This is a genomic window from Pseudomonas sp. MD195_PC81_125 (genome assembly GCF_014060985.1).
In the GTDB taxonomy this organism is placed as follows: domain Bacteria; phylum Pseudomonadota; class Gammaproteobacteria; order Pseudomonadales; family Pseudomonadaceae; genus Aquipseudomonas; species Aquipseudomonas parakoreensis.
In genome coordinates this window covers 1-46,040 of the sequence record NZ_JABULD010000473.1, presented here as the reverse complement: position 1 = coordinate 46,040, position 46,040 = coordinate 1, and the positions used below count along the sequence as shown (strand labels likewise).

Genomic DNA, 46,040 nt, shown 5'->3' with positions numbered 1-46,040 from the left:
CCTCGCGCAGTTTGCGCGCGAGGCCGGCGGTGTTGCGCGTCGGGTTGACCAGATTATCTTTGGTCGCAGCGATCAGCAGCGCCGGAGGCTCGCCTTGCCGGACATGGTTGATCGGCTGCGATTGCGGCGGTGAGTCAGGCCAGAAGAATACCGGGCGCACAGCGGCATTCTTGATCGGCAGAAAATCGTACGGCCCGGCCAGGCCGATCCAGCCGCTGAGGTCTTTCGACGACATGCCCACCGCACCGAGCAGCGCAGGGTCGAGCGCCAGCATCGCCGCATTGTAGGCCCCGGAACTGTGGCCCATCAGGAACAGGCGTTGCGGGTTGCCGGAGAACGCGCGGATATGCGCCCGGGTCCAGGCCACTGCCCGCGCCGAGTCTTCAAGAAACAGCGGATAGCGCACTTGCGGGTACAGCCGATAGTCCGCCAGCACCGCGACGATCCCCCGCGATGCCAGCGCCTCGCCGACAAAGGCGTAATCGCCACGATCACCGCTGTTCCAGCTGCCACCGTAGAAAAACACCACCACCGGTGCGCCCTCCAGTGGCTGGCGTGGCACGTAGACGTCGAGCTTCTGCCGTGGATCGTCGCCGTAGGCAATGCCCGCCGTTCGCTGGAACGTATCATCGGGTGTCAGCGCATTGAGCACCTTGACCGGCGAACACCCCGACAGCACCAGCAGCAGGCACCCGCCGAGGATTGAACCAAACCGTTGCCACAGCGGGTTTGTCATGGGTGCCACACCTCAAGATTGATCGTTCTGCCAGTGCCGCCGCACATGGTCGAGCCGTGCCTGCTGGCTCAGCCCGTCCGGCACGCCCGGCAGTTGCGCCCGGGGATGCTGCAAGCGTAGCCATAACCAGCCATCCAGCACCGCGCGGTCGCTGAAACCCAGGCTCAGGCCCTCCTGCACATGGGAGGCCATCCGCGCATAGTCGGTTCCCATGGATTGGCACCAGCGCCAGATGTGTTGTTCCAGCAGACAGTTTTGCAAGCGTTCGCGCTGGCGCCGGGTCAGGCTTTCGTCGACGCTCAGCGGCTCGACCGCCCATTGCGGATTGCGCAGTTGCTGCCAGCCTTCACTGCCAATGGCGAGGTCAGCCCAGGTACCACCGAACCAGCGCAGCAGTTGGATCGGCCCGAGCCAGCGGCTCAGGTCGGCGGCATCACAGGCATCGAAGAAGTAACTGGCTGTCTGCCGGTTGTAGTAACCGAGCAAGGCGCGATGATTGAGCCCGAACGAGACGGTCAGCATCCGTCGCAAATGACTCAGAAGAATCTGCCACGAGGCATCGCTCGCGATCAGCAGACCACGCCAGGTCTGCGGATCACGGGTGACACAGCGCCGCCAGTGCCGGGCACTCGTGCAGGTCGACCAGCAGCGGCCCGAGCTCGCTTACCGCCTGAAATTCGGTGCCCTCGAACAGCCGCGTGCAATGGACGGCGGCGAACCCCTGACGCAACGTCGTCAGCGCCTGCTGCGCATCGGCGCCATCGAGCAGCAGCCACTGTGTCTGCGGGGTGAATGGCGCGCCGCTCAAGTGGCGCCGCCCTGTCCCAGCGACGCGACCAGCCGGCAACTGCAGATTGTCGCCGTGCAGTGGTTATAACTGCCACCGCCGGGCACCAGACACAACAGCAACAGCGGTTCGGCGGACATCAACCACCGCGCCAGACCTGCACTCGGCAGAACGTCCGGCAGCACCGAAGGCTCCTGGGAGTCTTCGATCAGGGCCGGTTCCTGCAACACACCACTGATCACCGGTTGATCCGGATCGCCCTCAAGAAAACTCACCACCACCTCGACGCCCTCGTCCAACGCTGCCGGCGCCGTCTCGCTCAACGCCGCAGAAAGGGGCAGCCAGCAGTGGCTGGCAGCAGCGCCTTCCCCCTGATAGAGCCAGTCAAACTGCACCGCTACCGACCGCCATTCGTCAGGTTGGGGCTCAGCGACGGTCACCACCCAGGCCCGTTGCAGACTGTGCATGCGCGGTGGTGTAGCAGGGCTCGTCGGCGGGGCAAGAGGCGCCTGGGCCGAGGCAAGAATCCGGTTGCTGTATGGCGGTTCGCTGGCCGGATCAGCACGATGCTCGATCCGGTTCAGCAGCCAGCGGCGGTTGCACTCGGCAAACGGATGTGCGCTCAGTGCCAGCCACCGCGCGCTGCGCAAGGTTGGCAGATCACTGTGGCCGTGGGCTTTGCCGGGGCGAGCCAAACGCTCCTGGATATCGCTGGCATCCACTTGCATCTGCCAGCGCCGGACACTCGGCGAGTTCGCGTCATTGTCCACAGATGCCCCGCCAGCCAGCGGAAACCTTGCGGGATCATCAACGAAGACCAGGCAGTGCCCGTCAGGCCGATGCTCGAAGTAGTAGTGAATTCGCGCCTGCGCACACAGCCGCTGCACGAACTGCAGGTCCGACTCGCGGTATTGGGTGCAAAACGTGCGTACCGGGTATTCGCCGTGCAAATCAAAACGCCGTTGCGCGCCAGCGATACCGTGCTCCTTGAGGACCTGTGCGAGGATCTGCGGCACACACTGGCTGCTGAAAATGCGCTGACTGAAACGCAGCGCCAGACAACTCAACTTCGGTCCCAGCGTCACTCGGCACAACCGCACCCCCGCCTCGTGCTCATGCTGCACGACGCTCTGCAATTGCCCGCTCAGGCCATTGTGCCTGGGGCCGAAATGCAGGAACGCCGAGCGGTACAGCAGACCGGCCAGGTCCAGTTGCGGGTCATCGATCAACAGGTCAATGTCAAACGCAAAAGGTTCGCTGATGCCCTCACTGCCGGTAAAGGCCAGCACCTCGAAGGGGTCGGGCAGCCCCGTTACATCGAGACGAAACGACGGCTCGTTGACTGATTCGAACATGGGCGGATCTCTACAGGAGGGGCGGCCGGGGATTCTCGCCGAGAGACATGGCCGAGTAGAGAGCTGAAGTACAACTTAGGAAATGACCTACGCGAAAAGCAGACGGGATCACTTCACCGGCTGTGGCAGGCAGTTATTTCGCGGGAAATTTGGGAGATGTCCCACCGGGTCATCTGAATTTTCCACCGCTTTCGCGGAAATTTCAGACAACCCGGTGCAACAGCATCTGTCTCAGGAAGACAGGTAGGAGGAGCGGGTCAGCCCCAGACGCAAGGCATCGAGGAACTGCGTGCGTTCGCTGGCACTGATGCGGGCACTGGCGCACTTGTCACGGTAGTGGGTCATCAGTTCTTCCGGCGACAAGTGCACGTAGCGCAGCATGTCTTCGATGGTGTCGTGGGTCTCGATACCGGCGTGGTACACGCTGCCATCGGCGTTCTGATAGATGTTCACCGAGTCGGTGTCACCGAACAGGTTGTGCATGTCGCCGAGAATTTCCTGATAGGCGCCGACCAGGAACACCCCCAGCAGATAGTCTTCACCTTCGTTCAGACCGTGCACGGGCAGGCTGGTCTCGATGCTCTGCTCGTCGACGTACTGGTTGATCTTGCCGTCGGAGTCGCACGTCAGGTCTTGCAGCACGGCACGACGCAGCGGCTCTTCGTCCAGACGATGCAGCGGGATGATCGGCAGCACCTGATCAATCGCCCAGGTGTCCGGCAGGCTCTGGAACACCGAGAAGTTGCAGATGTACTTGTCGGCCAGCTTGTCGTTGAGTTCGTCGAGCACCTGACGGTGCGAACGCTGACGGGCTTTCAACGAGTTATGCAGGCGACGGCACACCGCGAAGTAGCACTGCTCGGCCAGGGCTTTTTCAGCCAGGGTCAGTTTGCCGTCGGCGTACTGCGAAGCCACGTCGCTCATGTAGTGCGTCGCGCGCCAGTAGGTCTCGGTGACCATTTCGATATCGGTCGGGCCGAGCAGGTCAACCAGCCACTGCACGGTTTCCGGCAGTGCTTCCTTGTTTTCGATCTGTGGCACGTCGTCGTTGTGCTTCTCGACGTCAGTCACTTGCACCACCAGCATCGCGTGGTGTGCGGTCAGCGAACGGCCGCTTTCGGAGAAGATGTGCGGATGCGGCAGGCTCTGCGCGTCGCAGAACTCCTTGAGCATGCCGACCACGACACCGGCGTAATCGTCCATGTCGTAGTTGATCGAACTGGCATTGCGCGAGTGGGTACCGTCATAGTCGACACCCAGACCGCCGCCGACATCGATGTGATCGACCGGCAGGCCCAGGTTGCGCAGCTCGCCGTAGTAACGGATGGCTTCCTTGAAACCGTGCTGGTAGTCAGCCAGGTTGGCAATCTGCGAACCCATGTGGAAGTGCAGCAGGCGAATGCCTGATCCAGGCCCGCGGCGCGGAAACGCTCGACCACCGACAGCAGTTGCGCCGCCGACAGACCGAACTTGGATTTCTCGCCACCGGTGTCCGCCCACTTCGACGACGCCAGCGACGACAGGCGCACGCGCAGGCCGACCTGTGGCTTGACCTTGAGCGAGGCCGCTTCTTCGATCACCAGGCCGACTTCGGATTCTTTCTCGATGACGATGAACACGTTGTGGCCGAGCTTCTGGCCCATCAGCGCCAGACGGATGAACTCGCGGTCCTTGTAACCGTTGCAGACGATGGTGCCGCCCTTCGGCGCCAGCGCCAGCACCGCCAGCAGCTCAGGCTTGGAGCCGGCTTCCAGACCGATGGAAACGTTCTGGGTGGCGATGATGTTCTCGATCACCGCTTCCTGCTGGTTGACCTTGATCGGGTACAGCGCGGTGTACTTGCTCTGGTATTCCAGGCGCTCGATGTTCGAGTCGAAAGCACCGGTCAGCTGACGGACGCGGTCTTGCAGGATGTCGGGGAAACGTACCAGCAACGGCAGGGACAAGCCGCTCTTGCGCAGTTGGTCGACTTGTTCGAACAGGTCGATAGGCGAACTGCTCGGGCCGTTCGGACGAACTTCGACGCGACCGGCGTCATTGATCGCGAAATACCCGGCCCCCCAATGGCGAATCCCGTAAACACTGCGGCTGTCCGCAACTGTCCATTGGCTGCCATCGTCTTTGCGTGTGCGTCGTACGGACATCGAAGTCCCCTATAAAGAAGTCATAGTGCGTCGCCTGATCGCAGGCCGGCGCAGTCTAAAGAATGAAAATGACGGTTCGTCAGCGCGGCGGTAGACCGCGCTGACCGCGTGTAGTTTAGAAACCGGTCATGAACAGGCTCTGTGAAAACCATGGAGACGACGCCGGATCTGAACTGCTTCAGTGCCGGATCAAGCCGCAGATGGATTTCACAGAGGCTGCTAGCCGCCGGACTTCTTCGCTTTGAAACCGTGTTTGATCAGCTCTGCCAAGAGTAGCTCGACATGATCGCCCTGGATTTCGATGACCCCGTCCTTCAACGCCCCACCGGTGCCGCAACGTTTCTTCAACGTTGTCACCAGTTCCTTCAGGGCGTCTTCGGCCAGCGGCACGCCGGTGATGGTGGTCACCGTTTTGCCGCCACGGCCCTTGCTCTCGCGACGCACGCGGGCAATGCCGTCCCCGGCCGGGATCACGGTTTGTTTGCAGATACAGGCGTCCACCGGTTTGCTGCATTCCGGGCAATGACGACCTGCGTCGGTGGAAAATACCAGGCCGCCCAGGGCGGCGAAGGATGCGGCTTTTTTGGCCACCGGCAATCCTCTTGGGAGGACAAAGACTGATCGCGACCTTGGGCAAGGTCATCGACCGCGAAGCCCCACTCAGGCAGGGGCAGCGCTACTGCACCGAAACAATTGAACCGCTCGACTTCGACCTGCAGGAGCTGTCGAGTGCAACGAGGCTGCGATCTTTTGATCCTGGTCTTCAAAAATCAAACGATCGCAGCCTTCGGCAGCTCCGACAGGCCTGTCATCGTTCAGGCCCACATCAAACCATTCGGTGCAGCTTGAAAAGGTCGCGCAGTGTAACGGCAAAAAGCGCAATTGCTAAGAGCCAATCGGCGCCAATTTATGTGTTCTTTGCGACGTCGCTTTGCTGCGCGTTCAGATAGCGCCTCAACGCGGCCAGAGAGTCCGGGCAGTAAGGCTTTTGCTCGATTTCCAGCAGCACCTGTTCGACCGGAATGAAGCGTGCTTCCAGCACTTCTTCCGGCTGCAGTTTCAGCGGACCGTCCCACACCGCGGAAAACGCCGAGCACCACAGGCGATTGCCGGTGTCCTCGAAGAAGAAATGATCGTGGGCGGTCAGTTCCACCCCGCTCACCCCCAACTCCTCTTCCAGCTCGCGGGCCGCCGATTCGGCGTAGGTCTCATCGGCCTGGACCATGCCGCCGGCCGCCACGTCCCAATAACCGGGATAGATCGCCTTGCTCAAGGTGCGCCGATGCACGCAGAGCTCACCGGCACTGTTGAACAGCATGATGTAAGTGCCGCGACCGATCAGCCCACGCTCACGCAGATCGGCCCGCACCAGGGCGCCGAGCAGGTTGTCCTGCTCGTCGACCCAGGCGATCTGTTCAGCATCGGAGGCGGCGCGATGGGCCGCCTCTTTGGCGCTCTCGTCCATGACTCAGCCCTGATTGAGCAGTTGACGCAGATCGATCACGGCGGCGTTGGCCCGGGAGATGTAGTTGGCCATGACCAGCGAGTGGTTGGCCAACACGCCGAAGCCGCTGCCGTTAAGAATCATCGGACTCCAGACCGGCTCCTGCGAGGCTTCCAGCTCACGAATGATCTGGCGCACGCTGACCGTGGCGTTCTTCTTCGCCAGCACATCGGCGAAATCGACTTCGATGGCGCGCAGCAGGTGCGACAGCGCCCAGGCCTGACCGCGTGCTTCATAGAACACGTTGTCGATCTGCATCCACGGAGTCTCGACCACTTCTTCGTCAACCTGCGGCACTTCGCCCACCGCCGGCACTTCGGTTTTCAGTGCGGTGTTGAGCTTGACCCGGCCGACACTGGCCGACAGGCGTTGCGACAGCGAACCCAGGCGAGTGCCGACATCGCCCAGCCAGTTGTTCAGGTTGTCGGCGCGGGCGTAGAACAAGGCGTTTTTCTGCGTTGGATCAGACAGACGCGCCTGATAACGGCTCAGGGAGTTGATGCCTTCCTGATACTCCGATTCGCTCGACGGCAGGATCCAGCTCTTGTTGTCGAAGTTGAAACGCGGTTCGGCCTTGGCCAGATCGGCGTCTTCAGCCGACTGCGACTGCGAACGGGCGAAGTCTTTGCGCAGCGCCCGGGTCAGGTCACGCACTTGCACCAGCACGCCGTATTCCCAGCTCGGCGTGTTGTCCATCCACAGGCCTGGCGGGAAGCGGTCGTTGGAAATGTAGCCACCCGGCTTGTTCAGCAGCGTGCCGGCAACAGTCTTGAGGGTTTCGACCGTGGTGTAGCCGACCACCATTTGCTTGCCTTCTTTCTCGGCAGCCGCCTGGGCATTTTGTGCCACCGGGAACAGCGCGGGCTCCTGGCTCCAGTACCAGCCCAGGCCAATGGTCACCAGCAGATAAATGCCGATCATCGTGGCCAGCGCGCGGCTGAACAGCAGCCCGCCCACGTAGCTGCGGGTGGCCGACTTCGGTTCAGCGGCACGTTCAGGCGCGCTGCCCGCGCGGTTCTTCCAGTCCAGCATGGCGATATCCTTTCAATCACTTGGGTTCAACGGTTCGACCACAACCATACAACAACGTGCCAAGGCCGGGCACCCGCCATCGAAGAGAAGCAGAAAATCCACGGAGAGCGCGACCTCAAGCTGCGAACTTTCTAAGGGTTTCCCTGATGCATCATCCACGCTAAAAGTCGGCACGCCGTCGTCAAGGATCAATCCAAACCTGCACCATAGCGGTGTTGCCAAAGATTTTTTCGCTGACCAAGCCGCCCGACGCGCCCGGTTTCAGGGGACTTCATCGACGAACGGGTCGAATCCAGCACCAACTGGTCAGAAACTGAATTGTGCAGCACCGCAGATTATTGACGCACGACACTCATATAAGGGAAAAGAGGTGCTAGCATAGAGCCACCAGTCGATCTCAGCATGCGCCCTAACTAGTAGTCAGGATATGACCGAGCCAGAAGACCCCAGCCGTGAGCGCCTCAAGCACCACTTTGCCCAGCGGGTAATTCATCAGGCACGTCAGATTCTTGAGATATGGCAGCGCCTGCAACGCAGTGAGTGGTCCACTGCCGACCTCGCCGAACTGAGCGAAGCGAACTTGCGCCTGCTGCGTTTTGCCGAGCGCTTCGAGCAGCCCGAGCACACGCAACTGGCTCATCACATCAGCCAGTCGCTGGAAGCGGTGGACGCCAATCGCGGGCGTCTGAGCAGCGGCCTGATCACCGACCTCAATCGCTTGATGCAGCGCCTGTCGCGCACCGGTCTGCGCCATGGCGATCAACTCGACCAGACCTTCCTGCCGCCGCTACGCAAACCAATCTACGTGATGCTGCAGGATCACGACCGCGCCGAACGCCTGGCCAAGCAGCTGGAATTCTTCGGGCTGACCGCACAGGCGCTGGACAGCGTCGCCGCATTTCGCTCCTCGATGGTCGAGCGCTTGCCGGCCGCAATTGTCATGGACGTGGACTTCAGCGGCGCCGGCGTCGGCCTGCAACTGGCCGCCGAAGCGCAGGTCGGCCTGGAAGAACCGCTGCCGCTGCTGTTCTTCAGCCTGCACGAAACCGACACCCCGACCCGCCTCGCCGCCGTGCGCGCTGGCGGCCAGGAATTCCTCACCGGCACCCTTGAAGCGTCGAGCCTGCTGGAGAAGATCGAAGTCCTGACCTGCGTCGCCCAGTACGAACCTTATAAAGTGCTGATCATCGACGACTCCCGCGCCCAGGCCCTGCACACCGAACGCCTGCTCAACAGCGCCGGAATCGTCACGCGTACCCTGATCGAACCGATCCAGGCGATGGCCGAACTGGCGGACTTCCAGCCGGACCTGATCATCCTCGACATGTACATGCCGGCCTGCACCGGCACCGAACTGGCCAAGGTCATTCGCCATAACGACCGTTACGTCAGCGTGCCGATCATCTACTTGTCCGCCGAGGACGATCTGGACAAGCAGCTCGACGCGATGAGCGAGGGTGGCGACGACTTCCTGACCAAGCCGATCAAGCCGCGACATCTGATCACCACCGTGCGCAACCGCGCCGCCCGTGCGCGCAACCTCAAGGCGCGGATGGTCCGCGACAGCCTCACCGGCCTGTACAACCACACGCACATCCTGCAATTGCTCGAAGACTGCTCGTTCCGCGCCCGGCGCGAGAACAAGCCGCTGAGCTTTGCCATGCTCGACATCGACCACTTCAAACGGGTCAACGACAGCCACGGCCACCCGATGGGCGACCGAGTGATCAAGAGCCTGGCGCTGTTCCTCAAGCAACGCTTGCGCAAGACCGACTTCATCGGTCGTTACGGCGGCGAAGAGTTCGCCATTGTCATGCCCGACACTGATATAGAAGCCGCGCACAAAGTGCTCGACGAGATCCGCCAGCGCTTTGCCGAAATCCACTATCCGGCGCAGCCGCAGGATTTGTGGTGCACCTTCAGCGCCGGCGTGGTGGAAATGCACGAAGACTCCGACAGCCTGATGATGGCCAGCCAGGCCGACGAAGCGCTGTACCGCGCCAAGGGTGCCGGACGCAATCGGGTGCAGACCGCGCGCGACTCAAAGCAAAGTGCCACCTTTTCATCGGAATCCACCGATTCGGTCATAACCCTGTAACAGAACCGCAATAAATTCAGGCGCTTACCATTTCTGCCGTTGGTAGCCGTCATGCGCCTGAAGTTGCTCACCAATCTCAACACCCTGCTGCTGGTCGCCGTCTGCGTGGCCCTCGGCGCGACGCTGTGGTGGTCGCAAAAAGCCCTGGAGCGTCCGTATCTGTTGATGGAGCGCTACCTGGGCCTGTCGCAGCAATTTCAGAATGACGTGGCGCGCAATGTCGAGGACTACCTCGCCAGCGGCGATGCCCTGCGCCTGAGCAGTGCCAGCCAGGCCATCGACGGCTTGCAGAGGGAACTCGGTGAACTGCCACCGCCGCTGGCCGAGACCCTGCGCCCGAGCCTGTCGAGCCTGGAAGCATTCAGCAAAACCGACCTGCTCGCCGCCGGCAAACTGGCCGGTGATCCGCAGGCACTGCTGCTGCAAGCCGAACGCGAACTGAGCGCCAGCCTCGATCAACTCAGTACCTACGCCAATGGCAACGCGACGTACCTGACGCCGCTGCTCGTCGCTTCGCAGCACTTGGGCAAATTGTCGCTGGCCCGCGACAAACTGGTCAGCAGCGGCCGCAGTGAACTGGCGGCCGATGTCGAGCGTGAAGTCGACAATATCCGCACCCAGGCTCAGGCCATCGATGCCCTGCCCCTGCTCGGCGTGGTCGCCAAGAATGAATCCGGCAGCGATGATTTCGCCGCGATGATGGGCATCGAAAGCACCGAAAAAGCCGCTGCCGAAGACGCCGGCATCGGCCTCAAGCGTGAACTTAACAGCCTGCTCGGCCGCTACCCGGCGGAGCTGGCACGCACCCGCGAGCAGATCCAGAAACGCACCGAACTGAGCACCGCGACCCACCTGAAAATCGCCGCCGTGCAACAGGCGATCGCGGGACTCGAACCGGTGGTGCGCGCCCAGCACGGACAGATCCAGGGCGAAGTACGCCTGATGCAGGGCGTGATGATCGGCCTGATTCTGCTGATCGCGCTGCTGATCGACACCTTGCAGCGGCGCCTGGCGCGCACCCTGACCAACCTTGCTCCGGCGCTGTCGACCTGGGCCGAAGGCGATTTCAGTCGCGACATTCATTTGGGCAAAACCAACCGCGAACTGCATGACATTGAGGCTTCGCTCAACCGCTTGCGCGCGTATCTGGTAGATCTGGTCGGGACGATTCGCGGTAACGCCGAACAGGTCGCCGACAGCAGCCGCACCCTGGCCGAACTGAGCAACAACCTGCACTCCGGTGCCGAGCATCAGGCCGGCGACACCGCGCTGATCCGCGATTCACTGGGTGAGCTGGAAGCGACGATTCAGCAGGTCGCCGGCGATGCACGGCAGGCTGCCGATGCCAGCCGCCATGCCGGGCTGGCCGTGGAGCACGGGCAAACCGTGATCGGCCAAAGCCTCACAGGCCTGCACGCGCTGGTCGGCGAGGTGCAGGGCAATGCACAGATGATCGAGCACCTGGCTGAAGAGTCGGCGACCATTGGTGGCGTGCTGACGGTGATCCGTTCGATCGCCGACCAGACCAACCTGCTGGCCCTGAACGCGGCAATCGAAGCGGCGCGGGCCGGGGAAATGGGCCGTGGCTTTGCAGTGGTGGCCGAGGAAGTGCGCTCACTGGCACAACGCACGGCCGGCGCGACGGCGGAAATCCAGACGCTGATCGCCGGCCTGCAAGCCGCCGCCCGACAATCGGTCGAAGGCATGCGCGCGCAGGTCGGACACGCCGAAGCCACAGCCAATCAGGCACAAGCGGCGGACGGCGCGCTGGATAAAATCGTCGGCGCGATCCAGACCATTTCCGACACAGCGATCCGCATCGCCGAGATCACCGCGCAGCAGAGCGGCGCGGTCAGCGAAATCCGTGATCACAGCGAGCGGATCCATCAATTGGGCGGCGATAACCTGCTGCGCATCGGCGAGGGTCGCGAACAGGGGGAGAACTTGCTGGTACTGGGTGGGCAACTGCATACCGCCGTGCAGGCCTTCCGCGTCTGACACCAACCTCTGTAGGAGCTGCCGAAGGCTGCGATCCTTTGATCTTGTTTCTAAAAAATAAAAAGATCGCAGCCTTCGGCAGCTCCTACAGGACGAGATGAATGACCAGATCAAATCACTCAGTCACAAATTTCGCGCAAACATCGGTCATCGTGCTGGCTATTGCAGAGAACTGGACAGTCACAAAGCCTTTGCGGCATAGTCGCCGGGTTCTGACGACTGCTCATTCATAACAAGGAACATGCAGATGGCAACGCTACTGGTGCTGCACGGCCCCAACCTGAACCTGCTCGGCACCCGCGAACCCGGCACTTACGGTTCAACGACCCTGGCGCAGATCAATCAGGATCTGGAGCGCCGCGCCCGTGAAGCCGGCCATCATCTGCTGTATCTGCAAAGCAACGCCGAGTACGAATTGATCGATCGCATCCACGCCGCTCGCGGTGAAGGTGTGGATTTCATTCTGATCAATCCAGCAGCTTTTACGCACACAAGTGTCGCATTACGTGACGCGCTGCTGGGAGTGAGCATCCCATTCATCGAAGTGCATTTGTCCAACGTGCACAAGCGCGAACCTTTCCGCCATCACTCTTACTTCTCCGATGTAGCGGTGGGAGTGATCTGCGGCCTTGGCGCCAGCGGTTACCGACTGGCCCTGGAGGCCGCACTAGAGCAGCTTGAAACACAGGCAACGACTTGAACCACAAGCGTTAAACGCCCCTGACCGACCCTTGGGAGTTGATGATTCATGGATATCCGTAAAGTTAAGAAACTGATCGAATTGCTGGAAGAGTCCGGCATCGACGAGCTCGAGATCAAGGAAGGCGAAGAGTCCGTACGCATCAGCCGTCACAGCAAGACCCCGGCTCAGCAGTACTACGCTCCGGCGCCGATGCAGGCTCCGGCCGCTGCACCTGCCGCCGCTGCTGCTCCAGTGGCTGCTGCCGCTCCGGCTGCCGCTGCTGCTCCGGCACTGAACGGCACCGTGGCCCGCTCGCCAATGGTAGGCACCTTCTACCGCAAATCTTCGCCAACCTCGCCAGCCTTCGTTGAAGTCGGCCAGACCGTGAAGAAAGGCGACACCCTGTGCATCGTCGAAGCCATGAAGATGATGAACCACATCGAAGCTGAAACCAGCGGTGTGATCGAATCCATCCTCGTCGAAGACGGCCAGCCGGTTGAGTACGACCAACCGCTGTTCACCATCGTTTGAACTGCGGAGAGCCTTTGATGACTGCGAAGTTGGAAAAAGTTCTGATCGCTAACCGCGGTGAGATCGCCCTGCGGATTCTGCGTGCCTGCAAAGAGATGGGCATCAAGACCGTCGCCGTTTACTCCAAGGCCGACAAAGAGCTGATGCACCTGGGTCTGGCAGACGAATCCGTCTGCATCGGCCCGGCTTCTGCCGCTCAGTCCTACCTGCACATCCCGGCCATCATCGCTGCCGCTGAAGTGACTGGCGCCACCGCCATTCACCCAGGCTACGGTTTCCTCGCGGAAAACGCCGATTTCGCCGAACAGGTCGAGAACTCCGGCTTCGCCTTCATCGGCCCGAAAGCCGAAACCATTCGTCTGATGGGCGACAAGGTGTCGGCCAAGCACGCGATGATCGAAGCTGGCGTGCCGACCGTTCCAGGCTCCGACGGCCCGCTGCCGGAAGACGAAGAAACGGCGCTGCGCATCGGTCGTGAAGTCGGCTACCCGGTGATCATCAAGGCCGCTGGCGGTGGTGGTGGTCGCGGCATGCGTGTGGTGCACAAGGAAGAAGACCTGATCGCCTCGGCCAAGCTGACCCGCTCCGAAGCTGGCGCGGCGTTCGGCAACCCGATGGTCTATCTGGAAAAATTCCTGACCAACCCGCGTCACGTCGAAGTTCAGGTGCTGTCCGACGGCCAGGGTCACGCCATCCATCTGGGCGACCGCGACTGCTCGCTGCAACGTCGTCACCAGAAAGTTCTCGAAGAAGCGCCGGCACCGGGCATCGACGAGCAGGCGCGTCAGGAAGTGCTGGCACGCTGCGTCAAGGCGTGCATCGACATCGGCTACCGTGGCGCCGGCACGTTCGAGTTCCTGTACGAGAACGGTCGTTTCTACTTCATCGAAATGAACACCCGTGTTCAGGTGGAGCACCCGGTTTCGGAAATGGTCACCGGTATCGACATCGTCAAGGAGATGCTCAGCATCGCCGCTGGCAACAAGCTGTCGTTCACCCAGGATGACGTGGTGATCCGCGGTCACTCGCTGGAGTGTCGGATCAACGCTGAAGACCCGAAAACCTTCATGCCGAGCCCGGGCACGGTCAAGCATTTCCACGCTCCAGGCGGCAACGGCGTGCGCGTCGATTCGCACCTGTACAGCGGTTATGCGGTTCCACCGAACTACGACTCGCTGATCGGCAAGCTGATCACTTACGGCGCGACCCGCGACGAAGCCATGGCGCGCATGCGCAATGCCCTGGACGAAATCGTGGTGGACGGGATCAAGACCAACATCCCGCTGCACCGTGATCTGACCCGCGACGAAGGCTTCTGCAAAGGGGGCGTGAACATTCACTACCTCGAGCACAAGCTGGCTGGCGACAAGCACTAAGCTTCAGCCCGCACCAGACAAGGCCGCCTTCGGGCGGCTTTGTTGTTTCTGAGATTGCAAAAAACCTGTGGGAGCGAGCTTGCTCGCGAAGGCGGCACATCAGTCAGCATCAAAGTGACTGGCAATCCGCTTTCGCGAGCAAGCTCGCTCCCACAAAAGCTTTGCGCTCGCGTAAACTTGCGCGCTTCTCGCTGGCCGCTAGGCTGCAATCATATTTTTTCAAAGGTGCCCGCCATGCCTTGGCTGCAAGTACGTCTCGCCATCAGCCCGGAACAAGCCGAAACCTACGAAGACGCTTTCCTTGAAGTCGGCGCCGTTTCGGTGACCTTCATGGACGCCGAAGATCAGCCGATCTTCGAGCCGGAACTCAACACCACCCCGCTGTGGGCGCACACGCACCTGCTGGCCCTGTTCGAGGGCGGCACCGAGCCTGCGCCGGTGCTGGCGCATCTGGAACTGCTGACCGGCAGCCCGCTGCCCGAGCATCACAGCGAAGTCATCGAAGACCAGGATTGGGAACGCAGCTGGATGGACGGTTTCCAGCCAATGCGTTTCGGTCAGCGCCTGTGGATCGTGCCGAGCTGGCATGCCGCGCCCGAGCCTGATGCGGTCAACCTGCTGCTGGACCCGGGCCTGGCATTCGGCACCGGCACTCACCCGACTACCGCGCTGTGCCTGGAATGGCTCGACGGCCAGGATCTGAAGGACTGCAACGTACTGGACTTCGGCTGCGGCTCGGGGATTCTGGCGATCGCCGCCCTGCTGCTCGGCGCCAAAGAAGCGGTCGGCACCGACATCGACGTGCAGGCGCTGGAAGCCTCGCGCGACAACGCCGGACGCAACAATATTGCCGACGAGCTGTTCCCGCTGTACCTGCCGGAAGATCTGCCGCAGGTCAAAGCCGACGTGCTGGTGGCCAACATTCTGGCCGGCCCGCTGGTTTCCCTGGCGCCGCAGCTGTCCGGCCTGGTCAAGTCCGGCGGGCGTCTGGCGTTGTCCGGGATCCTCGCCGAACAAGGCGAAGAAGTCGCCGCAGCTTATGCTCAAGACTTCGATCTCGACCCGATCGCCAATCGTGATGGCTGGGTGCGCATCACCGGCCGTCGGCGCTAGAATGGCCGCCTGCATAAACCGGATCGCCGCATGACCGACAGCTTCGTCACCCAGTGCCCGCATTGCCAAACCAGCTTCCGCGTCAGCCATGCTCAGTTGAGCGTGGCCCGCGGGGTGGTTCGCTGTGGCTCCTGCCTGCAAGTGTTCAATGCCGCCAAACAGCTGCTGGAACAACACGCCGGCAAGGAAGCGGTTACGCCGGTGGCGCCGGCCATTGTCCAGCCAGCACCGTCTCAGCCCGTGGTCAGCGAACCGCCGCCAGTGGTCGAAGCGCCCGTCAACGACGAACCGCCCGCGCCGCGCGCCATCAGCCAAAAGCAATGGAGCGCCAGCGAGCTGGACCTGGACAGCCTCGATCTGGACGAAGAACTGGCCCGCCTCGAACAACGGGAAATCCAGCCGACCACCGAATTCGGTCGCCAGCGCGAAGAGTCCCTGAGCGCCCGCCGCGACAGCCCTGAAGCCGATGAAACGGTGTGGCGCGACAGCCTGTTCAGCGCACGCGACGATGAACGCCTGCCCGAGCCCGAAGATGAAATCGAGCCCGAGATCGTCGAAGCCGAACCGCTGAAAACCGCGCGCACCGAGCCTTCGTTGTCGCTGGAGCCGGTGGATCTGGACGACGAGCCGCCGATCCCGCAACTGCGCCTGCATGACCCGATCGATCCGAATGCCCGCCGCGAACGCCTGTCGGCCAGCGTCGAACCGGACGATGACGAGTTGCCATCGGTCGAACCGCTGCGTAAAAAAACGTGAACGTGCCGAACCCGGCGTACGCGCCGAAGTGCTGCAGGATCTGACCGACGATCCACTGCAACTGGACTGGCAGAAGCGCCGTTCGCCCTGGGGCCGGCGCCTGCTCTGGAGTTTGCTGGTGCTATTGGCTGCCGCTGGTCTGGCCGGTCAGTACATCGCCTATCATTTCGACGAACTGGCGCGCCAGGATCAGTACCGCCCGTGGTTCCAGCAGTTCTGCCCGCAGATTGGCTGCACGGTGCCCTCCAAGGTCGACATCGGCAAAATCAAAAGCAGCAATCTGGTGGTGCGCAGCCATCCGGAATTCAGCGGGGCGCTGGTAGTGGATGCGATCATCTACAACCGCGCAACATTCTCCCAGCCGTTCCCGCTGCTGGAGTTGCGCTTCGCCGATCTCAATGGGCACCTGATTGCCAGTCGTCGCTTCAAACCCGGCGAATACCTCAACGGCGACCTTGAGGGCATGGCGGAAATGCCGCCACAGACGCCGATCCACATCGCACTGGATATCCTCGATCCAGGCCCCAAAGCGGTGAATTACAGCCTGAGTTTCCACTCCCCCGAGTGAATCGCTTCATCGCTTCAGGTTTGACGGCAGTTTTCTGACTTCGCCCACGGCAACCAAACCGCTGGCAATAACAGAATAACTGTTCAGATTTTGTTCAATTCAGCCTTTATCCAGTCATCGAGAGCGGGTATCATGCCAACCCTTTTTCGAACTCTCATGATCCGGCCCCACTTCAGGGAAGTCCTATGTCGGCGGTACGCATCGGCCCATATACATTGCAGAACGGTTTGATTCTCGCCCCGATGGCGGGCGTCACCGACCAGCCCTTTCGTCAGCTGTGCAAGCGTTTGGGCGCAGGGCTTGTAGTCTCGGAAATGGTCACCAGTGACATGAGCCTGTGGAACACCCGCAAGTCGCGCATGCGCATGATCCACGAAGGCGATCCCGAGCCACGCTCGGTACAGATTGCCGGTGGCGACGCGCAGATGCTCGCGGATGCGGCCAGGGCCAACGTCGAGCTGGGCGCACAGATTATTGATATCAACATGGGTTGCCCGGCAAAGAAGGTCTGCAACAAGGCCGCCGGCTCCGCGTTGTTGAAGGATGAAGCACTGGTTACCGAGATCCTGCAGGCCGTCGTCGCTGCAGTGGATGTGCCGGTGACCCTGAAGATCCGCACCGGATGGGATCGCGACAACAAGAACGGCCTGACCGTGGCGAAGATCGCCGAGCAGGCCGGGATCACCGCGCTGGCCGTGCATGGCCGCACGCGCGCCGATCTGTACACCGGCGAAGCCGAGTACGACACGATTGCCGCGATCAAGCAGGCGGTGTCGATCCCGGTGTTTGCCAATGGCGATATCGATTCGCCGGAAAAGGCCCGCTACGTGCTTGACGCGACCGGTGCCGATGGCCTGCTGATAGGCCGGGCTGCCCAGGGGCGGCCATGGATTTTTCGCGAGATCGAACACTTCCTGCGTACCGGCGAGAAATTGCCGGCGCCGGAGCTGAACGAAGTGGAACGCATCCTGCTGGAGCATCTGGCCGCCCTTCACGCCTTCTATGGGGATGTGATGGGCGTGCGCATTGCCCGCAAGCATGTGGGCTGGTATCTCGCAACCTTGCCGGGCGCCAGGGAGTTTCGCGCCCACTTCAATCGTTTGGATGGTACGGAAACACAATGCGCCAACGTTCGGGAGTTCTTCGCCGAGCGTTACAAGAGCCTGACAGGGGACGAAGAAGGGGTGGCCGCATGACGATGATGACCGAGACTTTAGTGAGTGGAACAGCACCCGTGAGCGACAACGTGAATTTGAAACAGCACCTCAATACCCCAAGCGAAGAAGGTCAGACCCTTCGCGGGAGTGTCGAGAAGGCGCTGCACAATTATTTCGCCCACCTTGAGGGCGCGTCCGTCACGGATGTGTACAACCTGGTGCTCTCCGAAGTCGAGGCTCCCCTGCTCGAAAGCGTGATGAACTACGTCAAGGGCAACCAGACCAAGGCCAGTGAGCTGCTGGGACTCAACCGCGGCACACTGCGCAAGAAACTCAAGCAGTACGATCTGCTGTAAGCATTCAATCAAACCAGAAAGGCGCCCGCGTAAAACCGGTCGCCTTTTTTGCTGACTTCCTTTGCTTTTGATGGAAATTGAGATGACCGACCAGACTACCCGCCTGCCGATCCGCCGCGCCTTGATCAGCGTTTCCGACAAGACCGGGATCCTCGAATTCGCCAAAGAGCTTGAAGCCCTCGGTGTCGAGATCCTCTCCACCGGCGGGACGTTCAAGCTGCTGCGCGACAACGGTGTTGCTGCAGTGGAAGTCGCGGATTACACCGGTTTCGCGGAAATGATGGACGGTCGGGTGAAAACCCTGCACCCGAAAATCCATGGCGGGATCCTCGGTCGTCGCGGTATCGACGACGCGATCATGAGTGAGCACGGCATCAAGCCGATCGATCTGGTTGCGGTCAACCTGTACCCGTTCGAAGCCACCATCAACAAGCCAGGCTGCGACCTGCCGACCGCCATCGAGAACATCGACATCGGCGGCCCGACCATGGTCCGTTCGGCGGCGAAAAACCATAAGGACGTGGCGATCGTGGTGAATGCCAGCGATTACGCCAACGTTCTGCAAAACCTCAAGGCCGGCGGCCTGACCTACGCTCAGCGTTTCGACCTGATGCTCAAGGCCTTTGAACACACCGCCGCCTACGACGGCATGATCGCCAACTACATGGGCACCGTGAATCAGGCTGCCGAAACCCTGAGCACCGAAGGCCGCAGCGAATTCCCGCGCACCTTCAACAGCCAGTTCATCAAGGCCCAGGAAATGCGCTACGGCGAGAACCCGCACCAGAGCGCGGCGTTCTACGTGGAAGCCAAGCCTGCCGAAGTCGGTATCGCCACCGCGACCCAACTGCAAGGCAAAGAGCTGTCGTACAACAACGTGGCCGACACCGACGCCGCGCTGGAATGCGTGAAGAGCTTCGTCAAGCCGGCCTGCGTGATCGTCAAGCACGCCAACCCGTGCGGCGTGGCCGTGAGCCCGGACGCCGAGGGCGGTATCCGTCAGGCCTACGAACTGGCCTACGCCACCGACACCGAGTCGGCCTTCGGCGGCATCATCGCCTTCAACCGTGAGCTGGATGCCGAGACCGCCAAGGCGATCGTCGAGCGTCAGTTCGTGGAAGTGATCATTGCCCCAAGCGTCAGCGAAGAGGCTCGCGCCATCGTCGCCGCCAAAGCCAACGTGCGCCTGCTGGCCTGTGGCGAGTGGTCGGCGGACCGCGTTCCGGCCTGGGACTACAAGCGCGTCAACGGTGGCCTGCTGGTGCAGAGCCGCGACATCGGCATGATCGGCGCCGACGACCTGAAAGTGGTGACCAAGCGTGCACCGACCGAACAGGAAATCCACGACCTGATCTTCGCCTGGAAAGTTGCCAAGTACGTCAAGTCCAACGCCATCGTCTACGCCAAGAACCGTCAGACCATCGGTGTCGGCGCTGGCCAGATGAGCCGCGTAAACTCCGCGCGTATTGCTGCGATCAAGGCTGAGCATGCCGGTCTGCAAGTGGCCGGTTCGGTGATGGCATCGGACGCGTTCTTCCCGTTCCGCGACGGTCTGGACAATGCGGCCAAGGTGGGCATCACGGCAGTGATCCAGCCGGGCGGCTCGATGCGTGATGCTGAAGTGATTGCTGCTGCTGACGAAGCAGGCATCGCGATGGTGTTCACCGGCATGCGCCACTTCCGTCACTAACCAGTCGACGGCCGCACTGAAGCCGGCATCTGCTGCGTTGGAGCCGACCTCGATGATGCTCATTGCCAAAAGGCAACTCCGCTCATCGAGGTCAACTCCGCCTTGCATCTACCGACTTCATTGCGACCTCCTACAGCGTGAAGCGCTTTAGGCTCTAAAAACAGAATTAGCGTCATCCGAGGTTTTTGAAATGAATGTTTTGATCATTGGCAGCGGTGGCCGTGAACACGCCCTGGCCTGGAAAGTGGCTCAGGATCCGCGTGTGCAGAAGGTTTTCGTCGCGCCGGGCAATGCCGGCACCGCGATTGAAGCCAAGTGCGAAAACGTCGCCATCGACGTGCTGGCCCTTGAGCAACTGGCCGACTTCGCCGAGAAAAACGTTTCCCTGACCATCGTCGGCCCGGAAGTACCGCTGGTCGCTGGCGTGGTCGATCTGTTCCGCTCCCGTGGCCTGGACTGCTTCGGTCCGACCGCCGGCGCTGCGCAGCTGGAAGGCTCGAAAGCCTTCACCAAGGATTTCCTGGCCCGCCACAAGATCCCGACCGCCGACTACCAGAATTTCACCGAGATCGAGCCGGCTCTGGCTTATCTGCGGGAAAAAGGCGCACCGATCGTGATCAAGGCCGATGGCCTGGCCGCCGGTAAAGGCGTGATCGTGGCCATGACCCTGGCCGAAGCCGAAGACGCCGTGCGCGACATGCTCGCCGGCAATTCCTTTGGCGACGCCGGTTCGCGCGTGGTGATCGAAGAGTTCCTCGACGGCGAAGAAGCCTCGTTCATCGTCATGGTCGACGGCAAAAACGTCCTGCCGATGGCCACCAGCCAGGATCACAAACGTGTTGGCGACGGCGACAGCGGCCCGAATACTGGCGGCATGGGTGCCTATTCCCCTGCCCCGGTGGTCACCGCCGATGTGCACCAGCGCGTGATGGACCAGGTGATCTGGCCGACCGTGCGCGGCATGGCCGAAGAAGGCAACGTCTACACTGGTTTCCTGTACGCCGGTCTGATGATCGACAAGGCCGGCAACCCGAAAGTCATCGAGTTCAACTGCCGCTTCGGCGACCCGGAGACCCAACCGGTGATGCTGCGTCTGCAGTCGAGCCTGGTGTTGCTGGTCGAAGCCGCTCTGGCGCAAGCGCTGGACAAGGTTGAAGCCCAGTGGGATCCACGTCCGAGCGTCGGCATCGTATTGGCCGCCGGTGGCTACCCGGGCGACTACGCCAAGGGTGCAGCGATCAACGGTCTGGACGCAGCCGCAAGCCTGGAAGGCAAAGTCTTCCACGCCGGTACGGCGCTCAAGGATGGCAACGTGGTGACGGCCGGTGGTCGCGTACTCTGCGCCACTGCCATGGGCGCCAGCGTCAGCGAAGCCCAGCAGCAAGCCTACAAGCTGGCCGCCGCCATCGACTGGGAAGGTTGCTTCTACCGCAAGGACATTGGCTACCGCGCCATTGCCCGTGAACGTGGCGAAACCCAGGAATAAGTTGTCCTTCAGGTCCGGCGCGGGATGCAGTCCCTCGCCGGGCTGTTCCGCCGCTGCGCATCGTTATATTCTGGCATCAACCTACGAAGGGATTTCGCCGTGCGCTGGCTCAGGATTGCCATAAGCTTCACCGTCACGCTGCTGACCTTGCTCTGCATGCTTCCGGCGCTGGCCGCGCAAGGCAGTGGCTGGTCGGTATTGCTTGACGATCAGGGCAATCTGCAACTGAGCGACATCCGCTCGACTCGCTACACCAATCAATTCAGCCCTATCGAACTGGATCGCCTCACGGCGGCCGAGCCCGATGGCGCACTCTGGCTGCGTTTCAAACTGGCGCCGGGCAAGCACGAGCAAGTGCTGCGTATCTTTGCGCCCGACCTGTCCAGCCTCAGCCTGTACGTGCTGGACGGCGACAAGCTGATCGAGCAACGCCTCTCCGGCACCCACCAGCCGCAGGCCGAGCGACCACTGCCCAGCAGCGATTTCCTGCTACCGCTGCCGCAAAGCGACAAGCCACTCGACATCTATCTGCGCATGGTCTCCGACCATCAGCTGCGCCCGCACATCACCCTGCAATCGGCGGTGATGAGTGCCGCCAATCAGAACCAGACGCTGATTTTCGGCTTGCTGTTCGGTTGCCTCGGCATGTTGCTGCTGCACAACCTCGTGCGCTATGCCTACTCGCGCTCGCGCAGCAGCCTGTGGCTGGCGGTCTGCGAAGGCCTGCTGGGCCTGAGTCTGTTGCTGCTGCTCAACCTCGCCGGCCCGTGGCTGCCGAACTGGCACGCGATCCAGACGCCGGGTGCTTATCTGGCGCTGCTGCTGACCGCCCCCGCCGGGTTGATGTTCGCCCTGCGCTTCTTCGCCCCGCTGGGCCCGCACCCGCTGAACAAACTGTTGCTGGGCGACATTCTGTTCATCGTGATCTGCAGCCTGCTGCTGTTGTTCGTCAACACCCTGCCGCTGAACATCATCACCTACGCGCTGGTGGCGCTGGCCGGCCTGAGCATGTTGCTGGTCGGCTTCTATCACTGGCAGAAGGGTTACCGTCCGGCGCGGCTGTTCGTGGCCGGGATGGTGGTATTCAACATCGGCACGCTGATTATTTTGCCGGCCTTGCTGGGGCTGACCCTGGTGGCGCCGCAAGGCCTGATAATGACCCTGATGGGCTTCATCTGCATCAGTGGCCTGCTGATGAGCATCGCCTTGGGTGAACGCCAGCGCAGCATCACCGAAAGCCGTTTTAGCATCAGCCGCGACCTCGCCGCCAGCAACGCCGAGATCAACGCCAAGGCCGAATTTCTCGCCAAGATCAGCCACGAAATCCGCACCCCGATGAACGGCGTGCTGGGCATGACCGAGCTGCTGCTGGGCACACCGCTGTCGGTCAAGCAACGTGATTACGTGCAAACCATCCACAGTGCCGGCAACGAACTGCTGACGTTGATCAACGAGATCCTCGACATCTCCAAGCTCGAATCCGGGCAGATCGAACTGGATGATGTGCAGTTCGACCTCAATGCATTGATCGACGACTGTTTGAGCATCTACCGGGCCAAGGCCGAACAGCAGAACGTCGAGCTGATCAGTTTCATCCAGCCACAGGTGCCGCGCGTGATCAGCGGCGACCCGACCCGCTTGCGCCAGACCCTGCTGAGCCTGCTGGAAAACGCCCTGAAAAAAACCGGACGAAGGCGAAGTGCTGATCGTCGTCGCCCTCGACGAGCGCAGCGTCAAGCCGCGCCTGCGCATCGCCGTGCAGGACAGTGGCCAGCCGATGGAGGCAGATGAGCGTGAGGCGCTGCTGCATGCCGAGCTGCACAGCAAGCACTTCCTCTCGGCCAACCGTTTGGGTGGCAACCTTGGGCTGGTGATTGCGCGGCAACTGATCCGCCTGATGCACGGCGAGTTCGGGATCAAGAGCGGCGCCAATCAGGGCAGCACCTTGTGGCTGACCCTGCCACTGGACCCGGATCGTCTGGAACACCCGACCTCCGACCTCGACGGCCCGTTGCAAGGTGCGCGCGTGCTGGTGGTGGACGACAACGACACGTGCCGCAAGGTGCTGGTGCAGCAATGCAGCGCCTGGGGCTTGAACGTCAGCGCGGTGCCCTCGGGCAAGGAAGCGTTGGCGCTGCTGCGCACCAAGGCGCATCTGCGTGACTACTTTGATGTGGTGCTGCTGGACCAGAACATGCCCGGCATGACCGGCATGCAACTGGCGGCCAAGATCAAGGAAGACCCCAGCCTGAACCACGATATCCTGCTGATCATGCTCACCGGTATCAGCAACGCGCCGAGCAAGATCATCGCGCGCAACTCCGGGATCAAACGCATCCTCGCCAAACCGGTGGCCGGCTACACGCTCAAGACCACGCTGGCCGACGAGTTGAACCAGCGCAACAAGGGCCAGGTGGTGTTCCAGCCGCAAGTGGTCACTCCCGCGACGGCGGCCAAGGTGCCGAGCGATTTCCGCATTCTGGTCGCCGAAGACAACACGATTTCGACCAAAGTGATTCGCGGCATGCTCGGCAAACTCAACCTGCAACCGGACACCGCCAGCAACGGCGAAGAAGCCCTGCAGGCGATGAAGGCCCAGCGTTATGATCTGGTGCTGATGGACTGCGAAATGCCGATCCTCGATGGCTTCTCGGCGACCCAGCAGCTACGGGCGTGGGAGGTCAGCAATCAGCGTATACGCACGCCGATCGTCGCGCTGACCGCGCACATCCTCGCCGAACACAAGGAACGTGCGCGTCAGGCCGGGATGGATGGCCACATGGCCAAACCGGTGGAGCTGTCGCAACTGCGCGAGCTGATCGAACACTGGGTAGCCCAGCGCGATCAGCAGAACCGCACGGCCTCGACATTCTGACGATTGCCGTTCATCGCCCGAAAGCGCTTGCAGCACCCAGGCAATCCGCCTCAGACACCGAGCTCGATCGCCTCAGCCAATGGCGCCACGTTCTGCGCCAGTCGATCTCCAAGCTTTCGCGCCACGGCCTGACGCGATAGTGCGTAGAGCGTTTGTGACAGCGTCGCTCGCGCATAACGCACGCACACCGGACCTTCGACTTCAGCGCTCGCGAAACGCTGCGACCACGGATTGGCAGCCAGCGTCTGTCGCGTCTTGAACTCAAGATAAAGGCTGCTGATCGATGTCGGACTCTGCGCCGCAATGGTCAGCAGGCGCACCACCTGAAGCGCAGGCCTCGGCGTTTGCATGAGCGCTTCGCCAGGCGCCTCGGGCAACGTCTGCACCGCCGAAACACCGTCAGTGATTCGCGCCGCATATGCCATCAGCCCGCCAAGTGCCGGATCGTTGCCAGCGTTATTGGCCAACACTGTCGTGGCCCACTCCAGCGCCGACCCTGTTCCTGCCTGAGCGACAGAAAAATCCTCGCGCGACTTCAGGCTTCGCACCCAGAAGTCATCCAGCACGGCGATGTAAGCGTCGTACCAACTTTCAACTTTCGCGTCTTCTATTTTTTTATTGGCGACCAGTTGCGCCAACAGACTTGATTGGACGAGATCATCATAATCCGAGCTGTGCCCGGATTCCGGCAATGCCAAAACAGCATGCCCCACTGCCAACAACTGATACAACCGAGTCATTATCAACCCTCAATGGAAAAAGGGCGGACCGATAACGGCCGCCCTATCAATAACACTCAATCAGATCTCGTAATCCTCGATCTTGGTTTTTGCGTTCAAACCCAGTTTGACGCGGATGGTATCGCGGGTTTGCTCGACGATCGAAGGCACTTTGCGGAATACCGAATCACCCCGATAGAGTTTCACTTCGCGCGAATCCCAATCCATGAACAACACTTGCTTGGCCGTGTTCTTCCGGATGAAACGCACAGTCCCCAGGGCCATGGTGACTTCGCCATTGATTTCGGTACACGTGCCCGCCGCCATACCGCCGACACCATGTTCCAGCATGTTGCGCTCGTACAGCGTCAGCGCGGTTTCACGCTTTTTCAGGGCGGTAATGGCGTCGCCTGCGACTTTCAGCATCAACACCGAAGCCGAGCCCGGCACAGCAAGCCCGGCCACGACGCTGCCGAGGATCTCCAGCACCAGTTGATCCATCCGGACGGTGTTACCGCCGATGTTCATGTCGTTGTAATACTTGCTCGTTGGCAGCCAGCCAGCATCGGTCATCACTTGCAGAAACAGGTAGTACCATTCCTTGCCCTGATATTCGTACGGATATTTCTTGTTGGCGACCAGCGTGGCGAACAGGAACGCGTGTTGCACATCTTCGCGATTCTGTTCACTCAAGTTTCCGGTAAAGGACAGAATGCCTTCACCGACGATGGAACCCTTGCCCGGCTCTTCGATTGCCGGCAGCGAAAGACCACGAGGACGAATAGCCGCGCCGTCCAGTTCATAACTCTGCAAGCGGTGGACACACTCAGCAACGGCGCAATCTTCAACATCATGAATATTCATTATCAGATCCTTATTAATTAAAAACGAGCTCCTCTTGAACCCGCGAAAGAACAATAAACAGAACAATAAAAAACCACAAACCAGAACATGTAACTTGCTAATAACAAGAACCGAAAACACCCACTTCAAACTACAACTTGTTCAGTTACTCCGAGGATATTTGTTTTCGCCATCCCCCCAAAAATTAAACCGGCTGATAGACTCCGCCCTGTCCATCTGCCGCCGCGAGCCAACACCATGCTCCACGTGTTATTCAGCGTTTACCTGAAGATGCTGGTGCTCTACAGCCCCTTCTTCGTGTTGTCCTGCTTCATCAGCCTGACCCGTGGCTACTCGCGCAAGGAGCAGCGGCGCCTGGCCTGGAAAGTGGCGATTGCCACGCTGGTGTCCAGCGTTTTGCTGTACCTGTTCGGGCGGGTGATTTTCGATGTGTTCGGGATCACGGCGGACGCATTCCGCATCGGTGCCGGCAGCGTGTTGTTCATCTCGGCGCTGGGCATGGCGCAGGGCAAGCCGGTGGTGCAGAGTGACAACGTGCAGCAGGACGTGACGATCGTTCCGCTGACCATCCCGCTGACCGTCGGCCCGGGCACCATCGGCGCCCTGCTGGTGATGGGCGTCAGCCAGCCGCACTGGGACGATAAACTGACCGCGATCATGAGTATCACGCTGGCCAGTTTCACCGTCGGCGTGGTGCTGTACCTGTCCAATCACATTGAACGGGTTCTCGGTGATCAGGGCCTGCAGATCGTCAGTCGGCTGATGGGCCTTTTCGTCTGTGCCTTGGCGGCGCAAATCATCTTTACCGGGATCAAGGGCTACCTGGGATCCTGAAACGAAAAAGGGCTGCGGAAGAAAAATACCCGCAGCCCGATCTGATCAGTCCATGCAGAATGACTTATTGATCGCTGGACAGGCCGAGCAGCGCACCAAGCTCCAACAAGGTTTCGGTGGCCATCGCACTCATCAGCTCCTCCAGGCTGACGGTCACCGAGAGCTCGTCAGGTAAAGGAATATCGAGTATCACCTGCTGTTGCCGTGCCGCATCAGCGCTCGAGGCGTCACGCAAGATGATACTGCTCCCCGAGTCGGGATCCGTCAGCAGCAAGTGACCGCCGGAAGCCGAGACCAGCCACCGATGCATCGGCTCCAGCCTCAGCAGCAGATGAATGCCTGCTTCTGCGGAGTCGACGATCAGGCAATCAAGCCGATCCCACGTCTGCCGGTCCAGCGAAATGTAACCGGCGGATTGTGCGAACTTGAGTAGCAGCGTATCGACGCCATCCGGAATCGGCGCCATCCTGCCCGATGAGCCAATACCATCAATGACCAGCGTACTGGCCACTCGACTGACCTCTTGCACGGTCATCCCGTCATCCATGCGAGTGTCGTCGTTTCTGGTGTTGCTGAACAACCGGCCCGTCACCGGGTCATGCAACACCGGAATCTGACCGTTCTTCAGGCCCAGATAGTGCGGCCATTCCTGGCCTGATGCCGTGGCGCTGAGCAGGCGACCGGCAGCGACGTCATACCAGCTGCAAAGATCATCACGCCTGCCCGCCGTCAGGTAAGAAGTGCTGTGCTGACCTGCGAGCAATCGTGCCAGCTTTTCTTCCCGTGCCTGAAGTGAATCCGCGCCGTTGAAGAATTCGACCTCCACGCCGACGATACGCGGCGGCTCTCCGTCGATCAGATCGACCAGTACATGGTCATGCCGGCGGGCGCGCAGACCTGATCCATGCGGCACGGCCCAGGCAACCGTGTGCCGCGGCATGACGCGCTGCATCGGTGGCAGCAAGTCCGCCTGCAGCAGACGTGTCCCCGAACCGAATGCCGCCGCCAGGTTCTCCGGTTCCATGACCGGCTGACGATAGATTCGCCCGGTTGCCCGGTCCATCATCCACGCCGCTTTTTTGTCAGGCGTCAGCCTTAACACGCGCAGGGCCTTGCCCGCTGTGTCGGCAATCAGGAACTGCTGATCCAGATACACGACATACAGCGGTGTCTTGCCCGTTGCGTCACTGATGCCTCCGACCTCCACACCCTCGGCTGACCATTTCTGAATGCCGGTCGCGACCGTGTACCACCACCTGAATCCGCCGACACTACGCAGCTGCTGCGCCGACAGCCATGCCTGATTGAGGCCCACCAGACGCGTCTTGCCGTCGTTGCTCATCTGGAACAACATGCCGTCATCTGTGAGCAAGAGGTATTGCCCGTGCTGGCGGTGCACCTGCTGCACCTTGAGCGGCAAGACACTTTGCGCAAACGTCTCGGGTGCCTGATCCGCCGTGGCGATGCGCTGGCGATAAACCAGACGATCACCCAGATGATGAAACAACACGGTATCGCCATCGCCAGCCACTTGAAGCGGATCAAGCAGCTCCCAATCATGAAAATCCGCTGAGCCTTCAACGTTACGCAACAGGGGTCGAATCAAGCGCTCATCGTCGCTGCGCACCCACGTTCGGGTGGCCTTGCGCAAGTTCTCGTCCAAGGCGTGGATCGTAATCATTGCGCCCAGCGTGAACTCCACCCGCTGCTCATCCAGCGCTTCATGGAACAGGTAGCTGTGCCGTTGGAGAAACTCCGCCACATTGCTGCGTCCATCGAGAATCAGCGACGGGTGGCCTGGATTCATATCGGAAATAGCAATGAGGGACAGGACATTTTCACCGAGCAGGTAAGTCATCTTGTAGACATTTTTAATCGCGTCTTCAAAACGCTGGACCACCTGCAGCAGCCCCTCTGGCGTCGGCTGAATGGAAACAATGCAGGGGTTGTTTTTCGAATCGATATTCATCAACCGGTAAATGCGCCTGATCTGCCCGGTCACGAGATCCGTGCGCCAGATAAATCCCTGCACCGGGCAGTAGTAAAACATCGCCTCGCCGACCTTCGGTCCCATGCAGATATCCGCCGCGTACTTCAGATCCAGCCCCCGCACCAGGTGCAAGGCATCTTCGGTGTGGTCGTACCAGGCAGTGGTACGAACGCCAGTCAGGGCATCGTAGTAATTGCGGATGACCGTCGGACTGTCGGCCAGACGCTGGTTGCGCGCGAGTTCGCGCAGGTGCTCGCGTGTGACCTGAGCGTCGGCATCGGTGACCGCGTCGAGTTCAGTAAAGAGCAAGGTTCCCGTCGCCCAACCAATCTGATAGATACCGTCCTTGAGTTGCAGATACACAACATGCCTGGCAGGCACCTGCACCCGTATCGAACCCAGGTGAAACGTGTCCTGCTCCAGTTTCACCGCCGCCGCACTCACCCACGGGGCACGCAGCGACCATGTCATCGCATGGTCGGATGCAACCTGCAGGCGCAATGATTTGACGCCCTCGGCCAGGGTGATCGCGCAGTGTCCGCCGGCGGCATCGATGTCATAGCAAAGATAACCGTGCATCTCCTGCGGCAACGGAGGTACATGCAGAAAACGCTGATCGGGGCCAATGGTCACACTGACGTTGGTTTCCACGTAGTACGGCACCATTTTTTCAACGATGTACTCGGTCGGGACCCTGTAAAAGGTAAACCAGAATTGCCGTTTGCCGGCCCGGTCGTACTCCAGTGCCAAAGCTGTTTCCAGGTCTTCCTTGAGCGTTGTCGAAAACGGCAGCCCACCGTAATCGTAACCCAGGAAGCATTGCGGCAAACTCGGCAGCACTACGCTTTCAATACCAGGCGTCATATCCAGGGAAATCGTGTCGCGAAGGTCGAGTGTCTCTCGAATGCCGAATGCCTTGCTGCGATCGCCAATGACCTTCGGTGTATGCAGATCGGAGTAATCGTTCGCTCCGAGAATTTTGTGACTGCCGAAGGTAATGAGTCCTTCGCGCAAATCAAGCCTGGAGTAGACCGCAAAAGGATTGGCAATGTAGCTATCGCCCTGTACCGAATGGCTTTCCGGTCGATAGGCCGCATGCACATCATTGAGATACCGGCCGATCCGCTTCCCACGTTCCGTCCTGGCACTGAAGCCCTCGACCAGCGCGCCCGATGCCAACCGCCAGCCCCCCCAGAATCCACCCCGGCGCCGCGAAAAGGCCGCCGCCGTCCCCGCGCCCACGATACCCGCGCCCAAAGCGCCGACACCCAGCGCCAGCCCGCCGGCATCGAATGCCAACTGAGTGGCATAGACCGCGCGCTGGATATCGTCCTGTGCATTGACCAACAGATAAATGTCGAAGCCGATGCTGGCCAGTTGCAAGACGCTTCCGACGCCGTCGTTCAATACGTTACCCAGTGCATTACTGACGATCGACGAGGTGGTTTTGGCTACCCGCAGACCATCGCTAAAAGCATGCCGCACCAGATTCAGCAGTTGTGCGGCGTCAACCACAAGCCCATGAGCCATCTGCGCGTAGGCGAGATAACCGTGGATACGCACTGCCGATGTCAGCGCCGTCGCCCTCATCCCGGACTCGGCACTTTGCAACCCGAGCAGCAAGGCTTGAATGGCAAATCCGGCATTGAGCGTGTGTACCGCACTGGCGTCCGTCGGATCGATCACGGCTGACCCGGCGCGTCTGCCGGACAACGCTTCAAATGTATCGCTGAGGTAAGACTTGATTCCGGACAGGCGCGGGTCATCGGTCTGCACCGTGCGTGTGCGCTGTGGATCACTGGCACTGACCAAGGTGATTTCGCTGCGCCCTTGTGCAGCGCTCTTCAGGGACTCGAACACCGGCACGAAGTCACGGGACAGCTGATGCTGGTCCTGCAACCGCAGGGTCGCGCTTTCGATTGTCCGTACCCACTTGTGGCTGTCCACACTGCTCAACGCCTGCCCCAGACGCGCGTTCTCTGACAGGGAACGCGCACGCAACGCGGCATGCTGACTCCACGGCTCGACGGCACGCCCACCGCCCAGCGGGTCACCACTGAGCAAATGTTCAACGCGGATATCCGAAGGCAACGAATGACCGGCAATAGTTGCGCCGTCGAGCTCGATGACCTCGAAAACGCTCGCAGCCGCCTGCTCCAGACCATAAAGCCTGGCAATCGACTCCTCCTGCACGAAGCGCTGAACCCCTTGCTGCAGCGCCTCGATCCGGGCGAACGCATACAGCCCGAAGTTCGGATCGTAGAAGCGATACGATGTCTCGCCCTGCGTCACGACCTTGCTCACCAGCATCGAGTGATTGTCGGTGTTGAGCAACAGGCTGCCGGCCGTGCTTTTCGCTTCCAGCGCCTGCATCACAGCGGCCAGGTTCACCGCCGGTCTTTTTTTCGCCGAACCGCGCCATGGGTACGCCACGCAACTCGTCCAGCACCTTGAGCAGTGCATGGACTTGCGGCGCGTCGGGTGTGAGATTGGCCAGCGCCAGTTTACCGATCAGCGCACGCTCCGCCGAAGCGCCCTTTTCCAGCGCGGCGGCCATGATCAGCGCCAGCGGATAGCAGCGTCGACCCGGATCGCCCGCACCGCGCACCAACAAGTCTTGTGGCAACTGTCTGGCCGTGTGCGCACCCGCTTGAAAAAACGCCTCACGCACTGCCGCCCCCCGCGACAGGATCAACGCCCGGCGCTCCTGCATGGCAGCGACTTCGATCCGACTCACGTACTCACGCCATTGCCGTACGCTGATCGGCTCGGCAAATGCCTGGGCCTTCAGCGCTCTGGAGTTCTGGCCGAGCAATTCGCGCTCCGATGCATTGACTCGCGTCTGGACCGCTGCAGGATCGCGACTGAGCAGGGTCTGCTCGATCACTTCATAGCGCGCGACCAAGCCGCGGTCCCGCGTAGCTTCGGCAAAGGCGACCGTGGTTGCCCATGCCTCAGCGAACCCGGTCTGGTCCAGCGTCGCGGCGCCGAACAGGCCCCCGAACATCACCCGGTGCAACGGACTCAACTGTTCCAGTGGCAACTTGCCCGCAGCGATGCGCGCCAAGGCCTCATTGAGGTTGCCCAGGGACTCCGCCCCGATGGACGTCGGAACAGCGTCGGTCGACTGGTTCAGCACCTGCTGTCGGGCATCAAAACCAAGGCGGATGGGGGCGTTGAACGTAACATCACCGGTCAATCGGTCATTCATCGCCCGCACAAACGGCTCACCCAGATCATCCAGCAGTTGCTGCAGGACCGACGTCAGCAACACCGGTTTGCCTTCGATGACCGGCCAGCCAAGTTTGAACGTAAGCGTCCGCTCTTTCAGCAAATCGGACAGATTGCCGGCGTAGCGCGACTTGAGCTTGCCCGAGCTCCACTTCTCATGTTCTTTTGCCAGCCAGTCTTCAGGGGTACCTTTTACTGCCCAACCGGAGATCATTTCCTCTTCGGTGAAGACGTTGAAGCCCTCGACCTGCTTCAGATATTTACGAATCGCCGGCAGGTGCTCACGTTGCAGGTCTCTTTCGAAATAACCGACTACGCCGCCTTCAAGCGCGCCAGGTCCGGTCATGTCGATGGTGCCCAAGGCGTCGAGACGAATCCCGTCCTGGTAATAACCGTGGATGGCAGTGGTGAGTTTGGGGTGTAAGTTGGCGGTCGACGGCAAGCGCCCGTCAGCCAGGGCTTCAAGTACAACCTCGGACGTTATATTCCGGACCGAGGACTCATCTGATCGTGTCACACCCGCGAGGCTCATGCGGCGCTCAACCTCATACAGGCAGTCATAATTTGCCCGGATCAATTGCATGCTCGCATTGACCATGCCGCTGCCAGGGTGAGCCAGAATATAGGCATTCATTTCATTCATCGTCGGACTGCCAAGGGCGGTGCCGCGCCGCATGACATCCTTGGGCAAAGACACCGGTAATGGCGAAGCGAAGATCTTCTCCACACCCGGTTTGCTTCGGGCGAAGGCACTCAGTGCCTCAAGATGTTCGGCGGGAATATGTCCGGTTCTGTCGGCATAGCGCTGCCGGTCGCGCCCCGGCATCAAAGCTTCATCATGGTTGAGGAGCAGCTGCAGGACACCGATCCTGGCGCGGTCACTGAAGCCACTGATGTCCACGCCGCCCGGCCTTTCGATCAGGGGTGGCAAATAATCCATATCGCTGTAACGCCCACCTTCGAAAAACTCGGCCTGCAGCCGCACCACATCACTGGCTGCTGCAAAATTGCCGCGCATGGCGACTTCGCGCTGGTAGACATCTGCCAGAAAGTGACTGGCAAACTCCTGCCGAACATCGCGCAGGCGCAGATCCTCACCGACCATGGCCTGATGCGAGTCCAGACATTTCTGGCGGAAGGCTTCGAGCGTCGCACGGTCCTTGCCATAACCGCGCACCATCAGATCGATCCGCGCCTCGTCCGCACGCCCGGCCCAGCGCGGCTGATTCAGGTAATCGAACATCTGCTGCTTGAGCACTCTGGCGCGGTCTTCGATCATGCTCGACAACTTGCTCGGAGATGCCGTTGCAGCCTCTGGCGACTCCATCGTGTGCACACGAGCGCTGTCGAGAATCACCCGGTTCATTTCAAAGGCCAGCAGTGCATCACTGTCATACCAGAGATTGAATGCATAGCCCTGCGCCGCCAGCACTTTGCGCCAGATGTTCATGTAGTCACGCTGGTTCGGTCCGACCTCACTGCCACCGACCCAGACAAAATGCATGATGCGCGGTATCGGTTTGCCAGCGGACAGCATTTCCAAGGTGGCGGTCAGACGGCGATGGTAGTCGCTCAGTTTCAGGCGCAGCGTCTTGACCTGGGCATCCGAAGAATCCAGCTGTGTTGATTCCATCGCGCCCTTGAGCAACCTGACCGCTATCAGTTGCTCTGAAAGACTGGGAGCCGCCGCAGCGGCGTCGTAGTAGCGCAAGGGAGCCTCGCCAAGGCTGCCACTCACCGACTCAAGTTCAGCGCGCGCGACATGATCGACGAACACAGTGCCCATATAGATTTCATCCGTAGTACTCAATGCAATTTCCTTTTTTCAGCCAAGCGAACGCATCACGACGACATCAGCCGTCGCGACACAGAGAGAAAACAAACTTGAAAAACCAACCAGGACTTTGCGTCAGGCCGGCACGGCTCCCAGCAACTGCGCAAGCGTTGCACTGCCGTCGGCATCATCGACCTCGACGACTTCACGCAGCCTTTGCACCAGACTCGATACCGCATGGGAGCGCTTGCCCTCGAAGCCGAGGAAGACGTCGCCGCGCATCGCCGGATCCGTCGAGCACACATCCCTCAGGATGAGGCTGTGCTGGCGATCCGGGTCGACGATCAGCAAGTGCTCGTCGACAAACGACAGTTGCAGTTTTTGCGGAGCGTCCAGCGCCCAGACCAGCTTCCCGGGAATCATCGGCACCTCGCCCAGTGGCGGACGACAATCGACGACGACCGATTCCAGCCGCAACCAACAGGCCTTGGACAGGTGATACGTCACACCGCCCTGCCCCACGCGCAACACCAGACAACTCACGTCATCAGCGATCAGTGGCAAGAGGTCTTCGACTTTTTTCTGGCCCTCGACCACCAAGACCTGGGCGTCGCGCCGCATATATTCGAAAGGGCCAATGCTCTTGTGACCGGGGTAGACGAAGACGCGGTGTGCAGGGCGCTCGTGCAACAGCACATGCTGATGGCGCGTACCAAGCAATTCGCAATCGTGCGGCAGGTCCTGGCCCGCGATCCGGATCAGTTGTGCATTCGCCGCGTCGAACCACTGCAGTTTGCCCGCGCCGGACTCCACGGCGATGTAGGAGCATGCTCGGCAGTCTCCAGCAATGCCTGCAGAGAATCCGCCAAATGCTGCGCGTGCTCGCTTGCCCAGCGCTGATTGACGCCCATGATTCGTTCAGCTTCCTGATAAGGCAGCTTGAGTGACACGCCGTTGACGGACGTCCCGCGCAGACCGGAGCCGTCACTGCTCACGGTGTTGAACCGCCAGTTATCCCACTCGGGCTGCGGTGCGGGCAGCAGCGCGCTCGCCAGTAGCTGTGCGCCATCGCCGAATGCTGCTGCGAGTTGCCGGCTGTCGAAGAACAGCTGACGCCAGACCTGACCGCTGCCGACGTCGAACAGCCAGACCGCCTGATTGTCCGGAGTCACTCCGAGCAGGCGCATTTCCCGGTCGTGCCCCGGGTCGCACAGCAGCACGCGGTTATCCACGTACCAGGCACACAGGTTGCGATCACCGCTGGCGTTGCGCACACCCAGAATGGCAAAACTGTCGACCGGGTACTTCGCTGCCAGCGCTTCCAATGCTTGCCACCACTGGGCCCGCCCCTTGAGCCAGCGCTCACTCAAGCCACCCAGCTGCACTTCACCCTCGGCGGTCAGATTGAAGAACAAGCCGTCATCGGTCAGGGCCAGATACCCGTCCTGTACCGGCACCACGTCATTCAGTCCATCAGGCTGAAGCCATTGATGCGTCCATTGCGCCGGCCAGCGCTCGCTGCCTGCGGATACACGGCGTTGCACCCTGCACAGTTTTTGCGCCAGCCGGTCGTAGATGAAAAACAGCGTGTGCTCATCGTTGACCGGCAGCAGCAACAGCTCATCTAGATGCTTGATCGAATCGGCCCAGCCGCGGTTTCGTCCAGAGGCAAACGGATGAATGCACAACAGGTCACGGCTGCGAATCCAGACCAGATCGCGCTTGTCCGGATTGAACTTCCAGCACACCGACACGTAAGCGGCCGGTTGCCAGTCGACGGTGGTGACGCCTGCGCGTTCGGGCACCGGTGACAACGGAAAATAATGACCCAGCACCACCGACCAATGTGTCAGGGTCGGATTGGCGAACACTCGCTGGCCCAAGTCACGGTCCATCTCTCGAGTCACCGCAACCAGCTGCAGCTGGCCCTCACGGATCAGGTAATTGAACTGCGTGACTTGCTGATCGGCGCCCTGACATTGTTGCTCGATGTGAATCACCCCTTGGGCATCGACATCGATACGCCGCACGCTGCACTGCCCCTTCATCACCAGCAGTCGGTAGCGGCATTCGAGTAAACCGCTGACGGCATCGACCTGCCAGATATCGTAGTTGTGCGTCTCGTAGAAAAACGCAGAATCGTCGACCACGGCGCCCAGCAGCATTTCATCGGCCGCGAGTACCTCTTCATTGCGAATGTACAGAAAGCGATCCCTGGCAGCGTCGTACCAGGCCGTGGTGTAGCGCGGTCGCTCCTCGGGCTCGAAAGGAATCGGAAAGTGATGAACCGGCGTGTAAGGCATCACCAGCCGATGCTCCCGGGCCAGCGTCTGGTAGTGCGTGAGCAGCGATTGCTCATGCTCCCCGGCGGGCGCGTCCTGCTCGAGAACGTCGAGTCGTGCGTCACCGCGGTTGACCTTGAACGTTTGTCGCCCGGTCAGTTGCAACGTGACGTCATGCCGTCCTCTGCCGGTGAAGGTCACCTTCACGCCCCCCACCGAAAGCACCCCGCCGGCTTCGATATGCACATCGCTCTCGGTGGCCCAGGTGGCGGACAACTTCCAGTGACACAGCTGCAGGCTGGGAGACTGCAACTGGAGATTGGCCCCACGATTGAGAATCAGCGAACAGACACCACCCGCTCCTTCGATGCGGTATGACAATTTGTCTCGCCAGACCGGCGGCGTCATGGGTACTGCCAGCGCACGCTCACGGGCATCCAGCCGCACCTCGATCACGGTTGAGCGATACGACGGTATCAGACGGTTGATGATGTAGTGCGTGGGAAAAGAGTAGAACGAAAACAGGAATTGCCACTGGCCTGCCGCATCCTTTTTCTCCAGCTTGCGAGCCGTATCGAAACCGGTGTCGTGACGCAGCGTCGAGAACGGCAGCGCCTTGTATTCGTACCCGTAGTAGGTGGTCGGCGTGCAGGGCAGGACAACCAATTGCGTGCTCGGCGGATCGAAGCGGATGTAACCTGGCAGCCCCAGTTCACGCCGCAGATCGAGTGCTTGTTGATCATCCGGATTGATACCCGGCACCCCGAAATGGTCGCGCAGCCGATACACCTTCGGACTGTCAAGGACCAACATCGCGCGATTGAAGTCCAGGCTCCGAACGACCAGCGAAGGATGAGCGACCCACGCCCCAAGCCCGTCGTCATAACGATAACCGACACCGCGACAGGCCCGCTCCAGAGCGTCGAAAAACAACCCGACCTCCTGCGCCTGCCCGGCGATCCTGGCGAACCCCTGAGCCAGTGCCGCCACACCCACAGCCAATCCGCCCAGCACCACCCCGGCGCCGCCGAGCACGGTTGCCGCAGTCGCCGCGCCCGCCGTGGCGGCTCCCAGACCACCGGCAGTCAACGCCAGACTGGTGGCATCGAAGGCCAACTGAGTGCCGAACTGTGCGCGCTCGATCTCGTTGTCTGCCGTCGCCAATTGATAGATGTCGAAACCGACATTGGCCAGTCCCAGCACCGCGCCCACGCCTTCGTTGGCGACATGTCCCAGCGCCTCGCCCACCACTGGCGCACAGGTACGGGCGATGATTTTCTCTTCATTGAGTGCGGTCTTGATCAGACTGAGCAGACCGGCGACGTCGGTGACATTGCCGTGCACCAATTGCGCGTAATTGACGTAGGCATGCAACCTGACGGCGGTGGTCAAGGTGCGGTCATCGCCCTCTCGTCCACGCAAGACATTCATCAGCGCCTGGATCGTGAAGCCGGTATTGAGGGTGTGAACGGCACCGGCCTCAACCATCTGCGGCGTGGCTCGGGTGCCCAGTGCCGAAAACTGCTCCGACAGATAATTTCTGATGCGCAGCAGGCGATGATCGCTGCTGACCACCTGCACCACATGCTCGGATTGCGCGGGATCGATCAGGTTGATCCGGTACTCGCCGGCGGGCGTTATCTCCAGGGTTTCGAACAACGGCACCAACGGCTTTGCTGAAGCATGCAAGTCCTGTAAAGCGTCGGTCGCCTGGGCAATCTGCTGTCCCCACCAATGACTGTCCAGATCGCGCAGGCTGCGCCCCAAGTGCGGATTGCTCACCAGCGAATGGCCGCGGGCACTGTTCAAGCGCCGGCGGATTGGCCGCTGTGCCTGCTCCGGCAGCACATTGTCGGACTCCAGCAATTGTCCGACGCTAAATCCGCCGGACAGATTCAAGGCCGATATCTTTTGCCCCTGCAGCTCGATCAGATCAAACGCCGGACGCGCGTCGTCGCCATAGGCCGCATAGTATTTCGCCATCCCCTGCTTGTGAAAAAGGTCAGTCAGTGCCAGTTGCAACTGATCCGGCTGACTGAACTCGAACACGCCGAAATTGGGATCATAAAAGTGATAGGTGGCGTGCCCACCCTTGAAGGTTTTCGCCACCAGCATGGCGTGATTGTCCGAGTTGAGCATCAGCGTGCGCGTGCTGGCGAACGCCTCCAGCGTGGTGCCGAGCTGTTGCAGATCGACTCGCCCCAACGGCTTGCCGATGTCGTGCAATTGCACGTCGTGCAACTCTTCGAGCGCCTCCAGAAACACCATTGAATCGTGCTGCTGCGGCTCGGCCGTGGCCAGGAAGAACCGCTCGCGCAATCGTCGCGACGCCGCCACGCCCTGCTCCAGAGCAGCACTCATGATCAGCGCCAGCGGGTAACAGCGGCCACCGGGATCGCCCGGCCCTTCGAGCAACAGATCCTGCGGCACCAGTTTGACGTCACTGGCTTCGATTTGTCCCAGCACCTGACCCAGCCGCAGGATCACCTGCTCGCGATGCTCGCGGGTGGCGACGGTCTGAATATGGGCAACATGACGCCCCCATTGAAACAGCGTGTACGCCTGCGACAGCGCGGCCCGCTTCAGCGTCAACGCGCTGTCCGACGCCACCATCGGCTGATCGACATGACTGGCAAGACCGGCCATGAACTGCGGGGCCCGCTGCTGATACAGATGGCGTTCAATGGCCGCATAACGTACCGACGCCCCTACCTCGGCAACGCTGTTGGCCAGATTGTCGAGCTCGGTGGCAAGTTGCGTGAGACTTGAGTTATCCAGTGAGCGTGCGCCGAGCATCTGTCCTAACACCACCCGTTGCAACGGACTGATCTGGAAGAACGGCAGCGAACCCTCGGCAATGCCGCTTAGCAACTCATCCAGCGCCAGCCCCTGAATCCGCGCATCGCTGAGCGACGCCGGAGCCTGCAAAGTGACGGGCTGGGCCTTGATGGCCTGGCGATCATCGAAGCCGAGCCCCGGCCCGTCGGGAAACCATAATGAGCCGTTATGTCCTTCGCGCATCGCGGCCACGAACGGTTCACCGAGTCTGTCGATCATCCGTTGCAGCACATCCGTCAACAGCACTGGCCGGCCCTCGATAACCGGCCAGCCCTCCTCGAACGCTATGCTCTGCTGGGTCAGCAATGCTTTTACATCACCGCTGTAGCGCGCGCTGTACTGTCCTTCCTGCCAGCGCCGCTGCTCGTCGAGCACCCACCGCTCGACATCAACGGCGTTGTTTTTCCAGGAGTGGTCCTGCTCTTCCTCGGTCTTGTCATTGACCATCCACAGCGGCTCGATCGCCGCCTCCACACGCAAGGTTTCCACCTCGCGCGGAACGAAGTTGCGCCGTTCGTAGTCGGCCATGCCATCGCGCATCGCCCCAGGTCCGGTCAGATAAATCGTCCCCTCGCTCTGCGGGCGAATGCCGTCACTGAAGTAGCCCGCGATGGCCAGCATCAAAAAGCTGGCCGCCATGTCCTCGGTCATCGACAGCTCGGCCAGAGGGCCAAATGCCTGTTCGAGAACTTCTCGCGCCAGCTCTGTCATGCCCTCGAAATCGGTCAATGCGACGCCTCGTTCGGCGGCGAGGCGGTTTGTCTGGTCGATGGCCTCATAGTTGAACCGGAACCGCTCGATCACGCTGTTAAGCATTGGCGATTGCGCATGAGCCATCAGGAACGAGTTGCTCAACGTTTCCTGCACGGCAACCGCGCGCAAGTCCTGCGGGCGCACAAGCAGTTCGGCCGGCGCATGGAACACCTCGTGCAGTGCCGGTTGCTGCCGGGCGAAAGCCTCCAGCGCGGCGCGGTGTTCGTCGGGAATCCGGCCCCGATAATCGGTGTATCGGTCGCGCAATGCCTGGCGTCCCGGCATCCAGTGCGGATTGTGATCAAGCAGCAGTTGCAGAACGCCAAGGCGCGCGTCGCCGCCGAACGCACTGATGTCGACCCCGCCCAGGGTTTTGACCAGGGGCGGCAAGTTATCGACATCCACGTAGCGGCCACCCTCCTCGTACAAGACCTCGACCCGCACCACGTCAGAGGCGGCGGCCAGATTTCCGCGCAAGCGGGTCTCGCGATCGTAGATGGCTTGCAGTCGCAGCGGTGCGTCGAGGTCACGCAAGTCACGCAACTGCAGATCATCGCCTGCCAGATCGAGCAGACTGCGCCGGTTCTGCTCGATCAAGGCTTCCAGTTGTTCCGCGTCCTGGCCGTAGGCGCGAGACAACAAGTCGATCCGCGCTTCATCCGCCGATTGCCCTCGTTCCAGCGCCTCATTGATGTGCATGAACATCTGCTGCTTGAGGACGATGACCCGCTCTTCGTACAACGTCCCAAGCCTGGTGTCGGTAATACGCTCGCTACCACCATGTTGCATGGCGTCAGCCTTGGCGGCCTCGACGATCAGCTTATTGGTTTGCCAGGCCAGTAGCGCGTCACTGTCATACCAGAGATTGAGGCTGTACCCCTGCCCGCTCAATACCTGCTTCCAGAGGTTGAGATAGTCACGCTGAATCTCGCCAAGGCCACCGCCCAGCCAGACGAAATGCAGATTTTTTACAACCGGAGTGGCGGCAGTGTTCGCGTAAATCTCGCTGTTTCGCAGACGGGTCTCGAACGCCTGAATAGCGTTGTAAATGCCCGATAAAGCGCTTTTGGGCGGTTCAGACTGGCCCAGCGTGTCACGGCGCACACGCGGCACGCCGATCAACTGTTCCAGAGAATGCTTGAGTAATGTCAGGGGTTCAATTATTCGCGGGGAATTGAGCAAACCGATACATGCAAAGTAATAGCGCCACACTGACGGATAAACGTTACTGTCCCGGTGTACCAACAGGGCCTGTTCGAGATCAGCCTGTTTGAACAGATTGATAAAACTGACATAACCACTGGCATCTTTAAATCTTTGATCGTGCATGAAAGTTCCTCCGTTATTCTGACCGACATCATGAGCGCACACAGGCACTTGAATGGCAGCGAAGTTAACGAATGGGGACTTCGCACTCAAACTTCAGAACTTTCAATACATGTCAAAACAGGCAATTAAAAAACAACTGATAACGCATGTAACCGCAACAGGTTATTGCGACAACCCTGATCTAAAAATCAATATGACTGCGAAAGTCGGCGGCACAACTGCGCATCGACTTTTTACTGCGGCCAATCAAGATTCAGGATAAGTCCGACAAAATGTAAGTCATAAGAAAGATCCCACGCGGTAGTGGAGTAAATCTCACACGCACCGCTGAAAGATATGACATCGGCAAATCCGGAAACAATCTCCCCGTCCTGGCCGGCATGGCGAGGGAGCAAGCCCCCTCGCCTGCGCTCATGCCTGCGGCTTTTCGCCGTACCAGCGCGGCGTGTAGACCCACACGCCACCTTCAGCCTTGGGGAAGGTGCACGTGGTCGAAGAACCAATCAGCACCATGGTGCGCATGTCCACCTGATCCGGAGTCAGTTGCCCCAGTGTGGTGACCCGCAGAGACTGCCCCGGCCGACCGATGTCGCGCCCCAAGACCACTGGCGTCGCCTCCGTGCGATGTTGCGCGACGATTTCCAGCGCGCGGCCCAGTTGCCACGGACGCGCCCGGGAGATCGGGTTGTAGAAGGCCAGGGCCAGGTCGGCGGCGGCCGCCAGATCCAGACGCTTCTCGATGATCGACCACGGCTTGAGGTTGTCCGACAGCGACATCACGCAGAAATCATGACCCAGCGGCGCACCCGCTTGCGCAGCCGTGGCGAGCGAGGCGGACACTCCCGGCAGGATTTCCAGCTCGACGCGGTGCCAGGCCGGATCGGTCGACTCGTGCAACGCTTCGAGTACCGCCGCGGCCATGGCGAACACGCCGGGGTCGCCGGACGAAACGACGATCACCGAACGGCCCTCGGCCGCCAGCCGGAAGGCGTGGCGGGCGCGCTGCATTTCTTCGCGATTGTCGGTGCAGTGCTGCACCTGATCAGCGCGAAACGGGCCGGCCATGCGCACATAGGTTTCATAACCGAGCACATCGGTGGCCCGCGCCAACTCCGCCTTGACCGCTGGCACCATCAGTTCGGCAGCGCCGGGGCCGAGGCCGATCACCGCCAGGCGTCCACGCTGACGACCGATCTGCGCGACGTCCAGCGGCTGTTCGGCGCGCGCAATCGCCAAGCCGTTGGCACGGCTGATCGTGGCCTGCGGCAGTGCGTGACGCGCCAACGCGTCGAGGTCGTTGTGCGCCGCGACAAAGCGCAGTGGCACCCCCAGTTCGAGCGCGGCTTCACGCAGTTTGGCCGCCGCCATTTCCGTGTCAGCCGCCAGCAGACAGGCCAGCGCCTGCTGCGCAACTCCGGCCTGCTGCAACGCGGCGCGCACTGCGTTCGGCAGATCCTCCAGCTGCGCACTCACCGCCACCGCGACGCTGCGCGGATAGATCAGCAGCTCGTTGGCGCTCGCGATACGTTCGGCACTGCCGACATGAATCGAGCGCTGCGCATGCGGGTCTTGCGGCAACTGCGCCTGATCCAGCCACGGCGCCGCACCTTCGATGCGCACGCTGTGCCCGGCCAGCAAATCGGAAACGAAACGCTTGCCCAGTTCCAGATCCGCCAGCGCATAGCCGCTGGGTGGGTTGAGCAGGCAAGTGCCAAAGCGCAATTCGCCACTGGTGGTGATCGCCGCTGCGACCTGCAATGCGCCAGCGATTTCCCGGGCCATGACATTCACCCCGCCGAGGCCACCGAGCAGCGGCACCACGGCGCTGCCGTCTTCGGCAACGGCGAGTACCGCCGGTTCCGCGCCCTTCTCGATCAGTAACGGTGCCAGGGTGCGAATGACAATACCGGCCGCGCACAGGGCAATGATCGGCGTGTCTTGCTGGTACAACTCACGCAGGGTCGCGCCAAATTCCTGATAGCTGCGGTCGGCGCCTTCGACGCGTCCGGCGAGGCCGTGGATCTGCGCCGTCGGATACACCTGCCGGATACGTCGCGCGGTGGCCAGCGCGCTCTGTCCGAGGATGACAATGGCCGGTGTGGATGGCGTCATCAACCTTGCCACCGTTCGCCCGGGACGATGATCAGCGAGAAGTACGGCGAGGACATCGGCTCGACCTGATCCAGCGGCACGATCTTCTGATTGGCCATGGTCGCGCGTTCGACGTACAGCGCCCGCTCGGCCAGCCCGAGCTCTTCGAGTACCGCACGGACTTTGGGAAAGTTGCGCCCCAGTTTCATGATCACCGCCGCATCGGCGTCGGCCAGACGCCGCTTCAGATCCTCGTGCGGCAATACGCCGGAGAGCACCGACAGGCTCTGGTTGCGATACACCAGCGGCGCGCCGAGTACCGAGGCGCCGCCAAGCATTGAGCACACGCCCGGCACCACTTCGGCTTCATAGCGGGTGGACAACCGGTCATGCAGATACATGTAGGAACCGTAGAAGAACGGATCGCCTTCGCAGATCACTGCAACGTCGCGGCCGGCGTCCAGATGCGCCGCGACCTCTTCGGCGGCAGCGTCGTAGAAATCACTGATCACCTGCTCGTAGGACAGCGGCGCCGGAAGCACTTCGGTGGTCACCGGGTACACCAGCGGCAGCAGGTTCTGCGCGTCCTGCAGGTGCGCTTCGATGATGCCGAACGCATTGCCTTTTTTACCTTTGGCGACGAAGTACGCCACCACTGGCGATTCGCGCAGCAGACGCAGGGCTTTGACGGTAATCAGTTCCGGATCACCGGGGCCCACGCCGAGGCCGATCAGACGTCCTGTTGCCTGCATCATTCGACCTCCGTGGCGAGGGCATTGACTGCGGCGGCGGCCATGGCGCTGCCGCCGAGCCGGCCTTGCATGATCACGAACGGTACGCCGCGACTGTCAGCCGCCAGCGCCGCTTTCGATTCGGCGGCGCCGACGAAGCCCACCGGGAAGCCAAGAATCAACGCCGGTTTCGGTGCGCCGGCATCCAGCATTTCCAGCAGATAGAACAGTGCGGTCGGCGCGTTGCCGATCACCACCACGCTGCCCTCCAGGTGCGGACGCCACAGCTCCAGCGCCGCCGCCGAGCGGGTGTTGCCCAGCTCACGGGCCAGCTCCGGCACGCTGTCGTCGCGCAAGGTGCAGATCACCTTGTTGTTCGCCGGCAAACGCGCACGGGTCACGCCTTCGGAAACCATCCGCGCATCGCACAGGATCGGCGCACCGGCTGCCAGCGCATCGCGCCCGGCCTTGCCGGCGCCCTCGGAGAATTGCAGACCGTCGACTGCCTCGACCATGCCGCAGGCGTGGATCACCCGCACCGCGAGTTTTTCCAGATCGGCCGGGATGCGTGCCAGATTGGCCTCGCTGCGAATGATCGCGAAGGAGTTGCGATAGATCTCCTGACCGTCGCGGATGTAATCAAGCATCAAGGGGGCTCCGTGAGCGGGCGTCGAGCAGGATCGCGGCCGCTTCAATAGTAAGGTTGCGTGCGTGCAGCGTGCCGAAACCCGGCAGCGCTGCATCGCGAAAATAGAGGTCGTAATGACCGGGGCTGATCGCCAGCAAGGTGGCGGGTGCGCAATGGGCCGCCGCGCAAGAGCGCGGGCAGCCGGACAGGTGCACGTTCTGCGCCTGTGGCAACAGCGTCGCCAGCCATCGGGCGTCGTGTTTGGTATCGGCCAGGCCTTTGCCGCATCCGCTGGAGCCGGTGCAGGCAATCAGCCTGGACAGCGGCTCACGGGCATCGGTCAGCCAGTGCAATTGCGTCAGTGTTTGCAAGACTTGCGCCGCGTCGGAGGGCTTCACGTTCGGCAGCAACAGGCTTTGCCACGGGGTGAAACGCAGGCTGCCATCACCGTACTCGCGGGCCAGCCGGGCGGCGCCACGCAGCATGGCCGGGTCGAGACGGCCGAGCGCCGGCACCGCGCCGACATACACTCGGTCGGCAGCGTTTTGCGGGTGAACACCGATGTGCAGAGCCTCCGCCAGCCGCGTGCGCTGTCGGGCAACGACGGCTTTGATCGCCACCCGTTCGCGCAACTGTTCGAGGAAGGCCGGCATCGGCCATTCATCAAGCAAATGGCGCATGCGCGTCTGCTCCGGCCGAGCCCGCTCGAGGAACAACTCCAGCACCGCGACCACCAGCGCATGGCCATTTTCCACGGTCACGGCACCGGCCGCCCGATCGGTCGGGCAGCCAGCCAGACCGAACGCCAACAAGACTTCACCGTCACACTCAAACGCCGACAACCACAGATCATGCGGATGCTCGAGCATCGCCAACGCCTCACCGCCGTCCAGTTGCACGGCAAACTTGGCGCTCAACTCGGGAAAGCGCGGATGCGTCTGCAATGTCAGCAGAATCTGTTCGGCCAGAGGCCGGGTATCGAATAGCAACCGCCGATCGATACCGGCGCTCGGGCTGAGCATCAGGTTACGTACATCGTCACCCGCTGCGGTTTGCGGCCCGAGGCCGGCGGCCAGCAAGCTGTCGGTCAATACCGCTGACTGCTCACCGATGCCGCGAATCTGCAGATTGGCGCGGTTGGTCGCCTCGATTTCCCCACGGGCGAAACGCTCGGCGGCATTGGCTACCGCGTCGGCCTGATCGGCAGTGATCGAGCCGCCATTGAGCTTGATCCGGCAGATGCCGCCGTCCAGCGCCTGGACGATACGCAGCAACCCCGGACAAGCCGAGGGGCGCAGAGCGGTGGACAGAGGGCGTTCGTTCAAGGGATGACCGGCTGGCTGGCAGCGCTGTAGTGGGCGAAAGGTCGCCATTATGCCTGCTTTGCCCGAGCGCATGAAAATGCCTGCCGGTCGGAAACTGCACCCAGGCAACAATTCCCGCCGCCTGGCGTCGCTTCAGAGTTGGTATTCCTCAAACCTGGACGCATGCGCGCCAATGGCTTGCTCCACGCTTGCCCGGTTGGCATCCATGGCCCGGCGCTTGATCAGCAGCTTTCTGGCGCGAATGTCCAGTTGTGACATCGGTTGATGAACCTGCCAGAACAGATAGTTGGTATTGAGTACCAACTTGATAAAGCGGATATGGCTGAGTACCACCACCAGCTCGTCACGGGTGTTCTGACTGACCGGCAAAATATGCGAGTTGAAGGTTTTGCCACTCAGCGCGGAAA

At 61.2% G+C, this 46,040-nt stretch carries 27 protein-coding genes and 5 pseudogenes; 14 read left to right on the top strand and 18 right to left on the bottom strand.

The genetic code is table 11. The annotated features are described in order from the left end of the window. From HT737_RS19065 to HT737_RS19035, 7 genes and pseudogenes are all read right to left on the bottom strand, one after another. Positions 1 to 736, bottom strand: a 736-nt coding sequence (locus HT737_RS19065) for an alpha/beta hydrolase (protein WP_182403675.1), incomplete at its 3' end; no start/stop codon positions are given. A 12-nt stretch (positions 737 to 748) separates the two neighbouring features. Beyond that, positions 749 to 1,544, bottom strand: a pseudogene (locus HT737_RS19060) (DUF4123 domain-containing protein). Continuing rightward, complete coding sequence (locus HT737_RS19055) at positions 1,541 to 2,878, bottom strand: contractile injection system protein, VgrG/Pvc8 family (RefSeq protein ID WP_182403673.1); 1,338 nt, start codon at positions 2,876 to 2,878, stop codon at positions 1,541 to 1,543. Before HT737_RS19055 ends, HT737_RS19060 begins: the two are co-directional and overlap by 4 nt. A gap of 231 nt (positions 2,879 to 3,109) precedes the next feature. Then, positions 3,110 to 5,022 (bottom strand): annotated as a pseudogene (gene speA / locus HT737_RS19050) (arginine decarboxylase). A gap of 219 nt (positions 5,023 to 5,241) precedes the next feature. After that, positions 5,242 to 5,613: a translation initiation factor Sui1 gene (locus HT737_RS19045; protein WP_182403671.1), complete on the bottom strand. Its 372-nt coding sequence runs from the start codon at positions 5,611 to 5,613 to the stop codon at positions 5,242 to 5,244. 316 nt (positions 5,614 to 5,929) lie between these two features. Beyond that, positions 5,930 to 6,487, bottom strand: a complete 558-nt coding sequence (locus HT737_RS19040) for an NUDIX hydrolase (protein ID WP_182403668.1) — start codon at positions 6,485 to 6,487, stop codon at positions 5,930 to 5,932. 3 nt (positions 6,488 to 6,490) lie between these two features. Beyond that, positions 6,491 to 7,558, bottom strand: a complete 1,068-nt coding sequence (locus HT737_RS19035) for a DUF2333 family protein (protein WP_182403666.1) — start codon at positions 7,556 to 7,558, stop codon at positions 6,491 to 6,493. Positions 7,559 to 7,985: 427 nt separating this feature from the next. Here HT737_RS19035 and gcbA point away from each other — a divergent pair, with 427 nt between their 5' ends. From gcbA to HT737_RS18975, 12 genes and pseudogenes are all read left to right on the top strand, one after another. Further along, positions 7,986 to 9,656: a diguanylate cyclase GcbA gene (gcbA, locus tag HT737_RS19030; RefSeq protein WP_041068095.1), complete on the top strand. Its 1,671-nt coding sequence runs from the start codon at positions 7,986 to 7,988 to the stop codon at positions 9,654 to 9,656. Positions 9,657 to 9,707: 51 nt separating this feature from the next. Further along, positions 9,708 to 11,654: a methyl-accepting chemotaxis protein gene (locus HT737_RS19025; protein ID WP_182403664.1), complete on the top strand. Its 1,947-nt coding sequence runs from the start codon at positions 9,708 to 9,710 to the stop codon at positions 11,652 to 11,654. Between the two features lie 247 nt (positions 11,655 to 11,901). After that, the gene (aroQ, locus tag HT737_RS19020) at positions 11,902 to 12,354 is read left to right on the top strand and encodes a type II 3-dehydroquinate dehydratase (protein ID WP_007914604.1); all 453 of its coding nucleotides are present in this window, start codon (positions 11,902 to 11,904) and stop codon (positions 12,352 to 12,354) included. A 48-nt stretch (positions 12,355 to 12,402) separates the two neighbouring features. Further along, a complete protein-coding gene (gene accB / locus HT737_RS19015; RefSeq protein ID WP_024164417.1) occupies positions 12,403 to 12,867 on the top strand; it encodes an acetyl-CoA carboxylase biotin carboxyl carrier protein in 465 nt (154 codons plus the stop codon). 17 nt (positions 12,868 to 12,884) lie between these two features. Further along, positions 12,885 to 14,243, top strand: coding sequence for an acetyl-CoA carboxylase biotin carboxylase subunit (gene accC, locus HT737_RS19010; protein WP_041068145.1), 1,359 nt, complete (start codon positions 12,885 to 12,887; stop codon positions 14,241 to 14,243). Between the two features lie 234 nt (positions 14,244 to 14,477). After that, positions 14,478 to 15,356: a 50S ribosomal protein L11 methyltransferase gene (gene prmA, locus HT737_RS19005; RefSeq protein WP_041068147.1), complete on the top strand. Its 879-nt coding sequence runs from the start codon at positions 14,478 to 14,480 to the stop codon at positions 15,354 to 15,356. Between the two features lie 30 nt (positions 15,357 to 15,386). Next, positions 15,387 to 16,680 (top strand): annotated as a pseudogene (locus tag HT737_RS19000) (DUF3426 domain-containing protein). A gap of 185 nt (positions 16,681 to 16,865) precedes the next feature. Then, positions 16,866 to 17,876: a tRNA dihydrouridine synthase DusB gene (gene dusB, locus HT737_RS18995; RefSeq protein ID WP_047291054.1), complete on the top strand. Its 1,011-nt coding sequence runs from the start codon at positions 16,866 to 16,868 to the stop codon at positions 17,874 to 17,876. After that, the gene (gene fis / locus HT737_RS18990) at positions 17,873 to 18,193 is read left to right on the top strand and encodes a DNA-binding transcriptional regulator Fis (protein ID WP_003221275.1); all 321 of its coding nucleotides are present in this window, start codon (positions 17,873 to 17,875) and stop codon (positions 18,191 to 18,193) included. The genes dusB and fis overlap by 4 nt, the downstream gene beginning before the upstream one ends. An 82-nt stretch (positions 18,194 to 18,275) precedes the next feature. After that, complete coding sequence (purH, locus tag HT737_RS18985; RefSeq protein WP_182403662.1) at positions 18,276 to 19,883, top strand: bifunctional phosphoribosylaminoimidazolecarboxamide formyltransferase/IMP cyclohydrolase; 1,608 nt, start codon at positions 18,276 to 18,278, stop codon at positions 19,881 to 19,883. A gap of 190 nt (positions 19,884 to 20,073) precedes the next feature. Then, positions 20,074 to 21,369, top strand: coding sequence for a phosphoribosylamine--glycine ligase (purD, locus tag HT737_RS18980; protein WP_095667646.1), 1,296 nt, complete (start codon positions 20,074 to 20,076; stop codon positions 21,367 to 21,369). 99 nt (positions 21,370 to 21,468) lie between these two features. Then, positions 21,469 to 24,244 (top strand): annotated as a pseudogene (locus tag HT737_RS18975) (response regulator). Between the two features lie 50 nt (positions 24,245 to 24,294). Here the strand turns inward: HT737_RS18975 and HT737_RS18970 are convergent. Both HT737_RS18970 and HT737_RS18965 read right to left on the bottom strand, forming a co-directional pair. Next, on the bottom strand, positions 24,295 to 24,975 hold the full coding sequence (locus HT737_RS18970) for a hypothetical protein (protein ID WP_182403660.1): 681 nt from the start codon (positions 24,973 to 24,975) through the stop codon (positions 24,295 to 24,297). A 69-nt stretch (positions 24,976 to 25,044) separates the two neighbouring features. Next, the gene (locus HT737_RS18965) at positions 25,045 to 25,827 is read right to left on the bottom strand and encodes a hypothetical protein (RefSeq protein ID WP_041068162.1); all 783 of its coding nucleotides are present in this window, start codon (positions 25,825 to 25,827) and stop codon (positions 25,045 to 25,047) included. A gap of 237 nt (positions 25,828 to 26,064) precedes the next feature. Between HT737_RS18965 and HT737_RS18960 the strand changes: the two genes are divergently transcribed. Then, the gene (locus HT737_RS18960; RefSeq protein WP_047291049.1) at positions 26,065 to 26,661 is read left to right on the top strand and encodes a MarC family protein; all 597 of its coding nucleotides are present in this window, start codon (positions 26,065 to 26,067) and stop codon (positions 26,659 to 26,661) included. Positions 26,662 to 26,725: 64 nt separating this feature from the next. Here HT737_RS18960 and HT737_RS18955 read toward each other — a convergent pair whose 3' ends face one another. The 4 genes from HT737_RS18955 to HT737_RS18950 all read right to left on the bottom strand — a co-directional run bounded on the left by HT737_RS18955 (position 26,726) and on the right by HT737_RS18950 (position 40,858). Further along, a complete protein-coding gene (locus HT737_RS18955) occupies positions 26,726 to 30,517 on the bottom strand; it encodes a TcdA/TcdB pore-forming domain-containing protein (protein ID WP_374011185.1) in 3,792 nt (1,263 codons plus the stop codon). 202 nt (positions 30,518 to 30,719) lie between these two features. Beyond that, complete coding sequence (locus tag HT737_RS31870) at positions 30,720 to 33,692, bottom strand: TcdA/TcdB catalytic glycosyltransferase domain-containing protein (protein ID WP_306287236.1); 2,973 nt, start codon at positions 33,690 to 33,692, stop codon at positions 30,720 to 30,722. Positions 33,693 to 33,791: 99 nt separating this feature from the next. Then, positions 33,792 to 34,469, bottom strand: coding sequence for a hypothetical protein (locus tag HT737_RS31865; RefSeq protein ID WP_306287235.1), 678 nt, complete (start codon positions 34,467 to 34,469; stop codon positions 33,792 to 33,794). Then, a complete protein-coding gene (locus HT737_RS18950) occupies positions 34,415 to 40,858 on the bottom strand; it encodes a TcdA/TcdB pore-forming domain-containing protein (protein WP_306287234.1) in 6,444 nt (2,147 codons plus the stop codon). The genes HT737_RS31865 and HT737_RS18950 overlap by 55 nt, the downstream gene beginning before the upstream one ends. A 52-nt stretch (positions 40,859 to 40,910) precedes the next feature. Between HT737_RS18950 and HT737_RS18945 the strand changes: the two genes are divergently transcribed. Then, positions 40,911 to 41,120 (top strand): hypothetical protein, encoded by a 210-nt coding sequence (locus tag HT737_RS18945; protein WP_143519814.1) that lies wholly within the window; start codon positions 40,911 to 40,913, stop codon positions 41,118 to 41,120. Positions 41,121 to 41,269: 149 nt separating this feature from the next. On the opposite strand, the gene cobJ is transcribed toward HT737_RS18945, so the two are convergent. The 5 genes and pseudogenes from cobJ to HT737_RS18920 all read right to left on the bottom strand — a co-directional run. Next, the gene (cobJ, locus tag HT737_RS18940) at positions 41,270 to 42,970 is read right to left on the bottom strand and encodes a precorrin-3B C(17)-methyltransferase (RefSeq protein WP_182403656.1); all 1,701 of its coding nucleotides are present in this window, start codon (positions 42,968 to 42,970) and stop codon (positions 41,270 to 41,272) included. Then, positions 42,970 to 43,704 carry a precorrin-2 C(20)-methyltransferase gene (locus HT737_RS18935; RefSeq protein WP_371260372.1) on the bottom strand — a complete coding sequence of 245 codons (735 nt, stop codon included), beginning with the start codon at positions 43,702 to 43,704 and terminating at the stop codon, positions 42,970 to 42,972. Before HT737_RS18935 ends, cobJ begins: the two co-directional genes overlap by 1 nt. After that, on the bottom strand, positions 43,701 to 44,327 hold the full coding sequence (locus HT737_RS18930) for a precorrin-8X methylmutase (protein ID WP_182403654.1): 627 nt from the start codon (positions 44,325 to 44,327) through the stop codon (positions 43,701 to 43,703). Before HT737_RS18930 ends, HT737_RS18935 begins: the two co-directional genes overlap by 4 nt. Beyond that, complete coding sequence (gene cobG, locus HT737_RS18925; protein ID WP_308809995.1) at positions 44,320 to 45,618, bottom strand: precorrin-3B synthase; 1,299 nt, start codon at positions 45,616 to 45,618, stop codon at positions 44,320 to 44,322. Before cobG ends, HT737_RS18930 begins: the two co-directional genes overlap by 8 nt. A gap of 147 nt (positions 45,619 to 45,765) precedes the next feature. Beyond that, positions 45,766 to 46,040 (bottom strand): annotated as a pseudogene (locus HT737_RS18920) (hypothetical protein); the annotation flags it as partial.

Coding starts and splice junctions, on each gene's coding strand:
- HT737_RS19055 (WP_182403673.1), bottom strand. CDS start 2,878: ATGTTCGAATCAGTCAACGAGCCGTCGTTTCGTCTCGATGTAACGGGG.
- HT737_RS19040 (WP_182403668.1), bottom strand. CDS start 6,487: ATGGACGAGAGCGCCAAAGAGGCGGCCCATCGCGCCGCCTCCGATGCT.
- HT737_RS19035 (WP_182403666.1), bottom strand. CDS start 7,558: ATGCTGGACTGGAAGAACCGCGCGGGCAGCGCGCCTGAACGTGCCGCT.
- gcbA (WP_041068095.1), top strand. CDS start 7,986: ATGACCGAGCCAGAAGACCCCAGCCGTGAGCGCCTCAAGCACCACTTT.
- HT737_RS19025 (WP_182403664.1), top strand. CDS start 9,708: ATGCGCCTGAAGTTGCTCACCAATCTCAACACCCTGCTGCTGGTCGCC.
- aroQ (WP_007914604.1), top strand. CDS start 11,902: ATGGCAACGCTACTGGTGCTGCACGGCCCCAACCTGAACCTGCTCGGC.
- accB (WP_024164417.1), top strand. CDS start 12,403: ATGGATATCCGTAAAGTTAAGAAACTGATCGAATTGCTGGAAGAGTCC.
- accC (WP_041068145.1), top strand. CDS start 12,885: ATGACTGCGAAGTTGGAAAAAGTTCTGATCGCTAACCGCGGTGAGATC.
- prmA (WP_041068147.1), top strand. CDS start 14,478: ATGCCTTGGCTGCAAGTACGTCTCGCCATCAGCCCGGAACAAGCCGAA.
- dusB (WP_047291054.1), top strand. CDS start 16,866: ATGTCGGCGGTACGCATCGGCCCATATACATTGCAGAACGGTTTGATT.
- fis (WP_003221275.1), top strand. CDS start 17,873: ATGACGATGATGACCGAGACTTTAGTGAGTGGAACAGCACCCGTGAGC.
- purH (WP_182403662.1), top strand. CDS start 18,276: ATGACCGACCAGACTACCCGCCTGCCGATCCGCCGCGCCTTGATCAGC.
- purD (WP_095667646.1), top strand. CDS start 20,074: ATGAATGTTTTGATCATTGGCAGCGGTGGCCGTGAACACGCCCTGGCC.
- HT737_RS18965 (WP_041068162.1), bottom strand. CDS start 25,827: ATGAATATTCATGATGTTGAAGATTGCGCCGTTGCTGAGTGTGTCCAC.
- HT737_RS18960 (WP_047291049.1), top strand. CDS start 26,065: ATGCTCCACGTGTTATTCAGCGTTTACCTGAAGATGCTGGTGCTCTAC.
- HT737_RS18950 (WP_306287234.1), bottom strand. CDS start 40,858: ATGCACGATCAAAGATTTAAAGATGCCAGTGGTTATGTCAGTTTTATC.
- HT737_RS18945 (WP_143519814.1), top strand. CDS start 40,911: ATGGCAGCGAAGTTAACGAATGGGGACTTCGCACTCAAACTTCAGAAC.
- cobJ (WP_182403656.1), bottom strand. CDS start 42,970: ATGACGCCATCCACACCGGCCATTGTCATCCTCGGACAGAGCGCGCTG.
- HT737_RS18935 (WP_371260372.1), bottom strand. CDS start 43,704: ATGATGCAGGCAACAGGACGTCTGATCGGCCTCGGCGTGGGCCCCGGT.
- HT737_RS18930 (WP_182403654.1), bottom strand. CDS start 44,327: ATGCTTGATTACATCCGCGACGGTCAGGAGATCTATCGCAACTCCTTC.